The sequence below is a fragment of the Fluoribacter gormanii genome, from assembly GCF_900156395.1.
GTDB classification, from domain to species: Bacteria; Pseudomonadota; Gammaproteobacteria; order Legionellales; family Legionellaceae; genus Legionella; species Legionella gormanii.
In genome coordinates, this window is record NZ_FTNL01000011.1 from 1 (window position 1) to 55,815 (window position 55,815).

Consider the following 55,815-nt stretch of genomic DNA (forward strand, 5'->3'; position numbering starts at 1 on the left):
AATTCGTTTGAATGCATTTTTGAGTAAATCAAAAAAGTGCTGACGAGGCGATTCATATCTGCAATATCTTCTTGTATGCTGTTTAGCTGTTTATTGAGTAATACATCTTCAGCATTTTTCCTTTTGATACTATCCGTCGCCATTTGTATGGTTGACAAAGGGGTCCTAATTTCATGCGCGACAAACCGGCACAATTGTTTATGTGATTCAATCAGTTCTTTTAATTGCTCACCCATGTGGATGATATTTACATACAGCCCATACAAAATAGAGGTGGTACCTATTTTCCGATGAAAATCAAAGTTCCCTTGACTGAAATTTTTAGTTATCTGATACACCTTTTTCATATTTCTAACAAAAAGCAATGAAAAAAAGGCAATAAGACAAAGGGATAAAAAAAAGAAAGTCCCTATAAAATAATACATAACATCACTGATTCTTGCCATAACGGGCAGATAGCTTAGTGGGCCAATTTTGAGTATTCCACCACTAAAACTATAATAGAGAATAACAATTTGTGACGAGTTTTTATTGGTTTCAAATACTAAACGCTTTGTTGATAAAGAATTAATTATATTACCTGGTAAGTGTTTACTTTTAGTTTTATAAACATGAAGAGGAAAACCATATATTTTTTCTAACTGTAATAGTTCATTACTCCATGTATTTTTTGATTTTGATAATAAATGTTGAACGATTTGTATTAAAACAGGATTCATATAATTAAAAATAATTTCGCCAGGATCTGAAAAATTGTAAGCTAATGCATACGGGGTATTACCAATTTTTTTATACGCAGTATGTTCTACAATTACCTCGTTTAGAAATTGATAGGTTGTACCTGATAAAAAAATGATTTCACCATTATTTAATTGATTATTCTGCTTCAGGGTGAGTTTTAGACTGTCGATTACTATAAGATGAATAAGATTATCTGTTTTTTTCTTTATTATTGCATCCCAGTTTGATTTCGGATTATTAATTAACTCTTTTTCTAAACTAATTAAAAGTCCTTGTGACATCGTTTGTCCTGCATTAACAATTATCTTTGTCTCAACTGACTTTAAATATTTAAAAAATGCCAAAACAAGAATTAAAAAAATCACGAAGAACGCAGTCAAAATTTTAATATAAATATTAAATTTCATTACTATGCACTCTAAATAAGAATAATAGATGCCTTTTCACAAGAAATACTCTGGATTATCTTTGATAATTTCAATATCTAATTCTGGCATAATTATCCTACGTTTTGTCACTCTTTATAACTCTTGTAATTAGCCTATTTAAGGCATTCAAATTATCGATATTCGTTATGGCCTCATCAAATAATGATAAAGTCTCTGGATCGTGTGTTTCTAAATACTTGAATGCTTTTTTTGGACCTTGATAACGCAATTCTTTGAATACAAAATAATCCTCTAGAATTGTGAAGATTGACCAAATATGGCGATATTTCCCTTCTAAATCTCTAGTATACGCCCTTGCCAGCATTTTTTGATACCACACTCTACGTGCTGTAATTTCATCAGGAGGGAGGGACTCAGGCAATATTAAAAAAGCAGAGAGTTTTTTTAATAACTCTGTGCCAAAATAAGCTTTTTCAACAACAACGATGCCATCTGACATACATAAATGTTCATCAGAAATTGAATCAAAAGCATTCTCTGGATAAACAAAAATATCATGATAAACTTGATGTGCTTCATCAAAGCGTGCAATTCGTTGCTTATCTCCTTTTTCCCTAATCCCTGCAACATCATAATCACTGGTTACTGTGAAGTCTCCTCGTGCGCGCGAGCCATATAAAATAATTGTATGGCAATGATGTAAAGATATTAATTCATCAACAATGAATTGCAGAACAGCATCATTTTCTAATGATATTTTCTTTTGTGTCATTTCCTTACCTTCTTACTTTGTAACCATAATACCAACGGCTCCCTGTGGTGGAACTGGTTTGAACCGTATGATCTACTCCTGCTGGAATCAATACTTCTTCTCCAATAGCAGGTTTTAACGTTTTATTGCCCATGGTTAAAATCCTTCCAAATTTGACCTGGGGGATCTTCCCAAAGCTCAAAACTAAAGCCACGAGAGCGCCAATTGCTCTCAATTATTGTTGTATCCAGCATTTAGGCTCATTATTTAAAATCATTCTTTAAATTTTACACCACTGGAGAGCATCAACACCACAACCAATGACTTCAATGATCTTGTGTCGAGACTGAAGGCCTCTCTTTATTTAAATTTGACTTTTAGGGACTTTGAATAAGACAGACAGGTATCGCACTAATTCCATGTTGGCTTTATCTTCAATAGAAGGTGCCGCGATTTTTATCTTGAGTTCCCCTCCAACAGCACCTACTACTTGATTGCATTTGGCGCCGGGTTGAATAAGCAAACTAAGAATTAATCCATTATCCTTTTGTTTATACCCCGGATATAGGTAAATCATCTTGCTGTTCCATTATTTTATCCTGCTTTTACTATTCTATTGAGACTCGCTTTTTTATGTATAATATTCTCTGGGTAACTATTTAAAGGGAAGTTTTTTATGTTAAGTAAGACTTATATTTTTCTCGTCATTTTTTATGCATTTTAACTTCCAAAAATGAATAATCTACTACCACTTTTCAAATGGGGAACCGATTACCTGGTTTCTAATGGCTACTCAATAGAGCGCTCGCCAGAAATTGTATTGTCAACACCGTGGTCTCATGTGATCCGATTTGCAACATCAACAGAGAATTTTTATTTAAAACAAACACCACCATCTTTTTTTCTATCTAATGAGCCCAAAATCATTCGAGTATTGTCATCCCAATTCCATGCCAATGTGCCCGATATAATTGAAATTAATGAGGATTTACATTGTTTTCTAATGAGGGATGCGGGTATTTCTTTGCGTCAAACGCTTAAAACCAACTTCAAGCCAGAGCTATTATGCCAAGCAATAAAACAATATGCCACAATTCAACGCAGATCTGAAGAGTGTATCGCTACGTTTCTCAAACTTGGTGTACCCGATTGGCGATTAAATCAATTACCCTTTCTTTATGATCACATCTTAAAGCAAACTACTTTTTTAAAAGCAGAGGGACTCACCGATAAAGAATTACAAACACTACACGCCCTAAGCCCGAAATTTTCAGCACAGTGCAAATTATTAGCAAGCTTTAAGATTCCTGAAACCATTGGTTATCACGATTTTCATGATAAAAATGTTCTTCTTGATCCAATTACTAAAAGAATGACTTTTGTTGATTGGGGCGAGACCGCTATCCTTCATCCATTTTTTTCGTTACAGACCTGTTTAGAACAATCGATTACTCACCATGGAGTAACAGAAGGTGATTCAACCTACCTGAAATTTCAAGATGCTTGCTTCGAAAATTGGCTAGGATTAGCGACAGAAAAACAACTGTTAAATGCATTCATTGTTGCCAAACAGATCCGGCTATTTTGGAATATACTCGCATCTAACCAGTTTATGCTCAGTGTGGATCGCCAGGCCTACAAGGCCTATTATCCCAATCAACCTAGTCCGATAGCAGGTGGTTTTAAAGCACTTCTTGAAGGCATCCATTAGTCCCAAAAATTAAGTTACTATTAGAAATAATCATAATAAGCAGCTTATTAGTTCTATAAGTATTCATGATATACTACTGGCATAATTTGGCAGCAGTATCTTGTCCCGAACTGAACGTTTGTTTGATTTAATTCAATTATTACGACGTCACCGATTACCCGTGAGTGGCAAAAAACTTTCAGAAGAATTAGGCGTAAGCCTACGCACTCTGTACCGAGATATAATAACCTTACAATCCTTAGGCGCGCCCATTGAAGGTGAGCCCGGTGTTGGTTATGTGCTTAAATCTGGTTTTATGTTGCCTCCTTTGATGTTTTCAGATGATGAAATTGAGGCAATGGTGCTAGGGTCAAGTTGGGTTGCACAACGAGCGGATACTCAACTTAAAATCGCAGCTCAAAATGTGCTTGCAAAAATTTCAGCAGTCCTTCCTACTGAATTAAAACACCAACTAGAAACTTCAGGACTCTTAGTTCCCCCAGGAAAATGTGCCGAAAGTAAAGATAGTGATCTTATTCTCATTCGCAAAGCGATACGTTTAGAACGAAAAATCGAATTAGAATATCAAGATCTCCAAAACAATCATTCGACACGAATACTCTGGCCTATCGCGCTCGGCTTTTTTGATGAAGTGCATCTCATGGTGGGTTGGTGTGAACTAAGGCAGGACTTCCGTCACTTCAGAACCGATAGAATTATTCAATTATCCATTAAAGAACAAAAATATTCCGAACGCCGACAATCCCTTTTAAAGAAGTGGCGCACCCTACATAACATTCCCCAATCCTATTGAATGATGCTGACAAAAACTGTCATCCGTATGTTTTATATTCTCCAATGAATTTAGCGAAATAAAAAACAGGAAAAATCATGACATTCGACCCCAATTTAGTTCTATTTTATGTGAGCAATATAGAAAACAGTACTCATTTTTACTCAGAATTGCTCAATGCTCAGCCTATCCACACTGAGCCTGATTACGCCATGTTTTTATTAAAATCCGGTTTGCGATTGGGATTATGGTCTCAAAATTCTGCGTTACCTGCACCAACTGCATTAGGTGGCGGTAGCGAACTCGCTATTTTGGTTCCCGATGAGCAAGCCGTTGATGAACTTTTTAGAAATTATCAAACTAAGAATTTTAAAATGATACAAGAACCAACACCGATGGATTTTGGTTATACGTTTGTAACCTGCGACCCAGATGGTCATCGAATTCGCTTTTTTTCAAAGAACGGATCATGAACCAAAACTGGCTGGCTGTCGCCTGCGCGTCCCACGTGCAAATTGGAGTGGAAGGAGGGTTTATGCAAGTTTGCTACGGTAAACTTGCACCTCTAAAGAGAATAAAAGCGGACGATTGCATCATTTATTACTCGCCGACGCTGCACTTTAAAGGCATTGAAAAACTGCAAGCATTTACGGCAATTAGAATCGTTCTACCAGGTGAGCCCTATCAAGTGGATATGGGTAATGGTTTTCATCCATTTCGACGAAATGTACTTTGGGCCAATAAAAAGATTGATGTTTCGATACACACGCTTATTGAATCGCTCGAATTGACAAAAAATACCAAGAATTGGGGATACCCATTTCGTTTTGGCCTATTAAAAATCAGTGAAGCGGATAAACGCATCATTGCCAATGCCATGCAGGCTTATATTAATTAAAAACTTCTACTTTGGAGCCTTATATGACTGTTATTATACCCCAATTGACCCAGATTCAAGAATTTAAAGTAACTGGAATGAGTGTAAGAACAAAAAATGAAGAGGATTTTAATCCCAAAACTGCACGAATACCTCATCTTTGGGAGCAATTTCTTGATTCAAAAATCAAAACACAACAAGATAGCCCCGTTTATGGCGTGTATCACCATTATGAGTCCGACTCATCAGGGTACTATACAGTTACTGCTGGGATAGGAATTGTGAATGAATCCAAAGCTACGCACTTGGATAGAGTCACTATAAACGCGGGCAACTATCTGGTTTTTAAAGCAATTGGGCCTAATCCCTCAGCAATCATTAATGCCTGGCAAACTATTTGGAGCTATTTTAATGAAAAGCCAAAATACGAAAGAATCTACCTCACTGATTTTGAGCTCTATAAAACGCCTCATGAAAGTGCAGTATACATAGGCATAAAATAACTAACATAAGATATTAACTATGACAACAACTCTAAATAAAACCGAAATGATGGAGTCACTCAAAACACTTAGAAGCGAGCTCGAGTTACTTAAAAAGCCTTATTCGCAGCCAAAAACAATCTATTATAAAACGGGGCCGGGAGATTATGCAGAGCATGACCAATTTATAGGTGTAAGCGTCCCTGAATTAAGAAAAGTCGCCAAACGTTATCAAACCGTATTACCCTTTTCTTTGTTACAAGAGTTGTTGTATTCATCTATTAATGAAGAACGCTTATTAGCGCTATTAATGTTAGTAACTCATTATCAAAAAGGAGATATAGACCTCAAGCAAACGATTTTTCAATTTTATTTAACTCATATCAATCAGATTAATAACTGGAATTTGGTTGACGCTTCAGCCCATTGGATTGTTGGGGCGCATTTATTAGATAAGGACAAAACACTCCTCTTCACCCTTGCAGAAAGCACTAACCTTTGGGAAAAACGTATCGCCATTGTCGCCACTTGGTATTTTATTCGAAATAATCATTTTGATTGCACTCTTAAACTTGCAGAAAAACTGCTATGCGACGATCATGATTTAATTCATAAGGCCGTAGGCTGGATGTTACGAGAAGTAGGAAAACGTAACCAAGCTATCCTCATCGAATTTTTAGATAGCCATGCTTATCGAATGCCAAGAACCATGCTGCGCTACGCCATTGAACGATTGATGCCAATAACGCGAAAAAGTTATTTATTAGCTAAGCCAATCGAATGCATTTAGAATCATGGTTGTTCATGAAATAAAGCAATTAGTTCTTTACTGGAAGAACATCCTAAGGACTCCATCAATTTAGCAATCATTCCTTCAACTGTTCTGTAAGAAACATGAGTTTCACGCGCAATTTCTTTAGCTGTTTTTCCTTGTGCCAACAACTTCAGGTATATGGCTTGTTGTTCAGTTAGCTCAACTTTCGTGTGAAATTCCTTATGGTATAAAGTAAAATCTTTTTTCTCCAAAATTGATGTTAGGTTTTTTTGGGGTAACATTTCTTCATTCCCCACCACAGCCGTCACAATACAACGTGTATGCTCCTCTAATTTCCCATCATCACCATGCATAGTGAGTGTAGCAACCTCTTTATATAAATTATCTCGCTCATCATGTAGTTGCTCAAAAAAATCGCTCAAACTTGGTATAGGCAATAAACTTGTAGTATTGCGTGCAGTACGATCGATTTGGACCGGAGTACTCACATCCAAAAATACAGTCATTTCATCGTGCAATAACTGACGATTTTTTAATGACAAAACAACGCTGGAATCCGTTGTCACAATGATATGCTCTTGGGTGCAAAGGGAAGTTAATATATCAAACTGACATTCATAAAAAGCATCACTCCCAGGGCCTCCAAGTATTTCCCACACATGTCGTCCAACATGGAACTCTAACCCCAAATCCGCATCGACAAATCGCCACCCTAATGATTGAGACACAGACTTTGCTAATAATCCTTTACCCGCACCATGATGACCAACAATAAAAATTCGTTGAGGTTGATTCATTCTTACTATCTCCTAAAACTAAATGATGTAATAATTATACAAATAGACCATAAGATGCATCAATACGTAGAACTACGTGAGTATTGAGTATAGGATTATTATTCTAATCTAACAGAAAAATTAATTTTGGGAAAAATAGCAGTATTTTTTTCTTCCAAGCATTCACTTGAGAGTACACTGATTGATAAGATAACAAGCAAAACATTGCTAACAATTTCTATGAGTAAATATTCTATGCCCAACTATCTGCATCTCGCCCTGAAATCCGAACGACTTCAGTTAATCCCTATTTCACTAAACTATGCCGAAGAGTTGTGCAAAGAATTTACCGCTGAAATTACAGAACATATGTGGCCAAGTGCTCCGAAAACTCAAGAAGAAATTAACCAGCATATTTCTGAACAACAAATCAAAATGCAGGAAGGCACTGAAATCGCATTAGTCATTTTAAACGAAGAAAACCAAGCTTTTTTAGGATATGCCTGCCTGCACCAAGCGAATACGAAAACACCCGAATTAGGTATTTGGTTAAAGAAAAGTGCTCATGGATTTCACTATGGTTTTGAAACAATTAATTTATTAAAAACATGGGCTGAAACTAATCTTGTTTATGATTATCTAAAATATCCAGTTGTAAGACATAATATCCCAAGTCGCAAACTTGCCGAAAAAATGGGTGGCATCATTCAAGATGAATACATCAAAACAAGTGAATCAGGCAAGTTGCTTGATGAAGTAGAATATCGATTTTATGGTGTACCAATGACAAATACACAACCCATGAATATTACTGAAAGCTTAGTGCGCGAGCTCATTGCTCAGCAATTTCCACAGTGGAGTCATCTGCCTATTCAAGCTGTAAACAATAGCGGTTGGGACAATAGAACCTTTCACCTAGGTACAGAAATGCTCATTCGTATGCCAAGCAGCGCCGAATACGCAGGACAAGTGGAAAAAGAGCAAGCATGGTTACCCCAATTGGCCCCACATCTTCCTCTTCCGATACCCGCACCGCTTGCGATGGGAAAACCCAGTACCCTGTATCCTTGGAAGTGGTCCATTAATCATTGGCTTCCTGGAGAAACAGCAGCGGTTACTCCCATTAATGATTTACCTGAATTTGCACATGATTTAGCTCTATTTCTTAAAGCGCTCCAGAGCATCAATTCAATAGGCGGTCCTCTTGCTGGGCCCCAGAGTTTTTATCGTGGTGGTGATTTAGCAGTTTATGATTCAGAGACACACAAAGCCATCGAAAATTTGAAGGACAATATAGATTTTCATTCTGCAACACAAGTTTGGGAAAAAGCACTCTCCACCTCATGGCAAAATCCACCAGTATGGGTCCATGGTGATGTGAGTGTTGGCAATTTATTGCTTTCTCAAGGAAAATTAAGTGCGGTTATCGATTTTGGCCAACTCGCAATCGGCGATCCTGCTTGCGATCTTGCTATTGCCTGGACACTATTTGAAGGAAAAAGTCGGAGCATTTTTTTAGAAACACTAGAACTTGACTCAAAGACTTGGGAACGAGGACGTGCCTGGGCTTTATGGAAATCAATGATGTACCTTGTGAATCAACAAACAGAGATGAATTTTGAAGCAAAAAGAGCATTGCGCACAATTCATGAAGTGATCGAGGATCATAGGAAACTATCATGAAGAATCCTCACATAGAATGGGCACTTAGTGCCTTAAACAATTTAGGATTTCAAATTGAACCCACCAAGCCCGAAATAATTCTCGATACAGCTTGGTCAGAAGTGTGTCGCTTTCAAACGAACTTTGGATTGGTTTATTTGAAGAAGGTTCCTTCTGCATTGTCATTAGAAACCAACGTCATTCAGCTATTGCAGCAACAATTCAATGCTCCTGTTCCGCAAATCTTGGCTCATAATCAGGAACTAAACTGTTTTTTAATGCAAGATGCTGGCATTCCTTTACATGATGTCTTTAAACAGGAATTTAGACCTAACCTTTTAATTGATGCCATTCATCATTACACAAAGCTGCAGATAGACTCAGCAGATAAAATAAACCTCCTTCTTGATTTAGGCGTCCCTGATTGGCGCCTGCAACAATTGCCAAGACTTTATAACCAATTAATGAATGAAGAAGAGTTATTAATTGGCGATGGATTAACTCAAAAAGAATTAAAACAATTAAAAAATTTAGAGAGTAAATTACAAATTCTTTGTGACCAATTAGCCAGTTTCAAAGTGCCTGATACTTTTGGCCATGCCGATTTTCATGATAAAAATATCTTAGTGAATCTCAATACTCATCAAACCACGCTGATTGATTTAGGGGAAGTTGTTATTACTCATCCTTTTTTCTCATTCGTTAATTGTTTGTATCGTGCAACAGAACATTTAAAACTACCAAGCAGTCAATATAAGAAATTACAGGAGGATTGTTTTAAAAACTGGCTCTCGATAGAGTCCTCTGCGCATTTGCTTGAGATCATTGCAATTATTGAACAATGTTGGGCTATACATGCGGTGTTGGGCGAGTATCGCCTAATTAAAAGCATCGACCCCATCGCATCAATAACACTGTGTCGACAAGGCCGATTTGCTGGAAAATTAAGAGCTTGGATAGAACAATAAAGCGCTATTATTGACGGACCAACCGGATATTTTCTCTACCAAAAGGACTATTTTCTGTGGAGCGATAGGGGTTAATATCCAATCCTCCTCGCCGAGTATAACGTCCATAGATTGATAATATTTCCGGTTTGCAACAGTTCATAATATCCACAAAAATCCGTTCAATACATTGTTCATGAAACTCGTTATGATTTCTAAAGGAAACAAGGTATTTTAATAAGCCTTCTTGATTAATCTTTTTTCCTTTATACGCAATTTGTATGCTTCCCCAATCGGGTTGATTAGTCACCAAGCAATTTGATTTTAATAGGTTAGAATACAATCTTTCTTCCACTAACTCGTTTTGAACACTAAGAAATGATGGCTCAACCAAATAGACAGAGCATTCAACATCGAGATGGTCAATGCACTCACCTTTCGGTATTTGTGATACAGCGTAGTGTTTTGCTTGTTCCAAAAGATAAATTTTAACTGAAACTGGAGCTTCTATACGTGCTTCTAAATCATTTTTTATTGTATTTTCTAACTCACTAATACTTTTTATTTTGGTATTATTGAATGAATTAAAATAAAGTTTTAATGACTTGGATTCGATGAGTTTGGGCGAGTTACAATCATAAAAAATTTCACCAATCCCAACCATCGGTTTACCTTTTTCGTTGAGCCAAGAGACTTCATAATGATTCCAGCAGTCAAAACCCACAAAAGGAGGATGGGGGCAGGATCAATGCCAATTTCTTGTCGCTTACCTGCTCTGGGAATAGGATAGAGTCGATTGGGATTATAGGTGGAATCATAGTCTGATTTTTTACCTAACTCTGATTCATTAACGGATTGATATTTTTTTAATACAGCATCGCTCATAGTATTTAACTCCAATATTTCAATAATTTTTGCACTACTTTGCCAATTGATTGGCTGGTTTATTTCCAGTTGACTGGCAATATACGTTAACAAAGAGGCTGCTTCATTTATTTTATTAGCCTTTTCACTCAATTCGCGGGCTTGAAGGCTCATTGATGCGGCCAGATTAAAGTTTGGATTCGCAAGGATTTCTTTAATAGTAGATAAAGAGAATCCAAGGAATTTTAAGGTGATAATTTGTTGTAAAATAAGTAAATCAGTTTCAGAATACAAACGATAGCCAGAATCAGAGCGCTTTGTTGGTTTTAACAAACCTACTTCATCATAGTATTGCAATGACCGAATTGAAAGAGAGGTCATTTGGCTGATTTCTTTAATTTGATAATATTTCATAAGCATCATCTCCTTAATTGATGATTCTAAGCTATCACGCAACGTGAGGGTCAATAGTCATTTTATTCAAGAGAATAAAAAAATTGTTTGTTTCATGTTAAGATGTGCCGCTTCATAGTTATATTTACTGCATAGTGGTTATTATGAGCCCAAATACTATTCAATTAAATCAAAATCATGGGGGACCACTCCACTACCTCGGAAATAGGTACCTCACTCTTCCAGATTTAACAGGACATATGTCCCCTGATACCAGCTGGTTGAATGAACATTTCTCTGTATTATTGGCGAATAATAAAGGCCAAAAATACAAGAAAGCTATTGAGCCTTTTTCAGGTTCTGCTTCTTGGAGCTTGGCTGCAATGGAGGTTGGCCTTGCAGAAGAATATATTGTCAATGACAGCAATAAAGTTCTGATTAATATACTTCAATTAATTAGAGACAATCCTACGCTTGTTAAAACCTCTTATGCTGCGTTAATAGAAAAATATGATGTTTCCCTATCGAAGAAAGATTTTTTCCTTAAAGTGATTGAGAATTACAACCAGACAACTGATGAGGAAAAACCATTATTGCTCCCCTTTATCATCAATCATTCATGGGGAGGAATTCTTTTTTATGATAAAGAACTGAATATTATCTATCGCGAAGGTGAATTATTTGAAGGAAAAAACGCCAATCGATTTCTTGAACATGCAAATTTGTCGTTGGAAATGTTCTTGTGTGAGATTGACCGAGTATCTAACCTTCTTAATGTAAATCAAGTTTCATTCAGAAGTGGTGATTTTATGGACGTGATTTCGATCGCGACACCTGGTGATTTTGTGGCGCTGAATCCTCCTTATCCAGAGAATGAGCACTCAACGTTTGAAAAAGCTGGGATGTATACTGAACTTTATTCACCTGAAAAACTGCACCAAAATTTGGTTCACATCGTTCACTATCTTGAAAGCCAAGGTATTCATTATTACATGACTTATGGGTTTTATAATCCCAAATTCAGAAACTACGTCTTAGCTAATAAGAACCAGCAACCAATTAATTACTTTCGTGTTCTCGGTTATAAGCATTGTGCTTTTGGAATAGGCCTTGATCAGATGTACTTTACTTCCCAGTTTTCAATTCCCAAAAGGATAAACATATTCAAAGCAGAAGAGGTTTTAGGGAACCAAGATTTAACACCTGAAGAAGCACTAGAACAATTTAAACGACTTTCAAAAAAATGTTTTGCTGTTATTTACCGAGCCTTTATTAAGCCTGGGCTTGAGATGGAGTATCAAAAGGCCTGGCATCAGGTCGCTTCCTATTTTGTGCAATATCGCGGAGCGTTAGGTTCTTGCCTGCATAAAACTAACGATGGTATGTGGCTTGCCTATTCTCGTTGGCCAGATAAAGCGACTCGAGATGCTTCTTGGCCAGGCGACAATGCACCATCTGAGATGTTACCTGATGACATTAAAAAAGCGCTTATAACCATTCAAGAGAGTATTGATCAAACGCAAAAACTACCCGAAATTACTATGGAAGTTATCGATGATTTATTGTATTCAAACTAATTTTAGAAGATATAACTCATGAATCAAGCCGCAAATTACCAACTAGAGCTTGTTATAGACCCCAAGCTACTAGAACAGCAAGATAAAATTATTCGTGATGGGATAGTAAATTTTAATGCTCCTTTTACGGGAACCAAACCAGAGCGTTACTCAATCTATGTGAAAGATAACGAAGGTACTATTATTGGCGGTGCTATTGTATATGCTCATAAAAGCTCAATATACGTTGATGTCCTCTGGGTTAATGAAGAATACCGTGGTCTTGGTATTGGTGCTGAGATATTACGCAACGTTGAAGTCGAAGCAATTAAACGAGGGATTCCAGCATCAACATTAGATACTTTTTCTTTTCAGGCAGAAGGGTTTTATTTAAAACAAGGCTATCAGCATTTAGGAACAATTAACAAATACCTAGAAGGACATGATCGGATCTATTTGAGAAAACAATTGAAGAAAGAGTAAAGGCATATCCCCCATAAAAGAAATATACCTTGAAAAAGAACAGAACAAACGAAGCATCTATTTTCCGAAGTTGATCTTTTATTGGAACTGATCGTAAAAATTCATAAATGAATTAGAAAGGAAAGGGAGGTAGCTGACTCTTATCTCTAAGCCAGAATGGATGATGCCATTCTTCATAGATAGAAACTGGCATATTGCTTTGCTTAAATTCATCAAAAGATAAGCCGCAAAGAATCCATTTAAGGAATTCCCCGCAAGTTTCTGGACTTATTAAGTGACCGGACTGATAAGCCTCATCAAACATTTTATGCAAATGAAATGAAGTTGTTTCTCTTAAAATTTTTTGAATTCTTGTATCCACTTCCCCTGGAATAACACAAAACACACCGATATTTTTCTCGGCTAACTCTTTTCTCACAATAGCCGTTACTTCATCCAAACCTGCTTTACTGGCACAGTATGTTGAACTTTCTTTAAGTTTCAAAGTGGCTGCCCTTGATGTAACAAATAAAATCCGAGACTTCTCAGGCATCCCTACCGCGAGAAGTGCTGTTAGTTTCATGGGAGCTAATAAATTAACCTGGAACACTGCGTCAATACTGTCACAATCATATTCAGTTAACGGACGTGGAGGGCTTTTCATTCCTGCATTATGAACTAAAAGATGAAGCGGTATATCAGATTCATTAATAATTTTTGCAACCTGTTCAATATCACTATTGCGGGTAAAATCCGATTGAATGGGAACAAAACGAGGAAATAGCGCTTTAGTATTCATCATGAAGCATTCCTTGAAACTTAAGTTAATTTCGTGCGATATGGTAATCAAAGTTGAATAAAGTTAACAGTTTATTCTTAATTCACGTGTTACTAATTGAGTTAATTCTGTAATACTCGCCTTGACTTGAATAATAGTAGGCAAAACCTGAAGAACCTGTTCAACACCAATATTCTGCTGCTCGCTATCAGAGCTAAAAGAACGCTCTATATTATACACCAGCCAATTGATCCAATTACCAAGAACACCATAAAAGGCGGCCTCTAAATGATCCTGATTTATAGTTAATCCAGATGATGCATATATTTTTAGCATTTTTATAAATAAAGATTTATGAAAAAATGGGGTAGTAATTCCACTCCAATCAAGAGCACAATTGACTATTTCATAGGTAGGATTAAGTTTTCGCGCAGACTCCCAATCGATGAGAAATGGAGTATCATTTTTATCCCATAAAACATTTTTTTGATCCAGATCGCCATGGGTTACTACACTACTACTTTGTAAAATAGGTATTACTTTTTGATAGAGCTCATTAAGCTCAATTATAATTCGTTGATTACTTTTTAATTGCTCTTTAAACACCAAATTTTGGCTTGCTGACTGGTCTATTAACACACTAATTTTTTCATTGGTATGAATATCAAATTCTTGAGTGCTTAGTTCAGGGACATTAAGATTAATACAATGAATTTTTGCCAAAAAGGCAGCTATTTTAAGTGCATGCACCTCAGATATAGCGTCTTTATTTAATGCTTTTGCTGCTATCCAAGGATAAACAAGAAAAGCTTCATCTTCCGAAAGGATTAAATAATTATTTTCTATTTTTAGAGCATGGATTGCAGGTATCGTATGCTTGGAAAATAGGAAGGCTATCTCTTCTGTCAATTCATATTGGGATTTAACTTCTTCAGTCAATTGGATCCTGCTATTGAGTTGTTTTACAGCAAACTGCGAGCCATTGCACTCCAGATACCACATTTTATGTAAAAGACCGCCATAGACTCTTTGAGGCAAGTCACAAGGTTGGTTTATCTTTAATTTTTTACAGATTGTTTCTAGCTGACTTCTATTCACTATGAACCGCCTTAAGAATGCCTTGTGTTTCTAACTCTTCATTAAAAAATTTAACAAAAAATGTTTTGCTTAACTTGGGATTTTTTTTATTGATTCTCGTAAATTCTGCTGTAAAACCGCATTTCTTATAAAATTCTGGCGCTTGAAATGCACTAGTCACTAAATTGATATTATTAAAGCCCTGACCTTTGAAATGATGTTCTAGAGCAAGCAATAACTGCTTACCATACCCTTTACCACGATAAGCGCTATCTACCCAAATATCATCCACATAAATTTCAGAAAATGCTGTATAGGCATTAATCACCCCAAAAACTTCTCCTTGGGCAGAAGAAATAGTCACTGAAAAACATCGATAATTGACGTCGATACCATGCTGAGCCTCATAGGCAACAAATCCCTTTGTCATTCGGTTTTCTGTTGTCTCATCAAGCTCATCAACAAATTGGATTTGATATTCTTTCTTGCTTTCTAAAGGTTCCCCTACATTCTGTACATTACTATCAAAACGAAAAATAACTCGCTGAGGCTGATGTGGATCATAATTGACTGTTTTAATTTCTTCCTGGAAATTACCCATTGTAATTTTTGCAATAGTTTTGCGCCAAAAGTTAAGCGCTGGCTTATTTTCCGGAATCACAGAAATTTCCCATAAGCCTGGATGCATGTTCCAAAGTTCAGAGGAAACCAAAAAACCTAAACCTTTGCCTTGAAACTTTGCAGTAATGAAAAACTCGCCCATATTCCACATAGTATCTGGGTAAATTCCTTCTTGATTTAATAGGGCAAAACCTGCTAATTCATTACCTACTTTAATCAGAAAGGCTTTTCTTGTCGGCTCTTCAAAGTATTTTTTAAAATCGAAGCTTTCATAAAGGCCATCGGGAGGCAAAGCCCAATCCTCTGAAATAAAACCGCAGTCACGAGAGAGTTCATATACATAAAATCGTGCCATATTTTGGATGATAGGATAATCATCTAATGTTGCTGTCTCAATTTTTAAAGCAGATTGTAATTCTTTGATGTTCACAGCACTTTCCTTAAATACAGTTTTGCCATATGACCTTCATTCTGATAACCAAGCGATTTGTAAAAATCATGAGAGCCCTCTTTGGCTCGCCTAAGTCCCGATGTCAAATCAATGATACAGGGACTAAACTGCCTGGCAAATTCCTCAACAGTAATCATAAGCTTTTTACCTATTCCTTGATTACGATATCCTTGGTCGACCACAAGGCCTTCAATATGAAATCTTGTTGTTTCTGAAACAAAAAGATAGCTCTTAGACCAAGCAATCCAACCAACAACTTTTCCAGCAATTTCCGCAAGAAGAACACCGTAATGCAGTTCATTAGTAAATAGCTCAAGTCTTCTTTGCAACTCATCAGGCGATTGCGGATAGCCCAATTGCTCCATTAAAGGGTGAAGATGTTGAGCATCATCAATTACTGCTTTGCGGATAATCAATTCAACAGACATTTTAGGACTCCAGATTCACTCTATCCCCGGATAGATTAGGAGATGAAATCACCAAAAAAGAAACCAAATTTCCGGAACTGTTTTTCACTTTATGAGCTGCCCATGCTTTAATAGTTATTCCTTCCTGTTCCTGCAACACCTGTTCATAATTTTCAAACTCAATAACCAATTGTCCTTGTAAACAATAAAAAAATTGTTCTGTTTTCTGATGATAATGCTTTATCTCACAACTTCCAGCAGGCATCGTTTCATAAATAACACTAAACTGCCCCTCATTTTTTAACCACCATCCATCGCAACCTTGTCCCCATTTAAAATGGAGTGCATTGTTTATTGAGACAGCCTCTTCTCTCACTACAGATTCTAATACATGCGATTTTAGGCTTTGACTTAAGCCGGAGACTGAATCACCATTTAAGAGCCCGATGTCTGTTGTTTCTTGAAATTCTTTACGCAAAAAATAAAAAATAGAATTTTTTTGAAATCCATGCCGCTCAAATTCAAGTTTGAACCCTAATTTTTTATAAAATTCTATTGCCTCCCAATCCATAGTGTTAACTGTTGCAAAAGCGCAGCCTTTCTCACTACCATACTTCAATGCCTTTTGCATGAGTTTTGTTCCCCATCCTTGATGTCTGATGGATTCACTCACCCAAAGATTATCGACATGAAGACCTCCATAGAGTGTTCCGCCACTACAACCACCCACAATGCTATTGTCTGCATCACGAATAAAGCATGCAAAGAAATCTAAAGATTCGAAGCCTCTTTGTTGTTTGGCATACGCCTTAATCCCATTTGTTAATATTTGAACATCATCAGGGTTTGGATTTTCTAAAAACGATAACTTTAAAGTCATTTAATTTATCCCACTGTAGGAGACCAGGCACCATGCTCCACATAACTTGCCTCATCACTGCCTGACCAAGGTGGCATAGTAACGCAAATAAACACTAAATCTGCTGCATCACTTCGATATTGAAAATGTGTTCCCAAGGGAATATCGATGCTGACTCCAGGTGTTAAAGGCGTAATACTCTCTTCATCGTTCAATTTACGCCAAATTGCACCGTCACCAGAAAGGACATGCCAAAATTCAGATACAGTTTTATGACGAACTGCTTTGGAAATTGTTCCTGCTTTCAAAGTACAGTGAGCCATTCCACCTAAATGATTATTCATCAGCAATCGAACTTCAGCACCTGCTGGAGAGATATGTTGATACTCTTTGGGTATTTCTTGTGTATTCATTTATGCCTCTATTAAAACAATGTTCTCATCAGTAGTGGTTATTTCTTTTTTTAAATTTGAATTGTAACGCAAGCATTATCTGCATCTAAAGTAACCACTTTGCCAATTGGAAGAATGCAATTTTGCTTACCGTGCCCATAGGGAAACTCTTTAATGCAAGGTACTTTTAATTTTGAAGCCCATTCATTGATTACATCTTCTACCGTACCATCATGCTGATGCGAGTTCTTACTTTTACAGTGTTCAAATGTACCAAAAATAACGCCAGAAACTTCATCAAAAATTCCTGCTAAATCTAGTTGGGAGAGCATGCCATCAATATTATAGGGCTCGACACCAACGTCTTCTACCAACAAAATACTTTCTTTAAAACTAGGCAGATAAGGTGTGCCCATTAAATTAGTCATCAGAGTTAAATTTCCACCAAGTAAAGGGCCTCGACTAACACCTGCATGAACCTTTATTCCTTTGGAAATTATGTATTCTTGGCCTAATAAAGAAGAAAGTAATGTTTTTTTAACCTGGGTACTCAAATGAATAGTCAAAGTAAATCCTGTATAACTTACTAAGCCACTGTTTTTAAATAGGCCTAATTGCAACGCGGTGGTATCACTAAACCCGAATAATTGTTTTGGGTTTCTCTTAATTAATTCATAGTCTAAAAAAGGTAAAATACGTTGTGAACCTTGTCCGCCTCGGGTTGCAATAATTGCTTTCACTTCAGAATCTTTAAAGAAATCCATCACATCATTGGCACGTTCACTGTCTTTTCCCGCTAAAAATCGTTCTGATGCAAACATATGCTTTGCATACTTTACCTTAAATCCATTCAACTTTAATAAATGAACTCCCGCTTCTATATCCTGTTCCATAATAGGGCTCGACGGTGAAATAAGCCCTACGATATCTCCTTTTTGCAGTGGTGCTGGACATAGAATCTTCATTTATTACCTCAATTATTTTCTGCATTCAAAAACAATACTTTCGTCTTTTTCATCAGGTGGCGCGTTTCGGTCAAATCCTTTAACCATCCGTACATTGCTAAAACCAACCTCAGTAAGCAAATTGTGCAAGAAAGAAGAGTTTTGATAAATGCGAATTTTATATTCCTCTACCTCTGTTTGAATCACACGGTTGTTTTCAATCAACTCGTATTTGCCGATAGAGTAACAAACCTCTTCATTGAGCATGGCTAATTGACTTAATACGATGAGAGTTCCATCTTCTTTGGGCCATCTTGAGCCTCTCCATATACCTAATTCATTAGGAACTGCATAGCGTGTTTCTACTTCAAATACAAAAAGTCCTTTATCTTCTAGGTGCTCATAAATGATTTTTAAGGCTTTTTGGATATCCGCCTTTTCAGTAATGAGACAAAATGAACCACTGGGTATAAAAATCAAAGAGTACTTCTCAGATTGATTTAAATCTTCAATAAAACCATACCAGACTTTTGGATTAAGATTTTTGCTCCTTGCTTTTGCATGCAGTCGCTCAAGCATCGGTTGACTTGCATCAAAGCCCTGAACATCAAATCCTTCTTCAGCCAAAGGCAATAAAAATCGACCCGTACCACACATAGGCTCTAAAATGGTGCCTTTAGCCTCTACAGCATAGCTTCGGTAAAAAGAGTACGCATCTTGTGGCACATTGGGTTTACTTAAATCATATACTTCAGTACACAGGCTCTGATAGGTATCTAGTTTTTTCATGGGTTCCTCTTTAAAATCCAATACCATTAAATATTCATCATAGAAGGTATCATTAATTTTAAGTGCTTTAGGTTCAGTACCATAAATTCGAAACCCTTGCTTTTGATAAAAAGCGCGGGCCACAAAATTGCTCGTAACACAGGTTAAGTGCAATTGAGTAACGCAGGTTTTTGCATGTTGTATCAGGGTCTGAATTAATGCTGTTGCAATACCTTTCCCTCTGTATTCAAGACGAGTATACATACCCCAAAGTACACCACGGTGTTTGGTTTTAAGTGAATTAAGCTTATAGAATCCAGCACAAGACACTAATAAATCATCAACAAAGGCACCTAATACGTATCCTTTACTTAATCCATTTTGAAAATCAGTATCGGACATTAACGCTTCCTCGTCATAAGAAGAGCCAAAGCTTTCTGGTGAGTTGGCCAGAGCCTCTAAACGTATTTCTTTCCATATATTCCAATCCGCATCAAACAATTGTCTAATCTTCACAATATTATCTCCATGACGGTGACAGGATGTCCTTTAAATTCATCCATGCCAATCGTGCGCCAACCAAGACGACTGTAATATTCTGGAATGGTAGGATCAAAAGCAAAAAGATAAAGATTTTTAAACCCTAATGTTTGGGCTTCTTCTTTTACTCGAAGAATAAGCTGTCTTGCAATACCTTGTTTTTGATGGCCTGGCGCTACCACTAACGAGCCTAGCCAGGGAGTTAGTTCAGGACGGATCCCATCATTCACGCGTAAAGAGCACATCCCAACAGGTTTATCTTCATCAAAAGCAACAACAGTGAGCGGTAACTGCTCGATGTTTAAATGATTTCGTAAATTTTCTTCTACACGCGAAGTGGGCACATCAGGAACCCAAATTTTTCCTAATACTTCATGCCAAATCTTAGCAAGCTCTGGAATGCAATCGGAGTGATGTTTTAGATAGGCTATCGTTATCATCTTAATACCTGTAAAAATGAATTATTCCTCTTGGCAAGGCGTGCCTTGATGAAACACCATTTGCCAACGGTTGTGTTTGTATTGCCAGAGCGAAGAACGTAAGGAACTTTTTGAGGCAACAGTAACCTTATAAGTTGCCAACATGACTTCGGGCGACACCTCTAATACTGAAAAGTCATTAACCATATAACTTCGTGACTCTTCTTCTGGAAGAGAATCAAGTAGGTCGTTCTTATTGTAAATTGAACCAGAGGCCCCATACTCGATAAATTTATCAGCAATCAGTAGCTTCAGTTGGGTAATCGATTTTCTCGTTTTCGGATTTAAAAGAGAAGTCTCTAGCTCATAAATCAGTTGGTGTTCTTGTTTCATAGCGATATCCTCATCAAATATCTGGGCTTGTGTTATTCACCATCGAGAAACAGAGCCAGTCCAAAAAAACAAAACGCGGTTTTGAGTAATGCTCTTTACTTAATTTTTGAATTGCTTATTGAGGTAAATAACGCATTAAGTCAACTTTCTTGAGATCGCAATCGATCTAGATGATGAATAATCAATGAATTCACCACTTGTTTATTAAAATCAGGACAAAAACGTGGATAATCACGTTCAAGACCATAAGACCATTTTTCCAAACGTTCATGATCATATTCGATCATGTCTTCAAACAAGTAATCTTCTCCATAAGTTTCTTCACAATGAAGGCCAACTCCTCCATCATAAAGTTCTCCTGAAGGCATGCGCAATGCAATGTGCCAGCACTCTTCATGGGATTTCATCATCACAAAAACAATATGCACTTTATCCTGAAAGCGGTCATTCCAAGCATCAAAAAATAATTTAGCAAACGCGCCACAAGGACCATAATTAATCCTTGGTGTTTCTTCATGAAATCCCAGCAATTGATTTATATCGTTTTTTAAATCATTTAAAACTGTAATTTCTTCTGCATTCACTCATAACTCCCGTAGTATTAAGCTACTTTTTTGATTAAGACACTTTATGTTTAAGCTGAATTTATTGTACCAGATAAATTTCAATTCGTTCTTTACCTTTACCCACATTCGACCTTTTTAACGTAATATAACCCACTTCAGCGGTTGATTTTACATGTGTTCCACCACAAGAAACCTTAGAAAATCCTTCGATTTCCCAATAACGCATTTGACTCTTCTCATCAGAAAATCCAGTGTGAATAAGCATATCTTTTGCAATAATTTGATTGTATTCAAACAAAAGAGAGTCAAAGATATCCGAAATATTGTGCTGATAGCTAAAATCAATTCTAGCCTTATGCTCAGCAATATGAGCACCTATTTTTTCAACGGGCAGCATTCTTTGGACAAGCTCTAAGATTAATTCAGCAGCAAAATGAAGGCGCATCAATTTATAACGACGAACAAAGTCAATTTCCATAAGGACAACATCGCCTTTAGAAAGTCCATGCTCCGCAGGTAATGTATAATAAATCAAGTGATCTTCTATTTCAGAATGAGTGACTATCAGGCCGTTCACGCGGACTGTATCACTTTCCTGACCACCGGAAAACGAAAAACCAATAGTCTCTGCAAAAAGTAGTCGATTCTCATTGACTGACACCACTTTAGTCATTAATTGGCGTTGATAGGGATTATCCCAGAATATTTTTTGCATGACTTACTCTCTAATCTTTACCACCATCCCATTTGTTAGCTGTTTCAATGTTTCAGGAGATAATGAAAACACTGCATTGGGCGTTCCTGCTGCAGCCCAAAGAACTTCATGGCATAACAAATCTTCATCAATAAGAACCGTATCAATAACGTTTTTATGGCCAACGGGAGGAACTCCACCAATCGCAAAACCAGTGATTTCTCGTGTAAAATCTGCATCAGCTTTCCCAATAGGTTCATTGATGAGACTAACAATCAAGCTCTCATTCACACGATTAACACCACTTGCTAATACTAATACTGGCTTGTTGGTTTTTTCTGTGCAAAATAGTAATGACTTCACAATTTGAGCAACACCACATCTTAAAGTATCAGCAGCATCTTTTGCCGTGCGAGTGCTCGAATCAAGTTCTTTGACCTCACACGATATCCCTTTTTGAGATAAAAAATCTTGTATGATTTGCGCGCGTTTACTTAACTTTTTCTCTTTATTCATCGCTTATCACCATCCCATCATCGCCACAAAGAACACTTTCTAGTGAGCTCTGTCACTACGTCCCAATCCCCAAACAAGACAATGCCATAATAAATCAGATCGTTCTCTTTAACCTGTGCCGTTCTTTCAATTTGCTCTTGATAGGACCCAACAGTCATCGTATCGGTAAAATCATTAAAGAGAACATTTTTTGCTAAAGCATTCTGGCGTAATGTTCTAATTTTGTTGGAATTCTCACAAAGAATTATAAAAGGGATTTCTGAAATATACGGGTGAGAGCCTCCGTCTGCATCTCGATAATCGGTTAAACGCAGTTCTTCTGTACCAATCACAGCGCCTAAACCAATACACATATGAGCAAGTGCATTCATTACTTTGCCAGGCTCGATACGTTTGTTAAGCACTGCAACCAGTTTGTTTTTAAAAGGGTGTTCAACCATACAATCCTCCACAATCTACTTCACAATTCGTGCGTTATAACGCATAATAAACCAGTATATACTTGTGCGCTAAAACGCACAAGCTTTTTTTAATAAGGGACATAATGCAAGAAATTTCAAACCGCATTGCAAAAATACTAAAATCATTAAGACAAGATCGAGGTTGGAGCTTAGATAAAACAGCGCTTGAAACGGGCGTTTCTAAAGCGATGCTTGGGCAAATTGAACGCGAAGAGTCAAGCCCAACGATTTCTACCCTATGGAAAATTGCGAGCGGCTTTCAAACCTCCTTTTCATCGTTTATTGAAGACAGTCTGGATGATTCAACCAATCCTATTTATAGAACAGGGCATGCTGAAACTTTGCATCCAGATGATGAAAAAATACGAGTACTTCCTCTGTTTCCTTTTGATGAACAGCTACATTTTGAATTGTTTGTTATTGAGTTATTGCCCGGATGCGAACATCTTTCACCTCCTCATAAACATGGAGTCATTGAGCATGTCATTGTTGTGGATGGAACCATTGAAATTTTGTTAGGTAGGTTCTGGAAATCACTTTCCAAAGGAGAAGGACTGCGTTTTAATGCCAATCAACCGCATGGCTACCGAAATCCAACCAATGAGCTATCGCGCATCCATGATATTATTCATTACCCACCTCAATAGGAGTTCCCTTAATCGGTTATGGCACATAAAACAAAGGGGTTAATGCCATAGTTTTTAAGTCATGAAGCCATTCATCCCCTGGCTTTCCTCCTGGAGCTGTTTCTTCAAACCAGTTGTATTTACACCAGAGGTAGATATCTAAGCTTTTCATTTGCGAAAAATGATTCACTTCTTTTAATTCTTCTGAGCTCAATGGCCGGATTTGCCTATATCCTTCTATAAACCATTCAAACAGTGGTTGCCAGAGAGGCCATGGTTTATTGCATAAGTCCAAAAAAGGTTTGGCAATATCGGCAAGATACCAATGATATACTGGCTCATCAAAATCAATCAGATGAACGCTCTCACCATCATAAAGCACATTTCCAGGACGATGGTCCCCATGGGTTAGGCCAAAATTAGATGAGTCGATTGAAAAAGTTTTGAAGCGTGTCGTAATCGTTTCATATAAATCCTGAATCAAGGACTCTTCTTGACGCGCATAATCCAAAGTCTCACGCCACAAATCTTCCCAAGTTAAAAAGTGATGTTTCTCTGCAACATAACTTTGCGAGGCTTGATGCAATAGCCCTAGAGCCCTTCCCCATGTTAGATAAGCTTTTTTATCTGAATAATCAAAATGCATGATTTGCCCTGGTACCTCCCGGCAAACATGAACAAAAAATTCCAAATCCTCTTGGTGCACAGTTTCAACATCATTTCCTTCTTGAGATACCACCGGTTCACAAATAGGCGTACCACACAAAAATAAATACTTCTGAAAATCAATGGCACTCAAAAGTTCGCGAGCTTTTCGTATTTTTTCATGCGTCATGCGTAGGTAAAATCCTTGTCCATTAGATTCAAATCGATAAACACAGTTAATTTGATTATTGATAAGCTTAAGATGGGTAGGGTTTTTTACCCATTTTTGCGCCGCATGGTTCGCTGTTGTATCCGTAATTTTTTTTAACGTGATCTCCCAAATCATGCTTGAATACCTTTGTTGTTTAGATAATCAGCCCTGGATAATCGATAAAGCACATGTCGTCTCAAGGGACTATTAGGCTCCAATTTGGGATGGTCAAAATCATCCTTGGTATTGTGATGTAAACCAATTTTTTCCATAACACGTCTTGAAGCTAGATTATTCACTGTTGTAAATGAAACTACTTCGGGAATATTTAAAGAGGTAAAGGCATAATGCAAAACTGCTTTTGCTCCTTCCGTAGCATAACCCTGATTCCAATGTGTTGAGGAAAGTCTCCAGCCGATTTCAACAGAGGGAGTAAAGTCCGCTTCAAAAGAAGGGGTCATTAACCCTAAAAATCCTATCATTTCCCCTGTACTTTTCAGTTCAACAGCATACAAAGAAAATCCCTTCTCTTTATAATGTGCAATAATCCGCTCAATGCCTGCTTTTGTAGCACTCTTACTCCCTATTCCTGGTAAAAATTGGCATACTTTTTTGTCTTGATCAATAAGTGCCATAGGATCAAGATCAGCTTCCTGCCATGTTCGTAAAATCAGACGGGGAGTTTCAAGAATATTCATGGGACCCTCTATAAGTAAGCATGTTTATCATGAGTAGGTAATTGGGATCTTCACTGTATTGCGTGGGAACAAAACCAGCCTTTTGATAGCACGCTATGGCTTGTTCGTTTCCAATTTGAGGATCAACGACAACGGCTTTAAATCTGTAGAGTTGTTTTGCAATAAAATGCCTTATAATTTGTCTACCCAACCCTACTCCACGACACGATGGCTCTGCAATAAAAAGGTCGATACCAGCCAATTGTTCAGGTGTAGCCTTGTCAAACAAGGAAGCATTATGTCCTGAAATTCCTTCGGGTAAATGGTCGGCAAGACAGTAATATTGAATAAAACCAATTGGTTTTTGATCCAAATAAATAATAAAACTCGGGACTGGATCCATGCCTTCAATGCGGGGTAAGTACTTTGCCCTAATATCTTCCAAAGAAAACTGTTGATTTCGTGCATACCCTTGTTTCACTGTAGGCTCTGCAAACCATTGGGTCATTAAGTTCAAATCTTTTTGACTCAATGGTTTAAATTCCAGATTCTGATTTTTACTCCCATAAACTAAGGAAGTCCAATCCAAAATACAACGCGCTGACTCCTCTGCTGAAAGGAGGCTCACATCTAGAGTCATTTCATACGGCTCTTTGCTAAAATAAACGTCTTCTTCAAACAATCTTTTTGTAATAAGCGCCTCATCTTGTGTTTTAAAATAGCCTTTTCTATCTGAGTCTTTTAAGCGTTTAACAAGCTCTGCACCATTACAAATCAGTCGGATAGGAACAAACACAGCTCCCCGTTTTTGAGCAACGGTTTGTACTTGATTAAAAAATTCCTGATGCCAAGAATTATTCGCTAAGAGCTCATAGGTAATAACAAAGCTCGCTTCTTTAGAGCAAACCGCAGTCATCGTATCAAAAATCACATCACGAGCTTTGTTAAGCGCTGCCCATCCTTTATCATCAAGAGACCAAAATACTTGAGCATCGTTACCTAAAAGTTTTAGAACCGGATCGATCCAAGCATGGTGATGCGCTAATCGAAACTGAGGGGCCAGCGTTGTAATTGCCTCGCCTATGGTTTTTTTACCGGTACCTGCAATACCCATCAAGAGTATTATCATATTCGTCGGCATCATTTATTAAAATCCTGTCACAATACTTTACTCTTCTTTATGTTTAAGCACACGCATCAAGTGCGCCACATCATATGGGCTACGGAGTTCAATGAATTTCACTTTTGGATATTGGTTCTTTAAGACATTTAATAAAGGGTTAATCCGTTGTTCATAGTTCCACATATAACTTAATAGCGACCATCGGACCGTTTCATTGCAACCAGCGGCTCTATCATCAATTTCTGAAGCCTTATAAAACAAGCGCTTAAATACCCGCCAATAACATAGCCACTTGGGTAAATTAAAGTACAAGCACATATCGGCTTCGCGATAACGTATCTCAAATGATTTGCTGGAATTACCATCAATAATCCAGCAAGGCTTAGCAGCTAATTCTTTTTGGAGTGACAAAAAATTCTCATATTCTCGTGGCACCCAATCGGCAATAAAAAAATATTTATCTAAATGGAACAATGGAATATTTAGACTCTTTTGCAACATAACAGAAAAAGTGGACTTGCCACTTCCTGGTCTACCAATAATCATGATACGTTGTAACTTTATCATTTCATTCAGAGTTTAATTTACAGTTTTCTTTTCTTATAGATGCAAATGATTGTTGTATTCATCCGCTACACTATCTAAAACGTTAAGTAGTCTGTTCTTCACTTAACTGTTTAAGTACAGTTTTTATCGTGGCATGAGAAAAACCTCGACCACTTAAGAAACGAGCCAATTTTGTATTTATTGCCTCATCTGTCTCATTCTTAAATCCACGCATTTTTTTCCGAGCTTCATCCAGGGCGCGAACATCTTCCAGTTCAATATGTTCTAAGACTTGCTCAATCACTTCTTCTTTAACGCCCTTCTGTTTTAATATTTCTTGAATAAAACGGTTTCCTTTATGGATATAACGGGCACTTAATGATTCAGCCAAACGATTATCATTAATTAAATGTAATTCCCGAAGGCGAGCTAGGGTTGCATGAATCTGGGCATCTAACTCGGGCACATGCGAAAAATCCCTCTCCAATTGCCTTATGAGTTCTATTTCACTGCAATAATGATTCGAAAGATATTTTATTGCTGCATCGATGAGTGTATTCATACTAAAGTTCTACTATAAACCACAATTTTATTTTTGCTTTTGCCAAGACAGCCTGATTTATTTAGAATACCATTATAACAGGAAAATATTGAGTCTTTTATGCCAAAAGAAGGAAAGGCCAGAGTCTTAAGTGAAGCGGAGTTTAAGCGACTGCTTATTGTTGCCAAAGATGGGCAATTCGCTATAAGAAATAGCGCCCTTGTGTATTGTTCTTTTGGTCTTGGATTGCGAGTGAAAGAAATCGCCTCTCTCACTATTGCAGATGTAGCCGATTACAACTATCAATTACTTGAAGAGATTTGTTTGAAGCGCTCAATGACCAAAGGTGAAAAGCAACGTTACGCTTATCTTGCCAATGAAAAAATCCGCAAAGCACTCCAAGCACATCTCGATACCCTAAAACATGTTGCACGAGACAAACCCTTATTTCAGACCCAACGTAAAAGTCGCTTTACACCCAATAGTTTGCAAAAATGGTTCAAGTCACTTTATGATAAAGCAGGAATCATTGGGGCAAGCTCCCATTCTGGTCGACGTACTTTCATTACCCGATTAATTGAACAAGGCGCGGATATTAAAGCAGTCTCACGTCTTGCAGGTCATGCTAACATTGTGACTACCGCAATTTATGTTGAAGACAATCCTGATCGCCTAAAACGCATTGCTAATTTGGCTATTTTCTAAATGACGCTCTGGTTTATTACTTTACCCTGGTTACACTATTTGGATTTTACCTACAAAGAAGTCTACCATGAGGCACGCTTTGAGAAAGACAAACGCTATTATGTGCTTCGTCTAGAGAAAGATTTACTGGATGATTGGACAATCACCGCCATTAATGGAAGAATAAAATCTAAGTTGGGACAAAGAAGAACATTAGCTTTTTCAACGTACACAAATGCGTTTGCTCAATTCTTAAGCATGATAAAAATCCGTTATCAGCATAATTATCGACTTAAAACTTTGTATAGTGAAAATATTTTTTCCCTTCACAATATGCTGTTTCTTTTAATATCACAAAAATATACTAATAAAACCAATACCAAAAGGAAGAAAAAACCAAGGTCCGAATTGAGTCAAAATAATTGCTCCACGACTGTTCACAACAACTTATCTCATACAACAGCATTCCAACTTGACTTACTTTTTAATTTCTAAAAGAAAAGTGGTTATTAAATAATCAGATCGATTTAAGCACGCTTTAATAGTGATTAGAAAGAAGATGATCTTTTGCCACACTTTACCATTCGACGTAGTCCAATCGTCTCTTGAAAGTAAAATTTGGAGGTCGTTTTTTTCCGGTATACCAGTAAAATTATAACTACAGGCTCAAGGCAAACAACTTCCAATTTTTCCACATAGTTATCCACTAATTTTGTGAATAAAAAATAGCCCTACCCTTCCACCTTAAGATGGGCCATTAACCAATCTGCTTCCTCTAAAGAGTCAAAACTTATCACCACCCTACCTTTTCCTCCATCATTAAAATGCATGTTAACTTTTGATGAAAGTTTTTTCGACAATTGTGCCATCCAATCTTTCGTTTTTTGTTCAAATTGATGATTTAGAAAAAACTCCTGTTTATCTTCTGGCCTATTTAAGCGCTGAACCAATTTTTCAGTTTCCCTAACAGATAAAGACTTACTAGTAATTATTTTTGCTGTTTCTACTTGTTGTACATTCGACAAACTTAATAAAGCTCTAGCATGTCCCATTTCTAATAATCCCGTTTTTAACATTTCTTTTACTTCATCTGTGAGAGTAAGCAATCTAAGAAGATTAGTAACCGTTGTTCGAGATCTACCTAAAGTTTCAGCAACTTCACCATGCGTCATGTAACACTCTTCTATTAATCGCTGTATAGCTTGCGCTTCTTCCAATGGGTTTAAATCTTCTCTTTGAATATTTTCAATTAAAGATACTGCCATCCCATTTGCTTTATTGTATTTTCTAATGATTGCAGGGATTTTTTCTAATCCAACTATTTTAGCTGCGCGCCAACGCCGTTCACCTGCAATAATTTGATATTCATTCCTATTATGATCTATTTCTTTGACAAGAATAGGCTGTATAATCCCATGCTGCCGAATTGATGAAGCCAATTCTTCTAGTGAAGCATCGCTAAAAAACTTTCTAGCCTGATTTTGATCTGGATAAATTTTTGATAAACACAGATCAATTGCTTCCAAGGACTGGAGCTCATTCTTTAGATTGATTGGTTCAAAGGCCGGAAATTTCATATTAAACCGCCTCCATTTTAATTGGCTTCTCTAAATAATGTTGCTTTAATTTTTCTTGGGCTTCTAGAACAAATTTCTGCATGTTTTTAACATGCTCTTGGTTATCTCCAGCTTTAGTATATCCTGATAGTTTTTCCCAATGATTGAGTTCTGCCTGTAAAGCGAATAATTTCTTTTCCCACTCAGCTTCATCATTAGATGCTTTTTCTTGAGAAACTTCTGGCTTAGGTTCTTCCTTAAATTTATAATCGTGTTTTAAGGCGCTAATAAAATATGGGATAGGATAAAAACCTGTCCGCTCTTTTTTTGCATATTTCTTGGTATAGTTAATCTTCTCTTGAATATACTCTTCTGAGTAGTTATTTATAATATTTTCTAATATTGACTCATTTAATATGCCAAAAGTTGATTTTATTTCTTTATGTATCTGCTCATTTTCACGATCAATACAGCTGACTTCTGATATTATTGTATTTTTTTTGTTCTTAACTAGAACCTCAAATCCAGTAATTTTTCTACCAACTCTTATTGGATCCAAGCTAACAGCAAAATTAGCTCGATCATTAACCTCTTCTAATGAGGGCGAAATGACATTTCTTGTAAGTTCCCGCATACTTGGATATTTATCTTCAGGAACTCCTAAAATTTTTCTAAATGTATCTAATGAAATAATTTTATTTTTTTGTAAGTTAATAAACCGTGTACTATTTTCATAAAGAGCATGACCATATTTCGATTCAAATTCAGATTGCAGATCAACGTCGATTGTACCGTATATAGATGGATTAACTAGTAAATCAAGCATGATTTTATGAAAAGAAAAATTGATGGTATTATCTTGATAGAACGTAGGCGCACCATGTAAAACTCGTAAATTTAAAAACGAGATATCTGTAGGTACCTTATCTTTCAATAAATTCCATTCTATTTTTAATGATGCCAACCCATCAATGGACTCTTTTAGATATTGGGTATTATTACTATTAAACTTGACTGCTTTTAACAGCTTAGAAAAAGGCATATTACATTCGACAGCGACCGAATTTTGATGGTTATTTATGCGACCATCTCCTTTTATTGCTTCATACAAAAGCACATTGACAATTTTCCGTTGCAATACACTCATTAAAGAGTATGCATGAATAATTGTTACATGTTTACGTATTGTTTTTTCAGCGAACATTACCCATTCCGTTTGGCCTTTTTTCTTATTTTTTCCTCATCATTCTACTCAAAATAGCAGCGCGTATTATGGCAGTTTGAGGGCCTCTTATATCAGGATATTCCTTTACAACTTCATTTCTCATATCAGAAAAAAAACATCGTTGCTTAAATGTCATATAAATTTTATCAAATACGAAATTTTCACTATTCCCTTCTGCATTGAGTACCATTTCTTTGTAATCAGGATTTTCCTTTAACATTATGATGGCTTCGTTTACCCAATCAGTTTTCTTTTTTAAATTATATTTTTCAGAATTTAACAGAATTTCTCTGAGTGACTCTTTAATTTCTTTATTAATAGTAAATGTAATAATTTTCTTATCGTCTTCATTATTATTGAGTTTCAGCTTATTCATTTTAATCACACTTCCTGAGCAATTAGAGGAATTATTTTTTTAAAGCACTCCTCAACTGACTTACCATTATTCCATTGGACATTATTGCTTAACATATTCATTTGCTCGACGATGCTCTCGTGTAGAATGTTGCTTGAAACTAAGGCATCAAAGATAATTTTGGCAATATTGGGTTTTACCTTACCTAAACTAACATTTAATTGTTTACGTCCTCTTATTTCTTTTTTTGTAACTAACGAAAATTCAAGTTCTTTTTTTAGCTTTACAATTGCATCAAAGGATAGATTTTCTATGGCTGCCTTTAAGAGAACTTGTTGATGTTCTGCGTTTTCAACTGAAATAATTAATTCAATTAATTTTACATTCTCTATTTTTCCTTCAGCAATCGCCTGCTTTATCTCTGGACTAGCTTGCAAAATCAGAATATATCTTCGAGATTGTGTTATAGACATTCCCGTTAAATCACTTAATACTTTTGATGTTATTTTCTCGCTATCACTTTTTTCTTTATTTTCGTTTAAATACTCTTTAACAATAGCCTCAATACTCGCAACTCTTTCAGCCAGAGATAAGTCTACACGCTCATTATTCTCAATCCACTGTAGAACTCTTAACTTTGAACCAACAGGTCGTTGACTTGCAATTCTTGCTATAATTTCCTTTTTACCGGCAATCGCTGAGGCCAAGGTTCTACGTTCACCAGCGATTAAACGACATTTGTTCCCAAATCTGTATACAAATATGGGGTTAATTAACTGATCATCTAGTATAGTTTTTGCTAATGACTCAAGCGATTTCCAATCATTTTTCTTTTTTGTATATTCAGGATCAGAGGGATCTATTCCATTTATTGCATCATGAAGTGTTAGTGCTAGTTCACGATTGTTTTCCGGATCAAGTTCTATTTTATCTAAGGACAATACTTCTATTGACAGTTCCCCAGCATAATCATTGGCAATTGCCAGTGTTCTTGATATGGCATCCTTTGTCTCTCCAGTTTTAACTGAATTCAGTTTGAATTTACTAACCATAGGAAGCCTCCTTTTCTTCTATTTTGTTGTATACATTATGAAATACCCTGTCATATACATAAGAGCACCATTTCTCACTTTCAATTCTAGCGAGATGTGTTTGTGGTAAGTTAAATACACAATTAGGTTTTGCATCCTCTACTACCAATTCTGAATAAATGGTTCTTTGGGCTATAGGAGGTAATAACCATTCTTCTGATTTTTCTATTGAACGCAAATCATTAAGGAACTTAGTATGTACTGCTGTTTTACGAACTTGGTTAGGTAAAATTCCCGCTATTTTAATAGTATCGTCTTTCACTCTTCTAAGTTGCTCTTGTGAAATTGCTTGGATCATGCCTATGGTTCCATTAATACCATATTGTTCAAGTTCAGTTGGCAATAGTCCATGAGTTGCTGCTCGCAACCCTGCCATTGTTAGTGGGCCAAACTGTGGATTCGTATCAATAATAACAAATTGGTAATCACTGTGGGTTGATAGCATTTCGGTAAATTCTTTAAGACGATTTATAACCTTTTCTTTTACATCAACTTTTAGAACACGTTGTGCATCTTCCAATAATGAAGCAAAAGAAGGAAAACAATGTAAATTGTCAACCCATGTTGGATATGGATAAATAGATTTACCTATGAATATATCTGCAATACTACTAACTCCATCCCAATGAGGATCATCTTCTGGTAAGTTGTTTGGATCCCACTCTGGATGTGCTTTAGGCATGTAACCAGTTGGGTGAGCTGGATCTCTTGTAGTCGGAATTAAGCTAGATGAAGAGTTGCCTTGTGGGTCTAAATCGATAAAGGCCCCTTTCATGTTTTTACATTTAGCTAGATATTGTGCAAGAGTGAGAGCAATAGTTGATTTGCCAATCCCTCCTTTGTTTCCGGCTGTTGTAATTACTTTCATCCATCCCCCTTTGCAATAAGGTGCTTTGTACTATTTTTTTAGACTAACTTTATTGAAACAAATTTGCAAGCGGTAATTTGTACTATTCATCTTAATTCTAAAAAAAGGAAAATATATATCTTTTTTCTTCTATTCATAAGTTCATCAAATAAAAACATCATAACCATATGATTTTAAATGATTTATATAAGAGCTATTGTGTATTTATTTGGGATTGATAGTGTAGGTTTATGAGTTTTTGTGTGTAGTAATATGGGGATTAATGGGACTTAAAATTTCATGTGTGGCTTTATGGGAGGTCATGGTGTAGGTATATGGTAATGGTGTAGCTTTATGGGGTGTTTTTAGCTTTTATCCACATTTTCTAATGTCGGAAACTTCTGACAGATACTGGATTTTTACTCTAGTACCTTTAAAATTTTGATTAGTATCTCGCATTGTGAATTTTTGTAAAATAATTATTCCAGCGTTTTGTGCGCGTTTATACTAACCGCCCAACTATCAAATAGATGTGTTTATCTTGAAGACAGAGTAATATTGCAAAAGTTACATTAAATTATACTTTTTGCATTTTTACGAGTAAGTTATTGACTTATTTTGATAATATCCTAAATTCGAGAATGGATATAAGATAATGTTATTTTCATGTTTTAGATATCATTTTTAATTGTAATAAATTACTTTCTATAAATAGAGCATCTCATTATCTGATGAATGACGGCTCCTTTAGTAAGCTAAATGTCAAAAATAAAAGAACTGTTTTCCCATCTGCGCCAGTGTATATGATTAATTCATATTTAGAATATTGATTGTTAAGCAATATATGTTGGTAATATTAGTCTTCGTATAGAGTTATCTGTTTTATCTATCTTTACCCATGGCGAAGAATATATTGTTTGGCTGAGATTTGTGTTTTTGATTAAGTGGACAAATCTTTTTTATAGCTATGCGCTTATTATCAAGATAAATGGTTGTGTCGTTTGTTATTTTTCAATAACCTATTTAACAATAGTCCTATATCTCTCAGGGCATTATATTAAATCTTTTATTTTGATGGAATAGATGGATTTCTCTACTAAATTTATTCTCCTAATTTAATCAGGCTTTTTAATGTTGAAGCAATGGCTATTACATTAATCCTAGAAAAAGCAGTTCAATCGTAACGTGAGGCTTTAGTGTGCTAAATTTTAAAGGGTTTGTGATGCTCTTAATTGTCTTTGATATTTTTTTGTTTTGGGCCGTTTGAATTTTATTAAATTTAATCCTGGATCTGTTTTAATGGCACTTTAAATTTCACGGGACCACTGTTATGGATTATCGATTTAATAAATTGTCCCCGGGGGATAATATCGTTAACTCATTGATTATAAATAATAAAAATATAATTAATTCTTTAATTAACGGTTGTGGAATGGTGTAGATTTATGAGAAAGAAAATTCTAGAGTAAATTGAAGAAGATTAACAAGAAAGGATTCTAACTTAATCGGAAAAACATAAATCTCAATAACTTAAGTGATTAAATATAAAATTTGGGAGGAAAAAACTTGAAGAATCATTTATTATACAGGGCGACATCCATGTTAATTATTTTTTCTTAACAGCAATACATTATAATTAAAGGTCTGAAATATTGGCAACTTATCATGGGTGATGCAATTGTGGCTGTAACGTAGAGGAATTACTATATGACTATTATTGATGCAAGACCTACCTGTTTTTATCATCCGATAAAAGTCATTTTTTTAGATGATAACAGAGCATTTTTGGATGCGTTAGATTTAGAATTTGGCCAAAAGTTTAATATACTAACACTTACAAGCTCAGATATGGCTTTTCATCTTATTGATAACGATTGTCAAGATATCACCCAATCAATTTTCAAATTAATGAATGATGTGAATTTAGATACTACTAATGATCGAGTTATTGGCTTTGATGTTAGTAACATGTTAAATCAGCTTTATCATAAAGCAAGGTTTGAGAATGCACCATTGTTAGTTGTGGACTATCAAATGCCCGGTATTAACGGAATTGAATTTTGCAAAAAAATTAAAGAGAAAAAAATCTTTAAAATTATGCTAACGGCTGAAGCAGATAAAGATACTGCGATAAAAGCTTTCAATCACGGTTTAATTGATAAATTTATACTCAAGACAAGTGAAAATCTATATCCAGAAATTACATTAGCTGTGGATGACCTAACTCAGCGCTATTTCAGAGAGTTAACAAAAAATATAGTTAATGCGTATGAAAACTCCATTAATAATTTATTTGATAATGAATTATATCAAAAATTATTTGCTAGTGTTCTAATACAAGCACAGGCTGTTGAGTATTATCTAGTTGATAACTCAGGTAGTTTTTTATTTCTTGACAAAGACGCCAAACCTACATGGCTTATCCTTAGACACGTAAAAGAGCTGTCAGATCAATTAGATTTAATGCGGGGATATGAGCTACCCGAACAGACCATGGCCGCTGTTACAAAAAAAGAGAAAATATTATTCTTGTTATCAGAAAAAGAATATAAAAAACCAATAGCTGAGTGGATTAACTATTTATTTGATGCGCAAAAGCTAGATAACAATTACTACTACAGTATTACCAAAGATCATTTAACTGATTCTATAGATTGGGGAAGGGTGGTTTCATATTCCTCATATCTAGCAGAGAGATAATTTGTCACAATTATTCATTAAAAAGAGATAAAAAATAATTTTCAATCTTTGAAGTTTGCTCACGTATAGCGCTCATAGAATATAAAAATTTTTCCATCTGCTTTTGGTTAATATCGACGGTATCCATTGACTGTGAAATTGTATTCATGAAACTCGAAGCAGATTTTGTCATGCTGTTGATGATAACAATTGAGTTTAAAAAATCGTGTTTTAATTTATCTTTATCCGTAGAGTTCATGTTGAATTCCCGTGTGCAAATTGAAAAGGTGGCTCTTTACCAACAATTGTTTTAATCCATGGCACTTGGCGAAATCGATCTCGCGAATGGCCAGTGGCAAGATGAACGTCAATAAACCCCTTATCAAAAAGGAGTTTTGCGCAATCCTCGCCTCTAACATTGTTTCCTAGATCTGAGTCAATATAAATAAGAGTATTCTTACAATAATTATTTATTTCATTTACGAACTCATCAAATGACGAATAGGTTGAAATACTTTGTCCAGCCTCTTCAGCCGCAAAGATCCAAGTCATTCGCATCATTTCATCATCATCAATAAAAACCACCGTATTTATAAGTTCTTTCTCTGGAGTCTCAATAATTTTAATATAAGGTACATAAGATTTTGGTATGATTTTAACGCCAATATTTTCACATCGATTTCGTATAGCAATATCTTCAAAGCAACTGGTAACTAAAATAGCTTTACCATTTAAATTAAGCTCTTCAATCACATCTAAACCATTTTTAATATCAGCGAGCAACTCATAATCCACTAAATATAATATTGGAGTTTTTGGATCAACTTTATACTGAACTAAGTCGATCGCGTTATAAAAATGAAACATTTTAACGTGTGAAATATTTGAAAACCGTTCATTCCATGCGTCATGGATGGATATATCGTCATCTAATACGACAATATTAGTACCATACCTAATATTCATTGAGTCACAGAACCAACTAGGGGGGTTAGACCTAATTAGAGTGATATGAATTTTTGTCCCAACTTTTTCTTCAGAGTGAATATGCATTGAACCATTGATCTGCTCTAAATATTGTTTAGCATAAGATAAACCAAAACCAGCACCAGTTTTCTTATTAAAGCTAAATCCTTGCTCTGTAACCTTTGGCAAGATATCGGGAGGAATGCCGCAGCCATTATCTTCAATAATAATTTCGACATGCGTAGTATTGCATGTTAGAGAGATAATAATAGAGCCATTAGAATTAACTGCCTCAATACCATTATTAATGAGATTAGATAGAACGCGCTTAAAAGAATCAGGGTGTATCTTAGAAAAACAATTATATGAGTGGTCGGACCCAAGTAAGTTGATTTGGATTTTGGTTGCGTAATATTCATATCTTTTTTCTGCAACGATATTATCTAAAACTACAAATATTAATTCTGGAGAATTATTCATATATATTTCACTACTTTTACAGTCAAGCAAATTATTTTTAGATTGTAAGAGTAGGTTATTAGCAATATCATTGATTCTTTTAGCTGCATTTCTGATCATAATGCGTTTATTTTCAGGAATCGATGTTACATCTGATAGTGCGGTGTTTATTGCCGCTAATGGTGATCGGATATCGTGAGCAACAAGCTCAGCAATATTTTTTCTTACCTCGTAATAGGCTTTTTCTTTCTGTAAATTGATTATTTCTCGATGTTCATCAATAAATTTATTAGCAATTTGTCTATATTCATTAATTTCAACTTTTGCAAAATCAACAGCATTATTACTTTGATGTGATGAAATAAAATCAAGCAAGTATTCGGTATTGTTTGCTATTTTTTTTCTCATAGAAAGGAATAGAAATAAGAAATTAAAAAGAAATATTCCAAGTACGATCAATAAAATTAACAAAAGCCCATAGGACACTGGCAAAGTATAGATAGAATTATATTGCTTACTTGCAACCACCGAGCCCAATATCTTTTCATCATTTTTAATTAATGTTATACCGGAAATTTGCCCATTATCTTTTTTGCATAGAAGGTAATTATTTTTGCTGTTTTCTTCGCAAGTACCTACATCTTCAATTTTATTTTTTAAAGGAACAAATTTTATTGAGTCTAGTTTGCGTTCATTACCTAAATTGTATAGGACTAAATCAAGAGCATCCTTATTATTAAGAAGCTGATATCTACCAATTTCATCAGTGGTAAATGAGTCATTAATAATTAAATTTCTGGAAAAGACACTCATCTGATTATGAAAATAATCTTTTGCAAGCATGAGTATAAATCCAAAAATAATAAATTGGATTAGAGCAGAATATGCCATTTTCTTGATAAAAATTGCTTTGATTGAAGAGCTTTTATTTTTCATAAGCATATCCATTGCTATTAACTGATAAAATAACGTAATTGGTCGATCGATAAAATTGACCATTATTTAAATAAGCCCCGGTAATGCCAATATAATCAGTACTTAATATGCTGTTTGTATTGACGATACCGGTTCTATTCAATGCTTTCAAAATAATCTTCATCGAATCATAAGTGTATGCTGCCAATACAGTGGGTTTTTCATGGAATTTTTGAATATAAATATTTTCAAATTTAGTTAAAGCATCATAGGGCTGTATAAAATCTAAATTGCGGATAAAATGAGAGTGAATTACTTTATCATTTAGTCGCATAAAAAATGTTTGACTAACTGAAGAACCAAAGTTTTCTGTGCCAATAAAAACAGTGCTATGGTTATTCATAATATTGGCAATTTTTGCTGATGCTATTGCACCTGACAATAAAAAAACATATTGATATTTTCGTTCATTCAAAAAAATGCTCAATTTTCCCTCTATATCGCTGTCATTTTCTAGAAAATCAAATGTAGAATATTGTACGTGTTCCTTTTTTAGAATGCTGGAATACACTTCCTTATACTTTAGCATCTCATCACGGTTAATTTCCGTTATAAGCAACACGTTGTTTATATTTTTATAGCGCTCATGTAAGTAGCTCATCATTTTTTCAGCTTGGTAATTATAGCTTGGCATAAAGATAAAAATATTCTTAGGTAATTGATCAGAGTTGGTGGTGCTAGCGTAGGAAGTAAAAATAGGAATGGTGTCATTTTTCTGTTCTTTTACAGCTAATAACAAGTCTGATAGATATTCAAACCCAATAATTGCAGAGCAAGAGTCATTTACCATTTGATTATAAATATGCATTGGCTCCAATGGTCTGTTATTATAAAAATAACTCTTAATCACAACTTTGTTAGAGAGATCATTTTCTTCTTTGGCAAGATATGCTGCATTTAAAAAAGACTGACCATATGATTTTAAATTTTCTACAATCCTACCGGTCAAACATATTTTAATTTTAGATTGTGCGTGAACAACAGGGGATATTAGTATAGAAAACAATAAGATGATTGCCTTAGAGCTATTTAATAAATTCATTTAAAAGCTCACTAAAACGATCATTCTCTTCTAGATGTGGGTAGTGAGACGATTTATTGAAAGTTATAATTTCATGAATGTTCGACAATGCTATTTGGTGTCCGTTCATGACAAAATCGTGAAAACCATTTATCCATAATTTACGTATTTTAAGCTCATTAATATTAACAGAAAAATTGGCTTCTTTTGAATAAAGATCTTTTCTTACACTGATAAACGTGTTCATATCCAATGGTAGATTGATCTTTTTCTGTGCATTTTGAACCAAATTATAATATTCTAAATTGGCCCAATATAAATAAGGTCTGTCTTTATTTTCTTGGAAAACTGGAGTTAATTGTTCTGATAGTTCCCAGATTTTATTAAGGTCAAGATTATTAATTTCATTTAATATTTTGTTATATAACTCTAAATTACTTTTTTTCAGATAGGATAGGTCTAGCATTAAATTATTCAAACGAGGTGTTAGTATTGATTGAGCGGTAGAAACAAAAACACCAGGGATGGTCGACTCATAATTTTTGTAGTAATCAAAAAGAAGTTTTGCACCATAACTATGTCCAATCAAAGCATGGATGTTAAGATTAAAATGGTCATCAAGGTATAGAATTATTTTTTGCAAATCATTTATATTATCTTGCTGTAATACTAACTTTTTAATTTTATTAGATTTACCGCAATTTCGTTGATCATACAGAATAATATTGCACTGGAGAGAATTAAATAAATTATGATGATCAATAAGATACTCTATGGTTCCACAATTGAGACCAGGGCCACCATGAATGAAAAGAGCATAAGGTAGACTCGAGCTTTTAGTAAATCTGATTATATAAAATTCTTGATGTGGCAAAATATCTTTTTTGTAAGCTTTCATTAGTAATTATTTTCTCGAAATATTCTGCGGATCCATACAATTGGGGCTGCAAATTTAATGGCGGTATTTTTTATTTCTTTTTTCACTAATGTAGTTTTTTCATTTAAACAAACTAAGTCATAGCGAGCTGGTTCTTGTCCATGCCTTAAGATCCTGACAAATACTTCATCATTGTCCGCAATAATAATACAATCTTTGCCAATGGCACTCTCAATGTTGTTGACTATTATACCGCCAACATAATTCCCAGGGTATAAGAGAGGGATCATGCCATCATCTTTTATAACGGTGTCAATAGAGTGTTGTAGTTCTCTGAATAGTAGTAATTCTTTAGCTATGTGGCTTTCGTCACCCTCTTGGATATCTAAATCTTTTGTGATTTTTGTGGCATTTTTACCAATGCCATGCATTAACCATGATTCTGTGCAATAAATATTTAACTCTTTAGCTCGTTTAACGATTTTTACAGCCCCCTGCTGGGATAAACCTCCTCCCCATGCTAATTCCCATCCTTTTAATGATTGAGCAGTAAAATTAGAATCGCGACAAAAATCTTCTCGTGTAAAAGACAGGAGATGCTCGCGTATGAATCTTATTCTCTTGCCCCGAGACTCGGGGGATGAAACATTGTCTATTACAGGATTGCTCATATTTAAATAATTCAGTCAGGTGCATGTTTATTCTATGATATACCAAAATGGTTAATAAATCTTCGTAAGAATTTACCAAAAAAATAGTATAAAAAACATCAAAATACAATGCGTTATAGCATATTAGGTATGACAAATCATTATAAATTTACCTTAATGGTAAAAAAATTATTGTAATTTTTACCATTGGCTGATAGTCTTATCTAATAAATTAGATAAATAAAAGGATTTGTTGATGAAGTTTGATGTTGAGTTATACATTAATGCTAGGAAACAAATAGAAAAAAAGTTTCAATTATTACCCTATGGTCCTAGATTAATTATTTATGAACTATTAAATCTTGCAAATCCTCTTACGGGAATTGTATCTGACATTAGTTATCGTGATCTATCAAGATCCTTAGAGATTAAAACCGCTCCAGGTCGAATCAACAGTGGTGTTCCATCTAAGCAAACCATCAGAAATTTCATAAAGTCTATAGAACATGAGTGTAGCGAATACTTTCAAGTTATAACTGAAGGGCAAAATTTAAAATTTATATTCCCAGAGGTCCCTAAGATCTATAATCAATTGATTATAAAGAAAGAAGTTAACACAGATCTTAATTCACCTAAATCCCTTATAGATTCTGATAGAGAAGGAGATTCAGAGGGAAAATCTAACATAGAAGTTAACAGAGAAGCTAACACACTAAAGAGCTCTGCAAAGAATATTAATATATTTAATATAACTAACTCAAACAAACAAACTGAAATTGCGAGCAATGATTTTTGTTGCAGCAAAAAACCAATTTGCGATGACTTTTACCCAAACACAAAAACCATCGAAATGGCATTTTCCATGGGACTAACCAAAGTAACTGACAAAGAAGAAATTCAGGCGTTTATCAAGCACAACAAAAAACAAAACACTCTATGGGCTGACTTTAATCCAGTATTCATTAACTGGCTTGAGCGAGATGCCCAATACATGCAAAAACAACTACAAAAGGCACAAGGACAATTAAGGAGTCATCACAATGAGCGTGGTACAAATCAAAGCACTCTTAACCAAACAGCACTTGAGCGAGTCAGCGAACATCATGGCATTTCAATCGACTCACTCTGGGACACCTCAGGCAATGAACTCAACTCCGGTTCATTTATCGAAGGAACACTTGTCCAGCCTCTGGATGAAGCTGACTGCAATATACGGGCAACTTTTTATCAGTAAGCATGGAGTGAATGATACAGGAGTTTGGTTTGCTGCACTTAAAGATTTAACTCCAAAAGCATTAGACAGTGGTGTGGAGCGATTAATGACATTGAGTAAAGGCGACAAGTTTTGTGAATTTCCACCCAATTGCCTGCAGTTTCGAGCTTTGTGTCTTGGCTTTTATAGTGATTTGCGCCTGCCTTCTGCTGCCGAGGCGCATAGGGAGGTTTTAAACAGCGCTTATTCAACGAACCCAAACTGGAGTCATGCAGTGGTTAAATTTACTGCCAAAAGACTGGGGCTTAAATTTCTGGAAATTGATAATGAAGGCCATTCTTTTGCAGTATTTAAAGAGGCATATGAACGGGTATGTCATTTAATGAGACAAGGACACCAGATCCCGGAAATTAAAGAGAAGGTGCTGTGCACTTTGCCTCAATCAAAAGACATTGCAACAACACACCTTGCGAAAATTCGCCAGTTATTGGGAGTTGCATGATGAAACAAATTCCATGTTTAAAACTGTTTACAAAGGAAGAGCTGTACTGTCTTTTAAACGCCTGCTCTGAGTCATTAGCTCTGGCCTATCAGGAAATCCCTGAATGCGATTTCTGGCACATTGCAATGGAGGCACGATTGGCATGCGAAGCGCTTCGATTCGAGATTGATTCACAAAAAAAAGAATATTCAATTCACTAACCAATAAAAGGAACACAGCATGTTAATACTTACACGTAGAATAGGCGAAACCGTACTAATCAATGATGACATTTATATCACCGTGCTCGGTGTTAAGGGTAATCAAGTCCGCTTAGGGTTCGATGCACCACAAGATGTAATTATTCATCGTCAGGAAATACATCAAAAAATTAAAAAAGAACAATCTCTGTTTTTAAATAAGCCTGGTCAGTGGAAGGAAGCACGGGGCGTACAGACTCATTAACCATTCAAATCACCATACTAACGAGTTAAGGGAATAATATGAAACCATGCATTAACCAGATACAAAAGGCAATTACCACTTTAGCTTTAACTGGATCTTTTGCCCTGTTGGTGAGCTGTGCTGCAACATCAACAGTGATCGAACATCGTAACTTAGAAACAGATACAAAACTCAGCCAAACGATTTTTCTTGATCCTGTGGCTCAAAGTCAAAAAACGATTTACATCACAATTAAGAATACTTCTCAAGAGTCATTATCCATTGATAAGTCACTAAAGCAGGCATTAGAAGAACATGGCTATAAAGTGGTTGGAAATCCATCCAAAGCCCATTACCTGCTGCAGGCCAATATTCTTAAGGTGGGAAAAATGAGCGCGTCTGCAAGCCAATCCGCGCTAGGTGGCGGGTATGGCAGTGCATTGGCAGGGGCAGCAACAGGAACTGCACTGGGTGCATTAAGCGGTCATTCAAGCACCATGATTGGTGCAGGTATTGGTGGGGGAATTATTGGTTTGGCTGCAGATTCTCTAGTCAAGGCAGTGAATTACACGATGATTACCGATGTACAAATTTCTGAGCGCGTTGGAAAAGGTACTGTTCATGAGCAGTTTAATTCCAACCTTCAAAATGGCACTGCATCTGGAACCACACAGACATTGAGCAAACACAGTGATTACCAACGCTATAGAACGCGGGTGGTATCCAATGCCGATAAAGTCAATCTGAGTTTTGCAGAAGCACGACCCGCATTGGAACAAGGTCTGGTAAAAACATTAGCGGGCATTTTTTGATGCAGCCTGATTAGAGCTTCATGAAAAAAGTGCATAGGATTTAAAAAACAATAATGAGTTAAAGAGGGAATAGTAATGAGAATCAATGTAATAGCAGGACTTATCATCACCGCACTGGGTTCACCCTGTGCTGTTGCAACCAGTTCGAATCACTACGATTTAGAAAGACCAATTTTTGATACGTCTTATCAACTCAACCAGATTGCCAAAGAAAACAATTCCGATTTATGTTCTGGAGATGTCGCAATTGCTGCAGCCTACCTGGAATCAGCAGGAGCCCAATTGCAGCATCATAAAAAAGACAGTGCAGTTGTTTCTATGGCTTATGGATACAATGAATTAAAAGCAATCAGCAATGTAAGAAGCTACTGTACACATTTATCACCGAAGGTAAAACCCTATCTTGCACGAGTTATTGTGATGAAAAGTGAACTTGAGAACATCAACATACCAGAAACAGACCAAACATCGGACTAATTTTAAAAGCTTAAGTTCATAACAAAAATAAAAGGAGCGCTCAATGAACCCAATTAAAACACTCATGCTGTCGATGACCCTCATCGTTGTGAGTGGAGTTATTCATGCAGAGCCCACAACACTGCCTGAAAACAATTTTAAGATTAATCAGAATCTGACTGCCGTTTCAACTGAAAATGATGAACAGGATGTCGAATATTTTAAACACATTCTTTCCAGTGGAGCGCTTTTTACGCTTTTGCTAGCAATGGATAAGGAGGTTCCTGACATAGCAAAAGCAGTTGAGTATGTGGCTTTGTTCAAAAAACTGGATTCTGCAAATCACCTACTGACGCAAATTTTAGTTGAACTTAAAAAGAACAACCACCTATTAAGTCAAAGCATGCTTGATAAAGGAGTAACCATGGATGGATAAGCGCTCTTTATAAAACCACAAAAACACGATTCATTAAATAAAAAGAATAAAAAATGAGCACAAATTGGGGCTCAGGGGGATTTTTTTAACCAAAAAAGGAGAATGTGATGAACTATAGAACAGCAATGAACGATTTGAGCATTAAAGGATATCTGTATGCCAGGCAGCTGCTCCCTTTTTTAATGATTGGTTTGGCACTGTTGTGTTTGATGCCAGACTCCTGTTTTGCTGCTGAGAATCGGCTTTCTGGATTAAAAGAGGAAGTAAAGGCAACCTTTGGAGCGGATTCAGATCTCCCTTATTTTCTTTTGTTAGCAGAAGGGCTTGCAGGGGCTTATGCCTACATCAAAACCAAAAATATCGCAGTCCTTGCGGGTGTTCCTGTATTGATGGTGTTTACTCACTGGGCATTGAAATAATGGCTCGCAACTACCAAACCTTTATGCTCTCTGATGAGCCTAAAATTGCGGGTATTCCTGTTACCACAGGCCTGCCCATTTTTTTACTCACGGGAATTGGGCTTTTAACAGGACTTGCCTATCAGCTTTTTATGATAGGCGCAGCCCTAAGCGTTGCGATGCATATCAAGTATGGAGGACTGCCTCTGCGGAGTCTGTTTGCCATCGTATACTGGTCGCTGCCTCACAGGTTAACGTCCCTTGTATTTCGAGCTTTTCCCGATTCTGCCAACCGAATTTATATCAGGTGATTTAATGGATACTTCATTTCGTGATAATGCGATTGCAAAAAACAGACTGTTATTCAAGCTGACACTGATTTGGGCGCTATCGAGTACGTTTGCAATTATTGTCCTTTGCGCCTTAAATTTTTATACCTTACTGCATAAGCAGGTTCACTGGCTTCCAGTGTGTACTGGTCTAGAGTTTAGCATTGGTGATAAAGGCTATTCACCCGAATACCTGAAAGAAATGACGCAGAAAGCTGCTGACTTACGCCTGACCTACAATCCTGAGACCATTGATGCACGCTACACCATGCTGTCTCATCTGATTCCAGCGAAATACCAGGAATCGTTTTCCAAACTATTGGATGCCGAGCGAAAAACAGTACATGAAAAAAATGTAAGCTCAGTTTTTTATGTTGAAAAAGTATCCGTGGATGTCTCTAAAAATCAAGGTCAAATCGAAGGGCAATTGTATCGCACAAGCCATGGGCTTCAATTAAAGCCACAACACAAAATGTATCGAGTGCAGTTTTCACATCAATCAGGCCTTTTAAATCTTGTGTCCATTCAGGAGATACACCATGACTAACTCAATTTATGATCAAGTTAAAAAAAACATTCTTCTTATAAGTTGTTTGTGCTCAGGAATTGTTTGTGCAAGCACAGCTCCTTCGGTCATCGCTTTTGAAGAAGGAGAGCAGTTTAATCTGACCTTATCGAGTATTAACTTTAATCGTGTGTTTGTTGAAGGGGAATCGATCACTAAATTAAGTTACCCAGAGCATGCTATTACAGTAGATAAAAGTGAGATGGATAACCCTGAAAGCACGGATTCTTCGGTGTATATAAAGCCCAATTTTCAAGTTCCCATTACCCTGTTCCTAACTACAGATAAAGGACATCACGTATCACTTACCCTGACACCTGATGAATCGGTTGGAAAAACCTTAAGGCTTGTGCCGCGCGCTCAAACAAAATTGAAATTTGTGAAACTGGATACCCCTGATGCCAGTGAAGTAGATGAGGCAATCGCTGCCATGAAAGCAGGGGAGACCCCCAAAGAATTTAATGAGAAACGAATTACTCCACGTTCTTTTTACATTAAAAAAAACATTAAGGTAACTCTTGAAAAACAATATCAGGGGAAGCGTTTCACCGGCTTTATCTATCGGTTAGAAAATACATCAAATCATGAGCTGGCGCTTACAACCGCCTTATTTGCCCATAAGGACGCAGAATCCCTGTCATTAAGTGATGAGGCGCTCCCACCTAAAAAAATCGCTTATTTATATGGGTTATACAGCAATCAGGGATAAACCAGAAGCTGCTTAAAATGAGTTGGAAGGAGAGTAGGTAATGTTTAAAAAAATAAAACAATGGTTGACGCTAAAACCTCAAAACGCCAATAAACTGGCCAAAAAGGAACAATTGAAGCACGCAGCCATTTTATTACTGGTGGGTGGGGCATCCTATGGATTTTATTGTTACTCATCAGCTGAGAAAAAAAAACCAGTCCACCAGGAAGAAGCTCCGTTCGAGAGTATTTTTGAAAGTACTTTTAATCAGGGCAGTGACGAAGCACTCCTTCTGCAACAGCAGCAACAAATTGATTCTTTAAAAGAGTTAGTGGCAGAACATCATAAAAAACAGCAGGAAGCAGCACCTGTGAAAACAGAAAATTCGGAAACAAAAGCTTTGATCCAGGCCATGAAAGAACAGCTTTCACACCTTGAAGAAGAAAATAAAAAAATGAACGAACAATTACAGGTTGCACTGGTTTCTACCCGTCAGGCAAGCCTGGTCACCGTTAGGCCGCCAACTCGTGAAGAAATGGAAGCACAGCAAAAGAAAAAGCATCAGGCAGAGCGCGAACTGCTCGCAAAATCAGGACTGGAAACAGTGCAATTTAACAACCGGAAGAAAAAAAACAAGGAAGTGCGAACCTCTAAAAATTATGTTTGGGCGGGAACCTTTGTTGAAGGGGTGTTGCTGACTGGGGTTTTAGGTGATGCAGGAATAAACGGCTCAAAAAACATGGGAACTGCTTTAATCCGCCTTACCAGCGGAGGAATCATGCCCAACAATCAGCGTTCTCATCTGGAAGACTGTGTCGCCCTGGTATCCACTTATGGTGATTTATCAGGAAGTTCCGTGGTGATGCATTTAGAAACACTGTCTTGCGCAGGAAACAACATCAATTTTGAACAAAAGGCCTACGGCTCTGTATTTGATTTGGATGCCATGCAGGATTTACGCGGAACATCCATTCTAAAAACAAAGCCGCTCTTAACCTATTCGGCAGCGGCAGGCATGCTGGCAGGATTTGGTGATGGCTTAAAGAATTTAAATACCGCTCAAACAATCAATCCGGGGGCTGGCACCATTACGACCTACGGGCAGGCATCAACCCTTGCTCAATCGGCTGCTGGTGGTGCGCTTAGTAATCCTGCCAATCGTATTTCAGACTATGTAATGCGCATTGCTGATATTTATCATCCACTGGTTGTGGCACGTGCTGGTCGTCGTGTGTCCGTTTTATTTACTAAAGGCTTTTGGATAGACAAAGAACATCAGGTGTACGAGTCAGGACGCGCTATCAATGAAGGACATGCCCAAAACGAGTCTGGGGTTACAACCACTGTAAGCCGTGCCTATGAATTAAATACACACCCTGTGAATGGCGCTTCATTGATGCAGTCCAATAATCAAGAGCCCATGGTTCAAACCGTTAATCCTGTTGAGAATCCCCTCTTAAATCAACCAGGACAACCCTCTACCCCATTATTTTCAACCGTACAAAATGAGGAGCCACTTCATGACTAAACCTCTATTTTTATTGAGTACCCTTTTCTTAGTGTCGCAGTTATGTGCCTGCTCGAAATCCATCCTCGACAATCAGGATGCAAGATGTCCTTTTTCTGACAGGGGTGGTTGTCAAAGTATGGAAATGGTGAATCGTATGGTGCAGGAAAAACGCTATACACCCGATGGTCAATTCGTGCAGCAGGCAAGAATTCAAGATCTGTATTCAGATTATAAATAGGCGCTGGCACGAATACAGGAGAGAAGCAATGCTTACAAACGCTATAGAATGGGTTCAAGATACTTATCAGTTGCTAAAGGAGACCTGGAATGACAAAGGGCTAGCCGATAACGGAGCCGCTTTTGACCTCAAGGCGCATCAATATCCTTCTTTTACTGAGGAGCTATTACCTTATCAATATTTTGATGAGGAATCGAAGCTGTTTTTTAATGAACACAATGCGGGTTTAATTTATCGCATTGTCCCTTTAACGGGTGCGAATGAACACATAGCAGAGCAGCTGGATGCGCTGCTTCAATCTAAAGTGTCTCATGAGTTCACCTTGCAGTTGATTTGCGTCAAACACAATCAGGTAGGGAAAGATATTGAGGCATTTACTTCGCAGTTCACAAAAAGCGAATTTGAAAATTTAAGCCTGTTAGGAGAGAACCTTAAGGCATTTTATCAAAAAGCCGCCATACACGGTTTTAAAACCAACACGATGCTTGCACCTCGATTAACGCATACGGATTGCTATATCGTCATTGATAAAATCAAAAAAGAATCTGAGAACGATTTAAAAGCCTGTTTTGGCCAGTTTCGCGTTTCATTTGAAGCATCCTTAAGTGCTGCAAAAATTGGATTTAAGCAAGCAGATGCGACTGATTTTTTGCATTTGCTTCAGTTTTATCTGGATAATTGCCCTGATGCAATTACCCCACGCCCTGTTATATACGACAAAACCAAATTACTTAAAGAGCAGGCACTGTCTCATGACTTTGATATTGAAATTAAAAACAATGAAGTAGTAATTCAAGGGGCTAATGAAACTGGACATGCTTATGAAACAGCTGTATCTGTTCTGACCATTGATCGCCTCCCTCGTCAGTATTGTTTATGGGAGAACATCAATAATACCAGCAACATTTTTCATCCTGATAAAAGAATATCCTGTAATCACATCATCTCGGTCATCTATCTGGTTGAAGAGCAGGGACGTGCTCAGGGTAGAGCGAACCGCAAGACCCGTGATTTGGATAAAAAATCTAAAAGTGATTATGCCTTGAATGTAGCGGGAACTGAGGAGCAGGCAAGAGTATGGCGTACTTTTCGAGATGATTTATCCTCACAGAAGACTCGTTCTGTAAAGATGCTTTATAACGTGGTTCTTTTTTCAAGACCTCATGAAAAAGAGCGTGATGTGGAGGCTGCTCGCACGGTATTTGCGTTCAATGACATTAAATTGGCATTGTGTAAACGTATGCAATGTCCGTATTTTTTAGTCTCGATGCCGTTTTTTTTCACAGGAAATCTGGTTAAGGATTTTTCTCTTCCCACAATGATGTGGCCAATTTCTTCATGGAATGCAACTCAATACATGCCCATTCTTTCTGACTGGCGCGGAGTAGGTAAGGGTATCTTGTTGCCTACCATGCGCGATCAATTTGCCTGCATCGATCCTTTCTCTGGTGTATTTGGCAGCAATTACAACATGGCTGTCACCGGAACCTCGGGCGGTGGAAAAAGCTTTTTTATTCAGATGCTGATGCTCAATATCCTGTTTAATGGCGGAGATATTTTCATTATTGATGTAGGTGGGAGCTATAGAAAACTGTGTGAGGCGCTCGGTGGGACTTATCTTGAGTACAGCAATTTGGCGATGAATCCCTTTACCCATGTAACGGACATTTTACGAGAGATTGATGACATTATTGCCTTGTTTGAATTATTAACCTGCCCTACTAGCGGTGCTACAGATGACGACCGAGGCACTTTAAGAGAAGCTATTTTAACTGCTTTTGGAGCAACTCAGAATCAAACACGCATTGATGAGGTTGCAGGAGTCTTATTATCGTTGTACGAGCACGACCGCGAAACCTATCCTACAGCGCGTATTTTGTCTAAGAACCTCCAGCGTTACTGTTCTGCCTCAGAGCATGGCAAAGCCTTTAATGAGCCATCTCAACTATCACCTGATGCCCGTATGATTGTAGTGGACTTAAAGGAAATTGAGGACAATCAAAGTATTCGCGCCCCGGTTCTTCTGTCCGTTATTTCCCAGTTTCAAAGACGTATGTTCAACTCAGACAGGAACAAACAAAAGATGTGCATCATTGATGAAGCCTGGTCATTTTTTACAGGAGATTCAATTGCGGTCAACTTTATTACCAAAGGCTTTCGTACTGGTCGGCGGCATAAAGCATCATTTGTCACGATTACCCAGGGAATTGAGGATTATTTCGAATTTTCAGAAGCGCGCGCCGCCTGGGAAAATTCCGCATTAAAGCTTGTTTTTTTACAAGAGGAATCACCGCTTTTAGAACATCAAAAAAAGCATGAGACTTTTTCAGACTACGAGATGACTATTCTCAAATCATTCCCAATAGCGAAAGAAGCGGGTTTTTCTCAAGTCTTGCTGCGTGCTAATGGTATTTCCTCCTTTCATCGCTTGTTTGTTGATCCGTTTACTCGCGTGCTTTTATCTTCCGATGGTGATGATTATCAGGCAGTCATTAATTATGTGGCACAGGGACTGTTATTTCTTGATGCCGTATCGCAAGTGGCAAAGGAGCATTATGGGAGGGCTTATGCGGCTTAACCAGATCAAAACCATGCATTGGGTCTTTGCAGGAATTGGCGGATTAATTGGAATCCTGGCGGGTATTTGGGTGATGTGGCCTAAGTCTTTACCTCTTTTGGTGGTTGACATGAATCGTGCCATTGAAGCGCCTTCGGTAATGCTTGCTCGTTCCAAACTGACTCATGAAGAACAATTAAAAATAATGGAGCGCTTTTCACGCACCCTCCCAGAAGTCATCAAGGATTATGGGGCGTCACATCAGGTAACCCTTGTGAGTGCGTCCGTATTGTCGAGTTTTAAACCGTCCCCTGTGGATGTGACGGATGAGCTTATTGCCTTGACCATAACAAGGATAAAACATGAGGCACGCTAACAAACAGTTGTTTCTCCTTATTCTAGGTTTTTTCTGTCTATTAGAACCTGTGAGTCATGCAAAAAATATAGGTCATTATGGTCAGACATTCCCTGTCAATGAAGAGGATATAAGGAAAGTCATTATGAACAAACTCTATGCATTGCAGCAAAGCGGTGATTTAGAGCATGTTCAACGCGATTTAGAGCAGAAAGCTGCACGTCAGGCGATGAGGCCAACCCCTTTGGCATTGAGCACGACTCGCAAGCCTAAGACGTTTCGCATTTCACCGGCAGTGACTGTATCTCATGATATCTGGACACCTGATGGACATTTAATTGCAAAAGCAGGAACTCGGATCAATCCATTTGAGCGTGTTCACTTCCTTAAAACCCTGATTTTTTTTAATGCAGATGATACAGGACAAGTTGCCTGGGTTAAAAAACATTACACCGACTTTAAGCACGTTAAGTATATTTTGACTGGTGGGGATGTGCGAGTTGCTGCAAAGCTTTTTGGTCGAATTTATTTTGATGTGAACGGCAACATTTCATCCAGGCTTCACCTTCAACACGTCCCAAGCATAGTCAGCCAGGAAGGTCTTGATTGGCAGGTTAAAGAAATTGGAGTGAACGATGAATAAACGTTTCTTCTATTCGATTGTTGTGGGCTTATTCTTCATAGGTTCACTACATGCATCACAATGTAAGGGGCATTTTGTCAATCCTATAACCGACATTTGCTGGGATTGTTTGTTCCCATTAACCATTGGCTCCTCCGAAGTGGTAAAGAGCCAATATCCTGATACGAAAAACCCTGGCAACCCTATCTGCTCCTGCCCAAACAAATTACAACTTTTAGGAGTTACTATAGGTTATTGGGAACCCTTTGCGTTAGTGGATGTGACACGAAAGCCTTATTGCATGGTGAATCTTGGGGTGCAATTACACATTAAAGATCAGGGGCTGGGTGGTTCACAAATGCCTGATACCGATGGGCGGGGCGCATTTTATTACGTGCATTGGTACAAATACCCACTGATGTATTGGCTGCAGGTACTCACTTCCATCGGCTGTATGGAGACAGAAGATTTCGATGTGATGTATTTGAGTGAACTTGATCCAACATGGAATGACTCTGAGTTTGCTTTTGTTCTTAATCCTGAGGCCACTTTATTTACCACACCGCCAGTGCGTGCATCTTGCGCTGCAGATGCAACCAAAGCATTGGCAGGGACGGCCATGGATTCTTTATTCTGGTGCATGGGCGCACAAGGTTCCACCTATCCTCTCAATGGTTTTGTTGCCAATCAGGCAAGTCCCATTAGTGCCGCAACGCTTCTGACAGAACGCACCGACTTTAAGCTTCATCGCCTTGGAGCAATTAAAGATTCCGTTGGTAAAGATTGGCCTGCACTTTGTAGCACCTATCGCTCTTCCATTTTACCTAAAAGCCGGTATCGCTACCAATTAGTCAATACATTGCCTGATGCAAAACGCTGCCAGCCCTTTGGCCGTTCAGTCATTACCTGGGAAGCCGGACATACCTATCCTGGGGATGGGGATAATTTTGGTTTCATGATTTGGCGCAAGAGAAATTGTTGCTTTTTATAAGGAGGCCTTTCATGGCGCACTACATTAAAATCATTATTCTGTTTCTAACTGGGATTGGCGGATGCCTTGCAAACACTAATGATGAGTTAAGGCATTATCAAGAGGAGGGGGTTCACCAGGTATCAACCATTTCGAATAAGACAATTGAAACGTTAAAGCGCACGTCCTCACGGAATCAATCAGAGCACCAATTATTAATTGATACAATCATGCAACGCAGCACAGACGGTTTACAAAGCAATCAAAAACCGCAGGGAGCTGAAGGTGCCATTTTATTTGTATCCTTTTCCATGCCCGACTCACTTTTATTTGCATTGAGCGATGAAGCAGCACGGTTTCATATTCCCGTGGTCATTAATGGGTTAGTGGATGGTGATTTTAAACAGACCATAGAAACATTTAAACGTCTTAATAGCGAAGCCCAAAAGCAGCATTTGAACTTTAAGGGAATTTCTATTGACCCAGTCTGGTTTAATCAATTCCACATTACAACGGTTCCAGCGCTTGTAGTAACAGAGCCCTCCAGGTCTTGCGGTTCAGGGCAGCACTGCACCAATCAACCGTTTGATGTAGTGTATGGCAATGCAAGCATTAAAAAAGGACTCGAGCTCATCGCCCAGAAAGGAGACGCAGGAGCGACATTAGCGGCCACCATTTTGGAGAAAGGCCATGTTTAGAAGTTTGTTGACCATCGCCTGTATTTTTGGTTTTTGCACTTTCTCGGCTGCCAATACAACAGCCCAAGACTTTCAGAAATTAAAAGAATACGCAAAATCTTTGGGGAATCAACCACTGAGCGCCATGAATGAATTTAAGCCCCAGAATACCTTCAAAGACTATACGGAAACTCCCTCGCAATCGCTTCATTATCAGGGGGTTGAAACTGAAAAAACCGATTTAAGTACCTTTGCTGCCAATGCCTTACACAATGATGCCGGTGGACGTACTGTGACTGAGCATTTTGGTCAGCGCCAATTTGAAATCAATACCAAAAATGAAGCGATTAAAAACGCTAAATTAATTGAAGAAGAAAGTTATGCCATTACTCATGGACAATCCAATGAGCGAGTCAAATGTGATGAAAAGCCACAGGCTTGTGAGATTAAATCACATGAGGAAATCTGCCATACATCAAGGCAATTTCCCGAGCAGCAGTGTTTTAAAAAACGTAAAGTAACCGTGAACACCGAGCGCTTAAGTCAAAGAGCTGATTTTGAGGTATGGGTTCATAAAAAATGGACGGGGCTTATTGCGGTTAATCTTATAACGGGTGCCATGACCAATAGCGCAGGCGGGCACTTAACCAATCCTGTGAAGTTAAATCATCCCTGTGAAGAAATGAAAGCCACGGTTCACTCCATTTTAAATAATGGTGGTTCTGCTCATTGGGTGCATGTTGTGGGACTTCCAACCTGCCAGAATGGAGGCGTAATCACCTTGTATATTTCAGATAAGTTCAGTCGCTATTACCCAATTCAGGTGGCATTGACGATTAATGCTCATTCCAAATCCTATGTGGAAGAAGAGCACTGGGATAATGAATGCGCCACTCTTGAGACAAACAACCTATGTCAAAAATCACAAGAGCAGTGTACTGATTCCAATCCAACCCGTGTCATTAATGGTCTGCCCGTCACCCGTGATTGCTGGGAGCTTAATGCACGATACCAGTGCGCATCCGCTGCAGCCGATGAATGTAAAACGCAACGGGAAAAAGGATGCTTACAGGCAAGCTCGCGCTGCACATTAATGAACAATAATACCTGCTCGCTCTATGAGCAGGTATATCGTTGCGATGAGACAGTCTGCCCACAGCCTGTGGCCTGTGTGCGTGATCTCTTTTGTGCCGATGGAGACTGCACGGAACATGCAGCAACTCAGAATGATGGTTTTGGAGAGGCCATGGCACCCATGGCCGTTGCAGGGGCTGCTGGCGCTGAGTTTGGTAAAACGCAGGCTACCTTATTTTCAGGCCATCCTGTGCAGTGCAAAATCTGGGTTTGGGACATTATTGATTGTTGTTCGAATGAAGGCTGGGCTGACAAACTCCATATCGATTTGTGTCGTGAAGAAGATAAGGCTTTAGGCAAAGCCAAATTGAATTACCTGGCTCATTATGTAGGCGAGTTTTGCAGCCAGAAAGATCCCATTTTTGGCACCTGTCTGGAGCACAAACGCACCTATTGTGTCTTTGACAGCAAAATGGCGCGCATTATCCAGGCCGAAGGACGTTTAAGACAATTAAATCCCAACGCTTTAGGAGATGCAGAGCATACACGCTGTGCGGGGCTCAGTGTGAATGAATTACAAAGCCTTGATATGGGACGCATCGATTTTTTAAACCCTGTGTATCCATTTCCCCAGGGACAGCCAACAAAAGAAGCAGGAATTGTAGGCGATGTCGTTTTAAATAGCCCCGACGCTTCAAAAGCCATGGATGAAATCAAACGGCGAGTCCAGAAAAAGGCGGAACAAAAATGAGATTATTCACTATTATTTTAATGTTACTTTCCATGCCGGTCATGGCTGATTTAGTAAGTCCACCCGCTCATGGGTTTCATTGGTACAGTACAGAAAACAAAGAGCCTCAGGTGAAACCTGTTCAAAATCCAAAGGTATCAAAGCCTTTGCTGACTCCTTATGAGCAGCTCATGGAAGTCCGCAAAGCCACAATGAATAAGCTCGCAACGGCATTAATTGCTCCATCATTTGATGCAACCTATGAGTACATGAAAGCCCAGCAGGTGTATGCCAAAAACAATCAGAAATTTGTCCAGTACTGGCAACAGGTGCTGTTGTCTCATCCTGAGCTGGATCATTCCTTAAATTTTCCAACCGACAATACGGCTGTGGCCATTCGCAATGATTCAATGAATCTTTTAATGGAGAGGGTAGTCCAAGAAGGGGCTAAACGTTATGGAT

Annotated in this window: 68 protein-coding genes and 3 pseudogenes (1 of these 71 only partly in view); 34 read left to right on the forward strand and 37 right to left on the reverse strand. The window is 37.3% G+C overall.

What is annotated here, in order from left to right; translation table 11 throughout:
• The 4 genes from BW930_RS08080 to BW930_RS08095 all read right to left on the reverse strand — a co-directional run.
• Positions 1-1,148 (reverse strand): histidine kinase dimerization/phospho-acceptor domain-containing protein (locus BW930_RS08080; protein ID WP_076547507.1); only part of this gene is annotated, 1,148 nt, incomplete at its 3' end.
• Positions 1,149-1,245: 97 nt separating this feature from the next.
• On the reverse strand, positions 1,246-1,902 hold the full coding sequence (locus BW930_RS08085; RefSeq protein WP_014845058.1) for a nucleotidyltransferase domain-containing protein: 657 nt from the start codon (positions 1,900-1,902) through the stop codon (positions 1,246-1,248).
• A 4-nt stretch (positions 1,903-1,906) separates the two neighbouring features.
• Positions 1,907-2,035 (reverse strand): hypothetical protein, encoded by a 129-nt coding sequence (locus BW930_RS17435; RefSeq protein ID WP_255464427.1) that lies wholly within the window; start codon positions 2,033-2,035, stop codon positions 1,907-1,909.
• Between the two features lie 210 nt (positions 2,036-2,245).
• A complete protein-coding gene (locus BW930_RS08095; RefSeq protein ID WP_014845057.1) occupies positions 2,246-2,458 on the reverse strand; it encodes a DUF167 domain-containing protein in 213 nt (70 codons plus the stop codon).
• Between the two features lie 156 nt (positions 2,459-2,614).
• On the opposite strand from BW930_RS08095, the gene BW930_RS08100 reads away from it, so the two are divergent.
• From BW930_RS08100 to BW930_RS08125, 6 genes are all read left to right on the forward strand, one after another.
• Positions 2,615-3,592, forward strand: a complete 978-nt coding sequence (locus tag BW930_RS08100) for an aminoglycoside phosphotransferase family protein (RefSeq protein WP_014845056.1) — start codon at positions 2,615-2,617, stop codon at positions 3,590-3,592.
• 100 nt (positions 3,593-3,692) lie between these two features.
• A complete protein-coding gene (locus tag BW930_RS08105; protein WP_014845055.1) occupies positions 3,693-4,385 on the forward strand; it encodes a helix-turn-helix transcriptional regulator in 693 nt (230 codons plus the stop codon).
• 77 nt (positions 4,386-4,462) lie between these two features.
• Entirely contained in the window at positions 4,463-4,837 is a 375-nt protein-coding gene (locus BW930_RS08110) for a VOC family protein (RefSeq protein ID WP_014845054.1), read from the forward strand.
• Entirely contained in the window at positions 4,834-5,262 is a 429-nt protein-coding gene (locus BW930_RS08115) for an EVE domain-containing protein (RefSeq protein ID WP_014845053.1), read from the forward strand. The genes BW930_RS08110 and BW930_RS08115 overlap by 4 nt, the downstream gene beginning before the upstream one ends.
• A 23-nt stretch (positions 5,263-5,285) precedes the next feature.
• The gene (locus tag BW930_RS08120; RefSeq protein WP_014845052.1) at positions 5,286-5,744 is read left to right on the forward strand and encodes a GyrI-like domain-containing protein; all 459 of its coding nucleotides are present in this window, start codon (positions 5,286-5,288) and stop codon (positions 5,742-5,744) included.
• A gap of 19 nt (positions 5,745-5,763) precedes the next feature.
• On the forward strand, positions 5,764-6,513 hold the full coding sequence (locus BW930_RS08125) for a DNA alkylation repair protein (RefSeq protein WP_014845051.1): 750 nt from the start codon (positions 5,764-5,766) through the stop codon (positions 6,511-6,513).
• A 2-nt stretch (positions 6,514-6,515) separates the two neighbouring features.
• Here the strand turns inward: BW930_RS08125 and BW930_RS08130 are convergent, their stop codons facing one another.
• Complete coding sequence (locus BW930_RS08130; protein ID WP_014845050.1) at positions 6,516-7,295, reverse strand: shikimate kinase; 780 nt, start codon at positions 7,293-7,295, stop codon at positions 6,516-6,518.
• A 234-nt stretch (positions 7,296-7,529) separates the two neighbouring features.
• On the opposite strand from BW930_RS08130, the gene BW930_RS08135 reads away from it, so the two are divergent.
• Positions 7,530-8,957, forward strand: coding sequence for a GNAT family N-acetyltransferase (locus BW930_RS08135; RefSeq protein ID WP_019350464.1), 1,428 nt, complete (start codon positions 7,530-7,532; stop codon positions 8,955-8,957).
• Positions 8,954-9,904 carry an aminoglycoside phosphotransferase family protein gene (locus BW930_RS08140; protein ID WP_014845048.1) on the forward strand — a complete coding sequence of 317 codons (951 nt, stop codon included), beginning with the start codon at positions 8,954-8,956 and terminating at the stop codon, positions 9,902-9,904. Before BW930_RS08135 ends, BW930_RS08140 begins: the two co-directional genes overlap by 4 nt.
• 7 nt (positions 9,905-9,911) lie before the next feature.
• Here the strand turns inward: BW930_RS08140 and queF are convergent.
• Positions 9,912-10,768: pseudogene (queF, locus tag BW930_RS08145) on the reverse strand (NADPH-dependent 7-cyano-7-deazaguanine reductase QueF).
• 240 nt (positions 10,769-11,008) lie between these two features.
• Positions 11,009-11,170, reverse strand: a pseudogene (locus tag BW930_RS17320) (MerR family DNA-binding transcriptional regulator); the annotation flags it as partial.
• Between the two features lie 134 nt (positions 11,171-11,304).
• Here BW930_RS17320 and BW930_RS08155 point away from each other — a divergent pair.
• Both BW930_RS08155 and BW930_RS08160 read left to right on the forward strand, forming a co-directional pair.
• A complete protein-coding gene (locus BW930_RS08155) occupies positions 11,305-12,717 on the forward strand; it encodes a DNA adenine methylase (RefSeq protein ID WP_019350465.1) in 1,413 nt (470 codons plus the stop codon).
• An 18-nt stretch (positions 12,718-12,735) separates the two neighbouring features.
• On the forward strand, positions 12,736-13,179 hold the full coding sequence (locus BW930_RS08160) for a GNAT family N-acetyltransferase (protein ID WP_014845044.1): 444 nt from the start codon (positions 12,736-12,738) through the stop codon (positions 13,177-13,179).
• A gap of 112 nt (positions 13,180-13,291) precedes the next feature.
• Here the strand turns inward: BW930_RS08160 and BW930_RS08165 are convergent, their stop codons facing one another.
• From BW930_RS08165 to BW930_RS08230, 15 genes and pseudogenes are all read right to left on the reverse strand, one after another.
• Positions 13,292-13,960, reverse strand: a complete 669-nt coding sequence (locus BW930_RS08165; protein ID WP_014845043.1) for an SDR family oxidoreductase — start codon at positions 13,958-13,960, stop codon at positions 13,292-13,294.
• A gap of 60 nt (positions 13,961-14,020) precedes the next feature.
• Positions 14,021-15,034 carry an aminoglycoside phosphotransferase family protein gene (locus BW930_RS08170; RefSeq protein ID WP_014845042.1) on the reverse strand — a complete coding sequence of 338 codons (1,014 nt, stop codon included), beginning with the start codon at positions 15,032-15,034 and terminating at the stop codon, positions 14,021-14,023.
• Positions 15,027-16,064 (reverse strand): GNAT family N-acetyltransferase, encoded by a 1,038-nt coding sequence (locus tag BW930_RS08175; RefSeq protein WP_014845041.1) that lies wholly within the window; start codon positions 16,062-16,064, stop codon positions 15,027-15,029. Before BW930_RS08175 ends, BW930_RS08170 begins: the two co-directional genes overlap by 8 nt.
• Entirely contained in the window at positions 16,061-16,513 is a 453-nt protein-coding gene (locus BW930_RS08180) for a GNAT family N-acetyltransferase (RefSeq protein ID WP_014845040.1), read from the reverse strand. The genes BW930_RS08175 and BW930_RS08180 overlap by 4 nt, the downstream gene beginning before the upstream one ends.
• A 1-nt stretch (position 16,514) precedes the next feature.
• Complete coding sequence (locus BW930_RS08185; RefSeq protein WP_014845039.1) at positions 16,515-17,372, reverse strand: GNAT family N-acetyltransferase; 858 nt, start codon at positions 17,370-17,372, stop codon at positions 16,515-16,517.
• 5 nt (positions 17,373-17,377) lie between these two features.
• A complete protein-coding gene (locus tag BW930_RS08190) occupies positions 17,378-17,764 on the reverse strand; it encodes a cupin domain-containing protein (RefSeq protein WP_014845038.1) in 387 nt (128 codons plus the stop codon).
• Between the two features lie 50 nt (positions 17,765-17,814).
• Positions 17,815-18,708, reverse strand: coding sequence for a S66 peptidase family protein (locus tag BW930_RS08195; protein ID WP_014845037.1), 894 nt, complete (start codon positions 18,706-18,708; stop codon positions 17,815-17,817).
• 12 nt (positions 18,709-18,720) lie between these two features.
• The gene (locus tag BW930_RS17325) at positions 18,721-19,476 is read right to left on the reverse strand and encodes a class I SAM-dependent DNA methyltransferase (protein WP_029489094.1); all 756 of its coding nucleotides are present in this window, start codon (positions 19,474-19,476) and stop codon (positions 18,721-18,723) included.
• A 42-nt stretch (positions 19,477-19,518) separates the two neighbouring features.
• Positions 19,519-19,971, reverse strand: a pseudogene (locus BW930_RS17490) (GNAT family N-acetyltransferase); the annotation flags it as partial.
• Complete coding sequence (locus BW930_RS08205) at positions 19,968-20,435, reverse strand: GNAT family N-acetyltransferase (protein ID WP_014845035.1); 468 nt, start codon at positions 20,433-20,435, stop codon at positions 19,968-19,970. The gene BW930_RS08205 and the pseudogene BW930_RS17490, both read right to left, overlap by 4 nt.
• Before the next feature lie 21 nt (positions 20,436-20,456).
• Positions 20,457-20,807 (reverse strand): nuclear transport factor 2 family protein, encoded by a 351-nt coding sequence (locus BW930_RS08210; protein ID WP_014845034.1) that lies wholly within the window; start codon positions 20,805-20,807, stop codon positions 20,457-20,459.
• A 140-nt stretch (positions 20,808-20,947) separates the two neighbouring features.
• Positions 20,948-21,391: a hypothetical protein gene (locus BW930_RS08215; RefSeq protein WP_014845033.1), complete on the reverse strand. Its 444-nt coding sequence runs from the start codon at positions 21,389-21,391 to the stop codon at positions 20,948-20,950.
• 61 nt (positions 21,392-21,452) lie between these two features.
• Positions 21,453-22,088: an alanyl-tRNA editing protein gene (locus tag BW930_RS08220; protein ID WP_014845032.1), complete on the reverse strand. Its 636-nt coding sequence runs from the start codon at positions 22,086-22,088 to the stop codon at positions 21,453-21,455.
• 3 nt (positions 22,089-22,091) lie between these two features.
• A complete protein-coding gene (locus tag BW930_RS08225; RefSeq protein ID WP_014845031.1) occupies positions 22,092-22,583 on the reverse strand; it encodes a YbaK/EbsC family protein in 492 nt (163 codons plus the stop codon).
• A 17-nt stretch (positions 22,584-22,600) separates the two neighbouring features.
• Complete coding sequence (locus tag BW930_RS08230; protein WP_014845030.1) at positions 22,601-23,023, reverse strand: DUF2000 domain-containing protein; 423 nt, start codon at positions 23,021-23,023, stop codon at positions 22,601-22,603.
• A gap of 104 nt (positions 23,024-23,127) precedes the next feature.
• Between BW930_RS08230 and BW930_RS08235 the strand changes: the two genes are divergently transcribed.
• The gene (locus BW930_RS08235; RefSeq protein WP_014845029.1) at positions 23,128-23,691 is read left to right on the forward strand and encodes a helix-turn-helix domain-containing protein; all 564 of its coding nucleotides are present in this window, start codon (positions 23,128-23,130) and stop codon (positions 23,689-23,691) included.
• 16 nt (positions 23,692-23,707) lie between these two features.
• On the opposite strand, the gene BW930_RS08240 is transcribed toward BW930_RS08235, so the two are convergent.
• The 5 genes from BW930_RS08240 to BW930_RS08260 all read right to left on the reverse strand — a co-directional run bounded on the left by BW930_RS08240 (position 23,708) and on the right by BW930_RS08260 (position 27,434).
• Positions 23,708-24,661: a phosphotransferase enzyme family protein gene (locus tag BW930_RS08240; protein ID WP_014845028.1), complete on the reverse strand. Its 954-nt coding sequence runs from the start codon at positions 24,659-24,661 to the stop codon at positions 23,708-23,710.
• Positions 24,658-25,224, reverse strand: coding sequence for a GNAT family N-acetyltransferase (locus BW930_RS08245; protein WP_014845027.1), 567 nt, complete (start codon positions 25,222-25,224; stop codon positions 24,658-24,660). The genes BW930_RS08240 and BW930_RS08245 overlap by 4 nt, the downstream gene beginning before the upstream one ends.
• A complete protein-coding gene (locus BW930_RS16780) occupies positions 25,211-26,347 on the reverse strand; it encodes a GNAT family N-acetyltransferase (RefSeq protein ID WP_014845026.1) in 1,137 nt (378 codons plus the stop codon). The genes BW930_RS08245 and BW930_RS16780 overlap by 14 nt, the downstream gene beginning before the upstream one ends.
• A 24-nt stretch (positions 26,348-26,371) precedes the next feature.
• A complete protein-coding gene (locus tag BW930_RS08255; protein WP_014845025.1) occupies positions 26,372-26,893 on the reverse strand; it encodes a P-loop NTPase family protein in 522 nt (173 codons plus the stop codon).
• 82 nt (positions 26,894-26,975) lie between these two features.
• The gene (locus BW930_RS08260; protein ID WP_014845024.1) at positions 26,976-27,434 is read right to left on the reverse strand and encodes a regulatory protein RecX; all 459 of its coding nucleotides are present in this window, start codon (positions 27,432-27,434) and stop codon (positions 26,976-26,978) included.
• A 99-nt stretch (positions 27,435-27,533) separates the two neighbouring features.
• Between BW930_RS08260 and BW930_RS08265 the strand changes: the two genes are divergently transcribed.
• Positions 27,534-28,118 carry a tyrosine-type recombinase/integrase gene (locus BW930_RS08265; RefSeq protein ID WP_014845023.1) on the forward strand — a complete coding sequence of 195 codons (585 nt, stop codon included), beginning with the start codon at positions 27,534-27,536 and terminating at the stop codon, positions 28,116-28,118.
• Positions 28,119-28,592, forward strand: coding sequence for a hypothetical protein (locus BW930_RS08270; RefSeq protein WP_014845022.1), 474 nt, complete (start codon positions 28,119-28,121; stop codon positions 28,590-28,592).
• A gap of 236 nt (positions 28,593-28,828) precedes the next feature.
• On the opposite strand, the gene BW930_RS08275 is transcribed toward BW930_RS08270, so the two are convergent.
• From BW930_RS08275 to BW930_RS08295, 5 genes are read right to left on the reverse strand one after another with little or no spacing between them, the layout of a single operon-like run.
• Complete coding sequence (locus BW930_RS08275; RefSeq protein ID WP_014845021.1) at positions 28,829-29,674, reverse strand: ParB/RepB/Spo0J family partition protein; 846 nt, start codon at positions 29,672-29,674, stop codon at positions 28,829-28,831.
• A gap of 1 nt (position 29,675) precedes the next feature.
• On the reverse strand, positions 29,676-30,857 hold the full coding sequence (locus BW930_RS08280) for a replication initiation protein (RefSeq protein ID WP_014845020.1): 1,182 nt from the start codon (positions 30,855-30,857) through the stop codon (positions 29,676-29,678).
• Positions 30,858-30,882: 25 nt separating this feature from the next.
• Positions 30,883-31,254, reverse strand: a complete 372-nt coding sequence (locus BW930_RS08285; RefSeq protein WP_010655311.1) for a hypothetical protein — start codon at positions 31,252-31,254, stop codon at positions 30,883-30,885.
• A gap of 5 nt (positions 31,255-31,259) precedes the next feature.
• Entirely contained in the window at positions 31,260-32,285 is a 1,026-nt protein-coding gene (locus BW930_RS08290) for a ParB/RepB/Spo0J family partition protein (RefSeq protein ID WP_014845018.1), read from the reverse strand.
• Positions 32,278-33,192 (reverse strand): ParA family protein, encoded by a 915-nt coding sequence (locus BW930_RS08295; RefSeq protein WP_010655313.1) that lies wholly within the window; start codon positions 33,190-33,192, stop codon positions 32,278-32,280. Before BW930_RS08295 ends, BW930_RS08290 begins: the two co-directional genes overlap by 8 nt.
• 1,686 nt (positions 33,193-34,878) lie before the next feature.
• Here BW930_RS08295 and BW930_RS08300 point away from each other — a divergent pair.
• Positions 34,879-35,871, forward strand: a complete 993-nt coding sequence (locus tag BW930_RS08300) for a response regulator (RefSeq protein WP_014845164.1) — start codon at positions 34,879-34,881, stop codon at positions 35,869-35,871.
• 10 nt (positions 35,872-35,881) lie between these two features.
• On the opposite strand, the gene BW930_RS08305 is transcribed toward BW930_RS08300, so the two are convergent.
• The 5 genes from BW930_RS08305 to BW930_RS08325 are packed head-to-tail and all read right to left on the reverse strand — an operon-like array spanning position 35,882 to position 40,819.
• Positions 35,882-36,109, reverse strand: a complete 228-nt coding sequence (locus BW930_RS08305) for a hypothetical protein (RefSeq protein WP_019350432.1) — start codon at positions 36,107-36,109, stop codon at positions 35,882-35,884.
• The gene (locus tag BW930_RS08310) at positions 36,106-38,211 is read right to left on the reverse strand and encodes a sensor histidine kinase (RefSeq protein WP_041174156.1); all 2,106 of its coding nucleotides are present in this window, start codon (positions 38,209-38,211) and stop codon (positions 36,106-36,108) included. The genes BW930_RS08305 and BW930_RS08310 overlap by 4 nt, the downstream gene beginning before the upstream one ends.
• Positions 38,201-39,292 (reverse strand): ABC transporter substrate-binding protein, encoded by a 1,092-nt coding sequence (locus tag BW930_RS08315; RefSeq protein WP_014845162.1) that lies wholly within the window; start codon positions 39,290-39,292, stop codon positions 38,201-38,203. Before BW930_RS08315 ends, BW930_RS08310 begins: the two co-directional genes overlap by 11 nt.
• Positions 39,276-40,169, reverse strand: a complete 894-nt coding sequence (locus BW930_RS08320) for an alpha/beta fold hydrolase (protein WP_014845161.1) — start codon at positions 40,167-40,169, stop codon at positions 39,276-39,278. The genes BW930_RS08315 and BW930_RS08320 overlap by 17 nt, the downstream gene beginning before the upstream one ends.
• Positions 40,169-40,819, reverse strand: coding sequence for a helix-turn-helix domain-containing protein (locus BW930_RS08325; RefSeq protein WP_014845160.1), 651 nt, complete (start codon positions 40,817-40,819; stop codon positions 40,169-40,171). Before BW930_RS08325 ends, BW930_RS08320 begins: the two co-directional genes overlap by 1 nt.
• A 235-nt stretch (positions 40,820-41,054) precedes the next feature.
• Between BW930_RS08325 and BW930_RS08330 the strand changes: the two genes are divergently transcribed.
• The 20 genes from BW930_RS08330 to traF form a co-directional block, all read left to right on the forward strand.
• The gene (locus tag BW930_RS08330) at positions 41,055-42,032 is read left to right on the forward strand and encodes a hypothetical protein (RefSeq protein ID WP_014845159.1); all 978 of its coding nucleotides are present in this window, start codon (positions 41,055-41,057) and stop codon (positions 42,030-42,032) included.
• A 7-nt stretch (positions 42,033-42,039) separates the two neighbouring features.
• Positions 42,040-42,513, forward strand: a complete 474-nt coding sequence (locus BW930_RS08335) for a hypothetical protein (RefSeq protein ID WP_223499707.1) — start codon at positions 42,040-42,042, stop codon at positions 42,511-42,513.
• A complete protein-coding gene (locus tag BW930_RS08340; protein WP_014845157.1) occupies positions 42,510-42,713 on the forward strand; it encodes a hypothetical protein in 204 nt (67 codons plus the stop codon). The genes BW930_RS08335 and BW930_RS08340 overlap by 4 nt, the downstream gene beginning before the upstream one ends.
• Before the next feature lie 19 nt (positions 42,714-42,732).
• A complete protein-coding gene (gene csrA / locus BW930_RS08345; protein WP_014845156.1) occupies positions 42,733-42,957 on the forward strand; it encodes a carbon storage regulator CsrA in 225 nt (74 codons plus the stop codon).
• Positions 42,958-42,995: 38 nt separating this feature from the next.
• A complete protein-coding gene (locus BW930_RS08350) occupies positions 42,996-43,748 on the forward strand; it encodes a complement resistance protein TraT (protein ID WP_014845155.1) in 753 nt (250 codons plus the stop codon).
• 75 nt (positions 43,749-43,823) lie between these two features.
• Positions 43,824-44,225: a hypothetical protein gene (locus BW930_RS08355; RefSeq protein WP_014845154.1), complete on the forward strand. Its 402-nt coding sequence runs from the start codon at positions 43,824-43,826 to the stop codon at positions 44,223-44,225.
• A 43-nt stretch (positions 44,226-44,268) separates the two neighbouring features.
• Positions 44,269-44,640 (forward strand): hypothetical protein, encoded by a 372-nt coding sequence (locus tag BW930_RS08360; protein WP_014845153.1) that lies wholly within the window; start codon positions 44,269-44,271, stop codon positions 44,638-44,640.
• A gap of 107 nt (positions 44,641-44,747) precedes the next feature.
• On the forward strand, positions 44,748-45,059 hold the full coding sequence (locus BW930_RS08365; RefSeq protein ID WP_014845152.1) for a type IV conjugative transfer system pilin TraA: 312 nt from the start codon (positions 44,748-44,750) through the stop codon (positions 45,057-45,059).
• On the forward strand, positions 45,059-45,349 hold the full coding sequence (gene traL / locus BW930_RS08370; RefSeq protein WP_014845151.1) for a type IV conjugative transfer system protein TraL: 291 nt from the start codon (positions 45,059-45,061) through the stop codon (positions 45,347-45,349). The genes BW930_RS08365 and traL overlap by 1 nt, the downstream gene beginning before the upstream one ends.
• Before the next feature lie 4 nt (positions 45,350-45,353).
• A complete protein-coding gene (locus tag BW930_RS08375) occupies positions 45,354-45,914 on the forward strand; it encodes a TraE/TraK family type IV conjugative transfer system protein (RefSeq protein WP_041174155.1) in 561 nt (186 codons plus the stop codon).
• Positions 45,907-46,641, forward strand: coding sequence for a type-F conjugative transfer system secretin TraK (traK, locus tag BW930_RS08380; RefSeq protein WP_014845149.1), 735 nt, complete (start codon positions 45,907-45,909; stop codon positions 46,639-46,641). Before BW930_RS08375 ends, traK begins: the two co-directional genes overlap by 8 nt.
• A 40-nt stretch (positions 46,642-46,681) precedes the next feature.
• Positions 46,682-48,148 (forward strand): TraB/VirB10 family protein, encoded by a 1,467-nt coding sequence (locus tag BW930_RS08385; protein WP_014845148.1) that lies wholly within the window; start codon positions 46,682-46,684, stop codon positions 48,146-48,148.
• Positions 48,141-48,368 carry a hypothetical protein gene (locus BW930_RS08390; protein ID WP_014845147.1) on the forward strand — a complete coding sequence of 76 codons (228 nt, stop codon included), beginning with the start codon at positions 48,141-48,143 and terminating at the stop codon, positions 48,366-48,368. The genes BW930_RS08385 and BW930_RS08390 overlap by 8 nt, the downstream gene beginning before the upstream one ends.
• Positions 48,369-48,396: 28 nt before the next feature.
• A complete protein-coding gene (gene traC, locus BW930_RS08395) occupies positions 48,397-50,946 on the forward strand; it encodes a type IV secretion system protein TraC (RefSeq protein WP_058468996.1) in 2,550 nt (849 codons plus the stop codon).
• On the forward strand, positions 50,936-51,301 hold the full coding sequence (locus BW930_RS08400) for a TrbI F-type domain-containing protein (protein WP_082647084.1): 366 nt from the start codon (positions 50,936-50,938) through the stop codon (positions 51,299-51,301). Before traC ends, BW930_RS08400 begins: the two co-directional genes overlap by 11 nt.
• Positions 51,288-51,923: a type-F conjugative transfer system protein TraW gene (gene traW, locus BW930_RS08405; protein WP_058468994.1), complete on the forward strand. Its 636-nt coding sequence runs from the start codon at positions 51,288-51,290 to the stop codon at positions 51,921-51,923. The genes BW930_RS08400 and traW overlap by 14 nt, the downstream gene beginning before the upstream one ends.
• Positions 51,916-52,893 carry a conjugal transfer pilus assembly protein TraU gene (gene traU / locus BW930_RS08410; protein ID WP_058464708.1) on the forward strand — a complete coding sequence of 326 codons (978 nt, stop codon included), beginning with the start codon at positions 51,916-51,918 and terminating at the stop codon, positions 52,891-52,893. Before traW ends, traU begins: the two co-directional genes overlap by 8 nt.
• Before the next feature lie 11 nt (positions 52,894-52,904).
• Positions 52,905-53,570, forward strand: a complete 666-nt coding sequence (gene trbC / locus BW930_RS08415; protein WP_238400545.1) for a type-F conjugative transfer system pilin assembly protein TrbC — start codon at positions 52,905-52,907, stop codon at positions 53,568-53,570.
• Positions 53,563-55,374, forward strand: coding sequence for a type-F conjugative transfer system mating-pair stabilization protein TraN (traN, locus tag BW930_RS08420; RefSeq protein ID WP_058468992.1), 1,812 nt, complete (start codon positions 53,563-53,565; stop codon positions 55,372-55,374). The genes trbC and traN overlap by 8 nt, the downstream gene beginning before the upstream one ends.
• Positions 55,371-55,815 carry the 5' portion of a type-F conjugative transfer system pilin assembly protein TraF gene (traF, locus tag BW930_RS08425; protein WP_058453002.1) on the forward strand. It continues 338 nt past the right edge of the window, so the window shows 445 of its 783 coding nt (coding positions 1-445); the start codon lies at positions 55,371-55,373; its stop codon lies beyond the right edge, outside the window. The genes traN and traF overlap by 4 nt, the downstream gene beginning before the upstream one ends.

What these genes read in the sequence shown, in the direction of transcription:
- BW930_RS08110 (WP_014845054.1), top strand. Translation starts at nt 4,463, where the DNA reads ATGACATTCGACCCCAATTTAGTTCTATTTTATGTGAGCAATATAGAA.
- BW930_RS08225 (WP_014845031.1), bottom strand. Translation starts at nt 22,583, where the DNA reads ATGAATAAAGAGAAAAAGTTAAGTAAACGCGCGCAAATCATACAAGAT.
- BW930_RS08385 (WP_014845148.1), top strand. Translation starts at nt 46,682, where the DNA reads ATGTTTAAAAAAATAAAACAATGGTTGACGCTAAAACCTCAAAACGCC.
- BW930_RS08265 (WP_014845023.1), top strand. Translation starts at nt 27,534, where the DNA reads ATGCCAAAAGAAGGAAAGGCCAGAGTCTTAAGTGAAGCGGAGTTTAAG.
- traL (WP_014845151.1), top strand. Translation starts at nt 45,059, where the DNA reads ATGGCTCGCAACTACCAAACCTTTATGCTCTCTGATGAGCCTAAAATT.
- BW930_RS08260 (WP_014845024.1), bottom strand. Translation starts at nt 27,434, where the DNA reads ATGAATACACTCATCGATGCAGCAATAAAATATCTTTCGAATCATTAT.
- BW930_RS08180 (WP_014845040.1), bottom strand. Translation starts at nt 16,513, where the DNA reads ATGTCTGTTGAATTGATTATCCGCAAAGCAGTAATTGATGATGCTCAA.
- BW930_RS08290 (WP_014845018.1), bottom strand. Translation starts at nt 32,285, where the DNA reads ATGGTTAGTAAATTCAAACTGAATTCAGTTAAAACTGGAGAGACAAAG.
- BW930_RS08195 (WP_014845037.1), bottom strand. Translation starts at nt 18,708, where the DNA reads ATGAAGATTCTATGTCCAGCACCACTGCAAAAAGGAGATATCGTAGGG.
- BW930_RS08295 (WP_010655313.1), bottom strand. Translation starts at nt 33,192, where the DNA reads ATGAAAGTAATTACAACAGCCGGAAACAAAGGAGGGATTGGCAAATCA.
- BW930_RS08160 (WP_014845044.1), top strand. Translation starts at nt 12,736, where the DNA reads ATGAATCAAGCCGCAAATTACCAACTAGAGCTTGTTATAGACCCCAAG.
- BW930_RS08155 (WP_019350465.1), top strand. Translation starts at nt 11,305, where the DNA reads ATGAGCCCAAATACTATTCAATTAAATCAAAATCATGGGGGACCACTC.
- BW930_RS08220 (WP_014845032.1), bottom strand. Translation starts at nt 22,088, where the DNA reads ATGCAAAAAATATTCTGGGATAATCCCTATCAACGCCAATTAATGACT.
- BW930_RS08255 (WP_014845025.1), bottom strand. Translation starts at nt 26,893, where the DNA reads ATGATAAAGTTACAACGTATCATGATTATTGGTAGACCAGGAAGTGGC.
- BW930_RS08095 (WP_014845057.1), bottom strand. Translation starts at nt 2,458, where the DNA reads ATGATTTACCTATATCCGGGGTATAAACAAAAGGATAATGGATTAATT.
- BW930_RS17325 (WP_029489094.1), bottom strand. Translation starts at nt 19,476, where the DNA reads ATGAAAAAACTAGATACCTATCAGAGCCTGTGTACTGAAGTATATGAT.
- BW930_RS08315 (WP_014845162.1), bottom strand. Translation starts at nt 39,292, where the DNA reads ATGAATTTATTAAATAGCTCTAAGGCAATCATCTTATTGTTTTCTATA.
- traU (WP_058464708.1), top strand. Translation starts at nt 51,916, where the DNA reads ATGAATAAACGTTTCTTCTATTCGATTGTTGTGGGCTTATTCTTCATA.
- BW930_RS08230 (WP_014845030.1), bottom strand. Translation starts at nt 23,023, where the DNA reads ATGGTTGAACACCCTTTTAAAAACAAACTGGTTGCAGTGCTTAACAAA.
- BW930_RS08270 (WP_014845022.1), top strand. Translation starts at nt 28,119, where the DNA reads ATGACGCTCTGGTTTATTACTTTACCCTGGTTACACTATTTGGATTTT.
- BW930_RS08205 (WP_014845035.1), bottom strand. Translation starts at nt 20,435, where the DNA reads ATGATAACGATAGCCTATCTAAAACATCACTCCGATTGCATTCCAGAG.
- BW930_RS08125 (WP_014845051.1), top strand. Translation starts at nt 5,764, where the DNA reads ATGACAACAACTCTAAATAAAACCGAAATGATGGAGTCACTCAAAACA.
- BW930_RS16780 (WP_014845026.1), bottom strand. Translation starts at nt 26,347, where the DNA reads ATGATGCCGACGAATATGATAATACTCTTGATGGGTATTGCAGGTACC.
- BW930_RS08140 (WP_014845048.1), top strand. Translation starts at nt 8,954, where the DNA reads ATGAAGAATCCTCACATAGAATGGGCACTTAGTGCCTTAAACAATTTA.
- BW930_RS17435 (WP_255464427.1), bottom strand. Translation starts at nt 2,035, where the DNA reads ATGGGCAATAAAACGTTAAAACCTGCTATTGGAGAAGAAGTATTGATT.
- BW930_RS08275 (WP_014845021.1), bottom strand. Translation starts at nt 29,674, where the DNA reads ATGAAATTTCCGGCCTTTGAACCAATCAATCTAAAGAATGAGCTCCAG.
- BW930_RS08085 (WP_014845058.1), bottom strand. Translation starts at nt 1,902, where the DNA reads ATGACACAAAAGAAAATATCATTAGAAAATGATGCTGTTCTGCAATTC.
- csrA (WP_014845156.1), top strand. Translation starts at nt 42,733, where the DNA reads ATGTTAATACTTACACGTAGAATAGGCGAAACCGTACTAATCAATGAT.
- BW930_RS08190 (WP_014845038.1), bottom strand. Translation starts at nt 17,764, where the DNA reads ATGAATACACAAGAAATACCCAAAGAGTATCAACATATCTCTCCAGCA.
- BW930_RS08100 (WP_014845056.1), top strand. Translation starts at nt 2,615, where the DNA reads ATGAATAATCTACTACCACTTTTCAAATGGGGAACCGATTACCTGGTT.
- BW930_RS08185 (WP_014845039.1), bottom strand. Translation starts at nt 17,372, where the DNA reads ATGACTTTAAAGTTATCGTTTTTAGAAAATCCAAACCCTGATGATGTT.
- BW930_RS08245 (WP_014845027.1), bottom strand. Translation starts at nt 25,224, where the DNA reads ATGAATATTCTTGAAACTCCCCGTCTGATTTTACGAACATGGCAGGAA.
- BW930_RS08130 (WP_014845050.1), bottom strand. Translation starts at nt 7,295, where the DNA reads ATGAATCAACCTCAACGAATTTTTATTGTTGGTCATCATGGTGCGGGT.
- traW (WP_058468994.1), top strand. Translation starts at nt 51,288, where the DNA reads ATGAGGCACGCTAACAAACAGTTGTTTCTCCTTATTCTAGGTTTTTTC.
- BW930_RS08360 (WP_014845153.1), top strand. Translation starts at nt 44,269, where the DNA reads ATGAACCCAATTAAAACACTCATGCTGTCGATGACCCTCATCGTTGTG.
- BW930_RS08365 (WP_014845152.1), top strand. Translation starts at nt 44,748, where the DNA reads ATGAACTATAGAACAGCAATGAACGATTTGAGCATTAAAGGATATCTG.
- BW930_RS08240 (WP_014845028.1), bottom strand. Translation starts at nt 24,661, where the DNA reads ATGATTTGGGAGATCACGTTAAAAAAAATTACGGATACAACAGCGAAC.
- BW930_RS08330 (WP_014845159.1), top strand. Translation starts at nt 41,055, where the DNA reads ATGAAGTTTGATGTTGAGTTATACATTAATGCTAGGAAACAAATAGAA.
- BW930_RS08350 (WP_014845155.1), top strand. Translation starts at nt 42,996, where the DNA reads ATGAAACCATGCATTAACCAGATACAAAAGGCAATTACCACTTTAGCT.
- trbC (WP_238400545.1), top strand. Translation starts at nt 52,905, where the DNA reads ATGGCGCACTACATTAAAATCATTATTCTGTTTCTAACTGGGATTGGC.
- BW930_RS08280 (WP_014845020.1), bottom strand. Translation starts at nt 30,857, where the DNA reads ATGTTCGCTGAAAAAACAATACGTAAACATGTAACAATTATTCATGCA.
- BW930_RS08235 (WP_014845029.1), top strand. Translation starts at nt 23,128, where the DNA reads ATGCAAGAAATTTCAAACCGCATTGCAAAAATACTAAAATCATTAAGA.
- traN (WP_058468992.1), top strand. Translation starts at nt 53,563, where the DNA reads ATGTTTAGAAGTTTGTTGACCATCGCCTGTATTTTTGGTTTTTGCACT.
- BW930_RS08310 (WP_041174156.1), bottom strand. Translation starts at nt 38,211, where the DNA reads ATGAAAAATAAAAGCTCTTCAATCAAAGCAATTTTTATCAAGAAAATG.
- BW930_RS08320 (WP_014845161.1), bottom strand. Translation starts at nt 40,169, where the DNA reads ATGAAAGCTTACAAAAAAGATATTTTGCCACATCAAGAATTTTATATA.
- BW930_RS08355 (WP_014845154.1), top strand. Translation starts at nt 43,824, where the DNA reads ATGAGAATCAATGTAATAGCAGGACTTATCATCACCGCACTGGGTTCA.
- BW930_RS08400 (WP_082647084.1), top strand. Translation starts at nt 50,936, where the DNA reads ATGCGGCTTAACCAGATCAAAACCATGCATTGGGTCTTTGCAGGAATT.
- BW930_RS08115 (WP_014845053.1), top strand. Translation starts at nt 4,834, where the DNA reads ATGAACCAAAACTGGCTGGCTGTCGCCTGCGCGTCCCACGTGCAAATT.
- BW930_RS08210 (WP_014845034.1), bottom strand. Translation starts at nt 20,807, where the DNA reads ATGAAACAAGAACACCAACTGATTTATGAGCTAGAGACTTCTCTTTTA.
- BW930_RS08120 (WP_014845052.1), top strand. Translation starts at nt 5,286, where the DNA reads ATGACTGTTATTATACCCCAATTGACCCAGATTCAAGAATTTAAAGTA.
- traC (WP_058468996.1), top strand. Translation starts at nt 48,397, where the DNA reads ATGCTTACAAACGCTATAGAATGGGTTCAAGATACTTATCAGTTGCTA.
- BW930_RS08300 (WP_014845164.1), top strand. Translation starts at nt 34,879, where the DNA reads ATGACTATTATTGATGCAAGACCTACCTGTTTTTATCATCCGATAAAA.
- BW930_RS08305 (WP_019350432.1), bottom strand. Translation starts at nt 36,109, where the DNA reads ATGAACTCTACGGATAAAGATAAATTAAAACACGATTTTTTAAACTCA.
- BW930_RS08135 (WP_019350464.1), top strand. Translation starts at nt 7,530, where the DNA reads ATGCCCAACTATCTGCATCTCGCCCTGAAATCCGAACGACTTCAGTTA.
- BW930_RS08390 (WP_014845147.1), top strand. Translation starts at nt 48,141, where the DNA reads ATGACTAAACCTCTATTTTTATTGAGTACCCTTTTCTTAGTGTCGCAG.
- BW930_RS08340 (WP_014845157.1), top strand. Translation starts at nt 42,510, where the DNA reads ATGATGAAACAAATTCCATGTTTAAAACTGTTTACAAAGGAAGAGCTG.
- BW930_RS08325 (WP_014845160.1), bottom strand. Translation starts at nt 40,819, where the DNA reads ATGAGCAATCCTGTAATAGACAATGTTTCATCCCCCGAGTCTCGGGGC.
- BW930_RS08375 (WP_041174155.1), top strand. Translation starts at nt 45,354, where the DNA reads ATGGATACTTCATTTCGTGATAATGCGATTGCAAAAAACAGACTGTTA.
- BW930_RS08165 (WP_014845043.1), bottom strand. Translation starts at nt 13,960, where the DNA reads ATGATGAATACTAAAGCGCTATTTCCTCGTTTTGTTCCCATTCAATCG.
- BW930_RS08285 (WP_010655311.1), bottom strand. Translation starts at nt 31,254, where the DNA reads ATGAATAAGCTGAAACTCAATAATAATGAAGACGATAAGAAAATTATT.
- traK (WP_014845149.1), top strand. Translation starts at nt 45,907, where the DNA reads ATGACTAACTCAATTTATGATCAAGTTAAAAAAAACATTCTTCTTATA.